Genomic DNA, 55,868 nt, shown 5'->3' with positions numbered 1-55,868 from the left:
TTGGGGAAGCGGCTGGGAAGGCGCTCATCGCTGAGGCGCCCCTCGGTTGCCCGAGGCCGAAGCGGATAACCCGGCCGGACCGCGCTTGCAAGGCTCTGTCGCGACCTTGGCATCGACCTCGGGGAATAGTTTCGTCCGCACCGATCGTCCGCTGGTCGGCACGTGGCCGCTGCGGGCTGATGGCCGGCGGCCACATCACCGAGAGGTGACCAGATCTTTGTGCGAGATCAATTTGTGAAATTCCCGCTGTGCAAGGGGAGGGTCTCTGCCCGGGACCATTCCATGAAGCAGCTGACGGCAATCGAGCTCGAACGATATGCGCTGTGGTGCGCGCGCATCGCCGACGAATGCACGGCCCCAACCGTAGCCGCGGAACTCAGAAAAATGAGCCGTGAGTTGATCGATCACGCACGCCGCGAGGCGCTGCTGAGCGCTGAAGAGGATTGTCGGCCGAACGAAAAGAAAATCTCCTGATGACCGTTACGCCTTGCCCAGCGCGCCTGCCGTTTGCGCGCAGCCCGGCATCGCAGAAGGCGGATCAGGCCGGCAACTCGAGGATCGTGTTCGAACTTGCCTGGATGTCGTAAATCGCGACCTGAACCTGCTTGAACTGCTTCTTGATGATCATGCCCTGGGCCTCGGCGGCCTCGAACGTGGCGTAGGTTGCCTTGGTCTGACGGTCCACTTGCAGGCGATAGCGACCGGCTTCCTGTCGCCGCTTTTGCGAATGCGGCTCGAACACGACCTCCGCATCGCCAGGCTCTGACGTGGCGGCGGGATCCTTGGGTTTCAACGAAAGCGGAGTTTTGGCCATTTTGGCTCCTGTGATGTGAGGCGGATATGGTGATGGAGCCGCACGTTGCCAATGGCACAGTCAGACGCGCACGCCGCGCAAGCCTTCGCAGGTCATGAGGTCTTTCGCAATGGGCCGCGCAGGGCGAGCATGAAATAGGATAGCGCGCTTGCGACATAGACCGCGGTAAAGGCCTTGATGAAGCCGGTCAGATCGGCCCCGGCCACGATCGCGATTGCCGTGGCAAAGGTCGCCGCCAGACTGACCAGCACGCTCAGGCGCGCGATCACCTTGAAATAGCCGGTGTGGATCAGCAGGAAGTTCGACACGGTCTGGATCAGGTTGGCGATCAGCAGCACGATCATCAGGTGCACGATCGCCTGCGGCATGACGGCGGAATCGCCGAGCAGGATGCGGAACATCGGTTCGGAGAAAAACGCCAGCGCAATGCAGATGGCAATTCCCGGCAGGCTGGCGAGGCCGGCGGCCATCAACGTTGCGAGCACGACGGATCGCCGGTCGCCTTCGCTATGGGCGCGGGTCTGGCGCGGCAAGGCCACGTCGCTTGCCGCCGAATAGAGCACGGTCGCGCCGCGCACCACCTTGAACAGGGTGTCGAGGATGATGGTCGGCGCGCCGAGTCCGTAGGCGGCCGGCACGATCGCGTAGGCGAAATTGTAGAGATAGAATTCGTTCACCGCATAAGTGCCGCCGGAGACCACTTCCTTCCTGTTGTCCCGGAAGAACGACCGCAGGTTCCCGGCAAAGCCAGCGATCGTTGCCTGCAGCGCGCCCTTGCGCGACAGCCGCGCGATCATGACCGCAAACAGCGCGGCCCAGATCAGGTTCGCAATCACCAGGAAGGCCATCAGCGACAGGCCGATCAGCGTCGCCAGCATGAAGCCGACATGCAAAGTGCGCCGCGTGACCTCCATGCCTTCGAAGAAAATGAAATCGTCGACCGCGAGGCTGATATTACGCAACGCGAACCATACCAGCGTGATTGCGGTGAAGAGAAAGAATAACGCGAGTTCGAGCCCGCCATAGGCGCCCGCGCCCAGCAGGAGCGCACCGAAAAAGCAGGCGATCGTGCAAACGATGCCGAGCAGAAAATACAGGATCACGATCGCGGTCGCATGCGCGACGACGCTGGCGCCGGCTTCTGCGCCGCCCAGCAGCCACGCGCGCATGCGAACGAAGATGATCTTGACGAGGCCGATGTCGCTCAGCCACAGCGCGATGCCGAGCGTGCCGACCAGGATGAAGACCGAAAATCGCTCCGGGTCCAGGATGCGTGCGAACACGAAGGTCTGGACCAGGCCGCCGACCAGCCCGCCGCCGGCGGTGGTGGCGCGCAGCAGCAGATAGGGGATCGACAAGAAGCGGCCCGAAGCGCCATCCGGGGCGTCGACCGGACGGGAACCCGCCGATATTTCGGGACGGCCGTCGATCATGGAATCGGATGTGGCGGCGGACATTGTCGGTTGATCGATCCGGAGCGCCGGTCAGGAATTGGATGGCGCGCGTAAGACATCATAAAGGCCGGGGGTTTAAGGAACTCTCAAGCGCGGCCGTGTGACGGCATGCAAGGCTTGTGCGACCAGCGTTTGAGGCAGGAAGAGGCGCGCCATGCTCGACAAAACTCCGGGCGACTTTCTGATCGGACTGGACGGCGGTGGAACCCTGGCCCGCGCGTTCGCCGAACTCGGCGTTCGCAACGACCGCGACTGGGCATGGGACAATTACGAGCATGTGGTGCGGGGTCTTGCCCGCATCCTGCATGCGCATCGTCTGCTCGAAGTCGGCGGCGGCCGCGATCCGCTGTTCAAGGCCGACGAATTGTCGGCCCTCGGTCTCGACATGACGGTCAACGATATTTCGCAGACCGAACTGGATGTCCTCCCGGAGAGCTACCACAAGGCCTGTTTCGATGTGGCCGGCGACATTTCCGCCGTTGCGGATCTGCGCGACAGCATCGATCTCGCGTTCTCGCGGATGGTGTTCGAGCATGTCGCGGACGGGCAGCGCGCCTGGTCGAACTTGTACCAGTTGCTCGCGCCGGGCGGCGTGGCGCTTGCCTTCGTGCCGACGCTCTATGCGTTTCCGTTCGTGGTCAACCGGCTGCTGCCCGACGACGTCGCCGCGAAAATCGTCAAGCTGATCTATCCGCACCGGACCGACGACGAAGACCCGGTTTTTCCGGCCCGCTACAGCTGGACCTATGCCAGCGAAAGAAAGATGAAGCCGATGCTGGAGCGCATCGGCTATCGCGAGGTGGTGATCCTTCCGTTTTATGGCCACGGCTATTTCGATCGCTTTCCGATCCTGCGTGACGTGCATGCCCGCTTCACCGCGCTCGCCCGCAAGCACGACTGGCGCACCGTCGCGAGCTACGCCTATATCGCCGCGCGCAAATAGGCGCCTTCCGCAAGACGTCAGGCCGTGGGCTGCGCGATCGCGCGCCGTCTGAAATTCATGGTCGCGACCGAGAATCCCCAGACCAGCCCGAGCAGCAGATAATAATGCCGCCAGTGGTCGGTATCGATGATCAGGCCTTCGAGCGCCACGCCGGTGAACGTCGCCATCACCGGAATGAAATAGCGCTGCCAGGGCGTGGTTACGAACACCGTTCGAAGCCCAATCGCGAGCGTGATCAGAACGAGCGCCAGATAGGAGAATCCGCCGAGCCAGCCATATGAGGCGAAGGCATTCAGATACACCTGGTGCGGATCGTTGGTGTAGTGATTGCGGAATTGCAGCGGGCCAAATCCATTGGGCCGTTCGAGCAATTCGCCGACGCTTTTCTTCTGGTTGCCGAAGCGTCCGCTCTCGCCGGTGTCGTAATATTGGTTGAGCGACGCGCGCTCCTTGAAGACGGTGCCGACATTGCCGACGGCGAGCAGGCCGATCAGGAGGCCGGCCACCGCAAGACTGACCATCACCGAGAACGCAACAAGCCGGGCGCGGAACCAGCCGCTCGGCGTGGTCACAAACAACAGCGCCATCATCATCGCCGCCGAAAAAACCATGTGCGCCCAGGCGGCGCGCGAGAAGCTCAGGAACAGGCCGGCGGCCATGATCAGGAACGCAGCGAGCGATAGCACGCGCAATCCGCGTGCGAGGAAGGATTGCAGCAGGAACAGCATCGGCAGGATCATGAACGGTCCGTAGACGTTCGGATCCTTGAACGTGCCGCGTGCGCGACCATAGAGCGTGAGAATGTCGATGCCCTTGAAGTAGCCGACGATGCCGGCGAGCGCCGCGCAAACTCCGGCCAGAATATAGGCCTTGCGCAGGATTTCCCCGCGGCGCACGCAGTCGGTCGAAAAAATCATCGCGAAGATGATGGCGGTGAACGCCATGTAGAACGAAATCAGGATGAAGCGCCGTGACGGCTCGTCGCCGATCACCGGGATCAATGCGAACGCGCCGCCGAGGTTATAGAGCAGCAGCAGGATGACGAGCGGCAGCAGCTTGCGGTCGAGTGTGACGCCGGCGAGGAAGCAGGTGAACACCAGCAGCGCCGACAGCACTTCGTAAGGCGAGGGCTCGATGAAGACCAGAAAGCTGCCGAGGATCGTCAGGAACAGCGCGCCATGAAGCAGGCTGATCGCAATGGCGGGAACGCGGCGCGACGCCACTGGCGCGGCGGGCACCACCGGTTGCGCCGCACGGCGCGGCGCTGCGATCGCCGCGGCCTGGTCGAGCGTGATCAATATGCGTTCTCGCTTTTCAGCAGCGCGAACGGCGTCATCAGCACGATGTAGAGATCGAACAGGACGGACCAGTTCTCGATATAATAGAGGTCGTATTCGACGCGCTTCTGGATCTTCTCCTGGGTGTCGGTCTCACCGCGCCAGCCGTTGATCTGGGCCCAGCCGGTGACGCCCGGCTTGACCCGGTGACGCGCAAAATAGCCGTCGACGGCTTCGTCATACAGGCGCGCCTCGGCCTTGGCATTGACGGCATGCGGTCGCGGTCCGACCAGCGAGAGATTGCCCTTGAACACCACGTTGAACAGCTGCGGTAATTCGTCGAGGCTCGCCTTGCGGATGAAGCGGCCGACCCGGGTGACGCGGGGATCACCTTTGGTGACGAGCTTGTTCGCGGCCGCGTCGCATTGGTCGACATACATCGAGCGGAATTTATAGACTTCGATCAGGTCGTTGTTGAAGCCGTAGCGCTTCTGCTTGAACAGAACCGGCCCGCGGCTGTCGAGCTTGATCGCGATCGCGACTGCCGCCATGACCGGCAGCGCCGCGAGCAGGATAAGGCCGCCGACGATCTTGTCGAACAGCCATTTCATCACGACGTCCCAATCCGCGATCGGGCGGTCGGACACGTCGAGCACCGGAACGGTGCCGATATAGGAATAGGAGCGCGGCCGGAACCGCAGCTTGTTGGAATGCGCCGACAGGCGGATATCGACCGGAAGCACCCAGAGCTTCTTGAGCATCGCCAGGATGCGGTTCTCGGCGGTGATCGGCAGCGAGAAGATCACGAGGTCGATGCGGGTGCGCCGCGCGAATTCGACGAAATCGTCGACAGTGCCGAGTTTCGGCAAGCCGCCACAATGTGTCGGCGCGCGCTCGTCGTTGCGATCGTCGAACACGCCGACCACGCGCACATCGTCGTCGACCTGCGTCTTCAGCGCATCGATCAGCGCTTCGCCCGGCGCTCCGCCGCCGACGATGACGGTGCGTCGGGTGAGCCGTCCCTCGCGCATCCATTGCTTGACCAGGATGTATAGTCCGGTGCGCAAGGCCATCAGCGTCACGATGCCGACGGCCCAGAAGCTCAGCAGCCAGACACGCGACAACGGCAGATCGAGCTTGAAGAAGAACGACACCGTGATCGTCAGCAGGAACACCACCGACCAGGCGGGGATCATGCGCGCCATCTGATTGAGCGGCCGGCGGAAGGCATGGACCTGATAGACATCCACCGCCTGGAATGCGACGACCGATACCAGCGAGATGCCGGCAATCGCGAGAATGTAGGGCCAGCGGTAGCCCTCGATCGGGAACACATAGGCGTAGTAGACGAGGGTGCCGACGAACGCGATCAGCGCGGCGTCCAGCGCACGCACGAATCCGGCGAGTACGATCGGCGAGATCGCCGTGTGTGTTGCAACCGATGCTGCCGCCAGCGCTGCCGGAGACAATTGCCGCTTGTTGCGCGCGGGTGCATCCGAGCTGCCGGTTGCGGCAGTCGCAGCAGCGGGCGCGCCCAGCATCTTGTGAGCGTCCAGTTCGAACATTTGCGCCGTCCCTCGATCCGTCACGCCGAGAAAGAGACCTCGCGCGCAGACCTTGTTTTGAGGGGACAGGTCTATCGGAAAAGATTCAACAAAAGCTTATGCGTATTTTAGCTTTTGCGCGCCGCGATGGCCGCGCAATACGCATCGATTCCGCCGTCGACCATGTCGTCCAGTGAGAAGTTGGCGCGCACCCGCGCCTGCAACAAGCGGGTGGCGTCGGACATGCTTTCCGGATGGTTAACGGCAAAGGTCACGGCGCCTTCGAGCGCGATGCGGTCGTCGGGCGTGACCAGGCTTTCCGCTAGCGGACCGAACATGTCGGGGATGCCGCCGACACGGGTTGCGACCAGCGGCTTTCCGGCGGCGGCCGCCTCGAGCACGATATAGGGAAAGGATTCCGCGCGCGAGGGAACCACCATGATGCGGCCGAGCGCGAAGGCTTTCCGCGCTGGCATCGGCGCCATGAAGCGGACTGCCTCCGCGAGCCCGGACTGTTGCGCCTGCCGTTCCAGATCGTCGCGCGACGATCCGGCACCGACGATCGTTGCGGTCAGCGGCAGGCCGCGCGCGCGCAGGCTCGCCAGCGCACCGATCAGCAGGTCGACACCCTTCAGGTCTCGCAATTCGCCGATATAGAGAAGATCGGTCGCATCGTCGGCCAGCGGAACGCTCGCGAATTCGTCTTCGCCGACGCCGTTCGGCACAATCCGCGACATCGCGGCCGGCTCTCCGATCTTGTCGCGAAAGATCCGTTCGATGAAGGCGCTCTCGAACACGAACAGGTCGGTGCGGCGATTCAGCAATTGCTCCAGCCCGAGATAGAAACGTCCGCTGACGCTTGTGCGCTGGAACAGCAGGCTGCCGCCATGCGGGGTGCAGACGCGCAGCGGCCCGCCGGAGGACACGGCTAGTCTCGCATAGGCGGCGCCCTTGGCGCCGTGTCCATGGACCACATCGGGCGCGGTTTGCTGGACGCGCAGGCCGACATGGCCGATCGCCGACAGATCGCCGAAGCCGATGTCGCGGCCCATCGCAAAGCGGGTCAGGCCGAGACTCAAATGCGGTGACAACTGGCGAAGAACCTCGGTCGCGTTGTCGCCGCCGGTGGAACTGTCGCAGATCAGCCCGACCGCATGACCGCGCGCCGACTGGCCGCGAACCAGATCGGCGACGTGCCGGAACAGTCCACCGACGGGGGAACGCAGCACATGCAGGATGCGCAACCGGCGTGCAGGTTCGGTCATTGCCTGTAGGTCAGCCCGAATACGTTAAGAGACGTTAAGGCCTGCTATGAGCGCGATTCACCGCGCGCGCCAAGGACCTTGCGCTTATTCGCCACATCTTTTCCGGCCTTAACGCGGCAATAACCATAATGGGGGGAAATAGCGTCGTCGGTTGTGGCGGAGTCGGTGATGCAGTCGGTAGGGCAGGGTAGCGTTGGGGTTTCCTCGGCGGAAACCGATACCGAACTCGATCTGCGCGCGCTTGGTGCGGCCCTCTGGCGCAAGAAGTGGCTGATCCTGATTCCGACGATCCTTGTCGCTGTGGCGACGCTGATGATCGTTGACAGGATCACGCCTAAATTCCGCTCCGAAGCCAAGATCGCGATCGAGGGACGCGAGAACGTCTTCCTGCGGCCGGAGGCGGAAAAATCGATCGACCGCGCCGCAGCCGATCAGGAAGCGATCGCCACCCAGGTCCAGATCATCCAGTCGCGTGACATCGCCCGGCAGGTCATTCGCGAACTGAAACTGGGCGAGCGCCCGGAATTCGATCCGGCGCTGAACGGCACGTCCGCGATCGGAGCATTCGTGTCGGCCTTCGGGTTCGGCCACGATCGCCTGAAGATGACCCAGGAAGAGCGGGTCATGGAAATCTATTTCGAGCGGCTCACGGTGTCCGCGGTCGAGCGCTCGCGCGTCATCACCATCGAGTTTCTCAGCGAGGATCCCGAGCTCGCGGCGAAGGTCGTCAACGCCATCGTTGACGCCTATATGAAAATGCAGCAGCAGGCCAAGCTCGATCAGACCCGCAGTGCCAGTGCCTATCTCGCCAACGAGATCAAGCAGCTGCGTCAGACCGTGCAGGAGGCCGACGCCAAGGTCGACCAGTTTCGCGCCGGCGCCAACCTCTATATCGGCAACAACCAGACCAGCCTGAACACCCAGCAACTCGGCGAATTGACCTCCCAGCTTGCAACCGTGCGAGCGCAGAAGGCCGATCTCGACGCGCGGTCGCGTGCCATCCGCGACATGCTCAAGAGCGGCAAGCAGGTCGAGTCGTCCGATATCGTCAATTCCGATCTGCTGAAGCGGCTGGTCGAACAGCGCGTGTTGCTGCGGGCGCAGCTCGCCGAACAGTCTTCGACCCTGCTCGAGCGGCATCCACGAATCCAGGAACTGAATGCGCAGATCAATGCGCTGGACGCGCAGATGCGCGGTGAGCTGGAGCGGCTCGTCAACTCGATCGAGAACGATGCCCGCATTGCCGCGGTTCGCGTCGACCAGACCAACGAAGCCGTCGAGCGGATCAAGCGGCAGATCAGCGGCGCGTCGCCGCAGGATGTGCAGTTGCGGGCGCTCGAACGTGAAGCCAAGGCCCAGCGCGACTTGCTCGAGTCCTATCTGGCGCGCTACCGCGAAGCGACGGCGCGTGAGAATATCGATGCCGCTCCCGCCGAGGCCCGGGTGATCTCGCGCGCCACGGTGTCGAACGTTCCGGCTTTCCCCAAGAAGCTGCCCATCATTCTCGTGGCCACGCTGGCGGCGCTGTTCCTGTCCGCCGCGTTCGTGATCTCGTCCGAGATCATGCGACAGGGTGTACCGACACGGGCCCGCATTCGGCCGGTGCGGGATGAGGCGATGGTTCCGGCGGAACCTGTTGTCGCCGAGTCGACGGTGCCAGCGCCGTCTGCGACCCGCCGCTCCTTGCTCGCGCTGTTCAAGCGCAAGCCGCGCGCTGCTGCGGTCGCAGAGCCCAGACAGGATATCCCGGTTCCTGAAATTCCGGCTGCGGCCACCATTGCTGCGCCGAAGGCGGACCGGATCGAGACGCTTGCCAACGCCCTGACGGCCTTGACCGCCAGGGGCGAGCCGGCCGGCAGCGTGGTGGTGTTCGGGGTCGGACGCAACGTTGGCACGACCTATACCGCTCTCGCGCTGGCCCGCGCGCTGGCTGCGAAACGGGGCAAGGTGGTGCTGGCCGATCTCGCGCTCAACGCACCCAATCTATCCATCATGTCGGTCGATCCGCAGGCGCCCGGCTTTGCCGAGCTTGCACGCGGGACCGCGTCCTTCGGCGATATCATCACTCGCGACAGGTTCTCGCGGCTGCATCTGGTTTCGACTGGCCAGGTGATGGGCGATGCATCCGTCATCTTCGCGTCTCCGCGTTTGACCATAACGCTCGAGGCGCTGGCGCGCGCCTATGACCACATGGTGATGGATGGCGGCGCGATATCCGAGGCTCCGGTCGCGTTCTTTGCGGCGCTCGCGCCGCGTGCCGTTCTGGTGGCGAAGGATACGAAGGCGCAAGAGGCGCAGGACGCTCGCGCGCAGCTCACCAAAGCGGGGTTCGCGGATGTGGTCTGCATTCAGGGCGGGGCGGGGCAGTCCGCCACAGAACCGGTCGCAGCCTGAGCGGGCAGTCGTTTAACGGTCAGCGCCTGGCGAACAGCCTGGCGCGGCCCTTGCTGACCAGATCCCATAATCTGGGATTGTTCTTGATCGTACTTTTCAGCGCACGCATCGCCTTCGTTGTCATCGCGAATGCCTGTCCGCGTGCCGTCAGTCCGATGAAAGAGTCGAAGGGCTGCTCGACGGTGTCGCATAGCGCCGTCTTGTATTCAGCCGCGCCGACACCGAGATTGAGCATCCGAAACCCGCGCCGCGTGCAATCGTCGACCAGCTTCAGAAGCAGCGTCAGGCCTGGGCTCATGCGAGCGTGCCGGCTGAGCGTATAGGAGTTGAACATGGTCGAGAAACAGGTCCGGTCGTGAATCCCGGCGAACACGGCGAGGATTTCCTCGTCGCAGGTCAGTGCGTGGATCTCGACAAGCGGGCTGCCTTCGGCAAGTCCCTGGCGGCAGGAAGCCCGCAGGAAGGCATCCATGCCCGGCTCGTCGAACGCATTGGCAATGCCGCGGGCGCCCAGACGTACCGCCTTCTGCTTGAGGAATTCGGAGACACAGCGATCGGCGAGCTCCGGTGACGTGACGCGCTGATAGCGATAGCCCGGAAGCTCGGCGAGATGGCGTTCCTTGCGGCGAAGCTTGCGCCGGGTATCGGCGTTGTAGCGCCGCGCCATGATCTCGTCTGTCGTCCCGTCCAGCGACAGGCTGTAACACTTGTCGGGCGCCGATCGATGCGCAAGCAGCAGCAACGGGTTCGCGATGCCTTGCAACTGTGGCGGCTGGTTGTGCAGTGCCAGCGCATCGATGCCGCCGGCGGCAATCCGCTGCAGGATGCTCTGCAGATCCGGCTGGGTAATGGCGCGCGCAATGTCCGTGCGCCACAGCATGGTGCCGAAATTGGCATGGCGGCCGCAGAAGAAGCTCGCGACCTCGCAGCCGCCGACCGTCTTTCGGACCAGCGGCCAGACGAAAACCGGGCTTCCGGCCGGATCGCGGCCGATCACCACGAACGGCTTGTAGCCGCCCGGCGCTCCGACATGCCGGAACCACAACGCGCAAAGGTCGAAATCCTGATACGCGGTGGCAAAGCAGTCCTGCCGCAGCAGCGCACGCCACGGGCGTTCGGCGCCGTCCAGACTGTCGGCAATGTCGATGGTCCAGCCGGCGTCGGACCGGGCGTGCAGGTCCCTGATGAGAGGCGCATGCTCGATGGTCGCGTCCTCGGTTTTCACCAGCGCGAAATTCATGCCGGGCTCCTTGAAAAACCCACCGTGGCAAAGGATTCTCAACAAAGCGTTGGCAGGATTGCGCCTGTTTCACTGAAAGGCGGCATTTCGCGGTGAGTGGGCTGAAGAAAACCATCATCCGGGCAGGGCTCGAGGGGCTGTATTTCAGCGGCGCCCATGTCGCCCTGCGCCCGTTTCTGCAGGGTGTGGGGGCGATCCTGACGTTGCATCACGTCCGGCCTTCGCGCTCCGGAAGCTACCAGCCGAACCGGCTGCTGGAGGTATCGCCCGGCTTTTTCGCCGCGGTCATCCGCAAATTGCGGCGATCCGGCCTCGATATCGTCTCGCTGGACGAAATGTATCGCAGGCTGACCCAGCGGGATTTCAAGCGGCGCTTTGTCTGCCTGACCTTCGACGACGGTTATCGCGACAACCTGCAATGGGCCTATCCGATCCTGAAGAAACACGAGGTTCCGTTCGCGCTCTATGTGCCGACCAGCTTTCCCGACCGCATCGGCGAAATCTGGTGGGTGGCGCTGGAGCGGGTCGTGGCCAATAACGACCGCATCGGTCTTTATATCGACGGCCGCGAACGCCGCTTCGACTGCGAGCGCGCTGACGACAAGAGGAACATCTACGAGCAGCTTTACTGGTGGCTGCGCAGCCTCGAGACCGAAGACGAGTTGCGCGCGGTGGTGCGCGACCTGGCCGCGCGCTACGGCATCGACATGGCGGCGCTGTGCGACGAATTGTGCATGAGCTGGGAGGATATCGCCGAATTGTCCCGCGACCCGCTGGTCACCATCGGCGCGCATACCGTCAATCATTACATGCTGAAAAAGACGCCCGACCGGGTGGCCCGCTCGGAGATGGAGATGAGCCGGGCGGTCATCGAATCCGCCATCGGGATCCGTCCCGAACATTTCGCCTATCCGGTCGGCGATCCGAGTTCCGCCGGGGCGCGTGAATTCGCGATTGCGGCGGAACTGGGCTTCAAGACCGCGGTGACCACACAGCCCGGCGTCCTGTTCCGCGAACACCGAGATCACCTGACCGCGCTGCCGCGCATCTCGCTAAACGGCGAATTCCAGCAATTGCGGTATCTGCGGGTGCTGTTGTCGGGCAGCGCCACCGCGATGTGGAACGGGTTCCGCCGCACGCCGAAGGCGGCGTAGGCCCTCTACGCCTTGCGTCCGCCTTCCATCCAGCGGATCAGGGGCATCGCCGGCAGGACCCAGCCGAGGCCGGCCACCACGTAGAAGATCCAGGCGGCGACGGCGTTGGGGCTGGCAAAGGCAAATTGCGCAAAAGCCATGGCCAGCAGCGCCCAGACCGTGACCAGGACCACCAACAGGATGGCGCCAATCAGCTTTCGCTTACGGATGGGCATTGGCATGGCATGAGTTGTTCCGGACCGGAGTGCTGACTATATGGTCCACGGCAGAGCGGCAAGACACAGATGGCGACGGCGAGCGAGCAGAACAGGGGCCTTCACGCGGTCAGGACATGGCTGCTCGTCGTGGCCGCGCTGGTGGTCGCGACCCTGATCGTGGGCGGCGCAACGCGGCTCACCGAATCGGGTCTCTCGATCGTCGAATGGAAGCCGGTGACCGGCGTGTTGCCGCCGTTGACCGAGACCCACTGGGCCGCCGAATTCGAGAAATACAAGCAGATCCCGCAATATCGCGAGATCAACCGCGGCATGTCGCTGTCGGAGTTCAAGATCATCTTCTGGTGGGAGTGGGCGCACCGCATCCTCGGCCGCGTGATCGGCGCGGTCTTCCTACTGCCGTTGCTGTATTTCCTCTGGCGCGGCTGGATCGGCCGCGACTTGCGCTGGCCGCTGACCGGGCTGTTCGCGCTGGGCGGCATCCAGGGCGCGGTCGGCTGGTGGATGGTGTCGTCGGGGCTGACCGAGCGGGTCAGCGTATCGCAATACCGGCTGGCCTTTCACATGACGCTCGCCTGCGTCATCTATGCCGCGATCGTCTGGATCGTGGCGCGCCTGAAGCCGCTGCCGCCGGTTGCCATGCCGTCACGGCTTCGGCTGAGCGCCATGATGTTCGTGGTGCTGATCCTGTTGCAGATCTATCTTGGCGCGCTGGTCGCGGGACTCGATGCCGGGCTTGTCTATAACACTTGGCCGCATATCGACGGCGCGCTGATCCCCTCGAGCGAGCGGCTGCTGTTCGAGACGCCGCTATGGCGCAATTTCTTCGAGAATGCGCTGACGGTGCAGTTCAATCACCGCATGCTGGCCTACCTCATTCTGTTGTTGGCTCTCTGGCATTCCTGGGACATGAGCCGCAGCACCCAGGATCGCACCATGCGCGCCTATGCGACACTGTTCGTGCTGCTGCTGGTCATGCAGGCGATGATCGGGATTGCGACCTTGCTGTACGCGGTCCCGATCGCACTCGCGCTGCTGCATCAGGCCATGGCGATCCTGCTGCTGACGGTGGCAGTGCTGCAGGCGGCGCGGCCGGTCCACGCAACGGCGGATATTTCCGTTCTGTCGCGGGCCTGATCCGGCCGATCAGATTTTGACGCTGCGGGCGAGTGGCGCGAAAGCGTTGACCAGCGCGACATCGAGCCTGTCACCCATGTCGCGCAGCATCTGGAACGCGTCCGCTCCCGATATGGGTGACCGGTAGGCGCGCCGTTCGATCAAGGAACCGTAGATGTCGGCAATCGTCATCATCCGGGTGAGATCGGTGATTTCGCCGCCGCTGAGGCCGTGCGGATACCCCGAACCATCAAGCAACTCGTGATGGTGCAGCACCATATCCAGGATTTCGTACGGGACGCTGGCGGCATGCCGCAGGATTTCGTGACCCAGCACCGGGTGCATCTGCATCGTCGATACTTCCTGCTCGTCGAGGGCGGCGGGTTTTTCCAGGATATCGAGCGGAATTTTCGCCTTGCCGATATCGTGCAGCAGGCCGGCCAAAGCGAGCTTCTCGATGTCGTCGCGCTTGAAGCCAAGATGGCTGCCGAACGAGACCGCGACCGCCGTCACCACAAGGCAATGCTGATAGGTCTGCATATGATGCTGTCGGATGACGTCGAGATAGTCCGCCAATCCGATGTCCCTGATCCTGTCGATGATCTGCGCACCTGCAAGTTTCACGGCCTTCACATTCGGAGCCCGTCCCTTTCCGGCCGATGCGAACATCGATTGCAGCGCCCCGAGTTCGGTCGCGGGATCGCAAGTCGCATCGTGCGAAGTATGGGCGACCGGAGCGGTGACGGCGCGATGTAGCCGCGCACCGTCGAATGGCCGCGGGATCACACTGGTTGCGCCGATGGCGCAAGCCTGGGTCACCTCAAGATACGACGCCTTGTCGTCGATGCCGACGAGCACCTGCGCATTGGCGGGACGCGCCGCGAGCCAGATCTTGATCGCATGCACCTGCATCGTCTGGCGCAAGTCGATGTCCAGGATCGTGACTTGCCCTGGCCTGATGGACGGCAACGCGTCGAGCTCGACATAGTCGGCCTCGAAATGCCGAGACAGCAGCAATCTCAGCGCGGCGAGCCGGCTTTGCGATGAGGAGATGACAGCGATGCTTTGCATGGCAAGCAGACCTTGAACACGCCGGCAAAGTATCGTGGAAGTTGCACCAAATTGTAGATTAAACCCCGACTGAAACGTTAATCTTCGTTTAGCATTTGCTTCAAGTTTGCACCGTGCGCCGCTGACACGAAGGCGCGTGGTCCGCAGTCATGGATCGCGCCTCGAGCGCCCGCGCTGTTCATTTTCGATGCTGCTTTGAACGCGCTAGGCCGCGAGTTTGATCGCAGCCGGAGCGAATGCGCGGACCAGCGCAACGTCAAGCTTAGGTCCCATGTCATGCAGCACATCGAGCGCCTGCATGCCTGACATTGGCGGCTTGTACGACCGCGGCTCCACCAAGGCGCCGAACACATCGGCAATCGTCATGATGCGGTTCAGGTCCGATATCTGCGAGCCGCGCAGACCGTGCGGATAGCCGGTGCCGTCGAGATATTCGTGGTGGTGCAGAACCATGTCGTGGATGTCGTGCGAAAGTCCGGCCGTGCCACGCAGCATCTCATATCCGAGCACCGGATGGTTTCGCATGACCAGACTTTCCTGCTCGTCCAGCGCCGCAGGCTTTTCAAGGATGTCGAGCGGGATCTGTGACTTGCCGATGTCGTGCAGCAGGCCCGCCACAGCGAGCCGCTCGGTGTCGGCGCGGCTTAAGCCGAGTTGAAGTCCGAACCCGACCGCAACGGCAGTCACCGTCAGGCAGTGCGTATAGGTACGGCTATGATGATTCTGGATCGCCGCCAGATAGGCGGACAAGCCGATTTCATGAAGCCGGTCCACGATCTGGGCGCCGCAGCGGGTGGTGGCATCGAGACTGGGAGCCTGACCATTCCGGCCGAGGGCGAACATGTCGCCGATGGTGTCGAGCGCGTGGGCGGCATCGTCGAGCCTGCGTCTCGAAGTTGGCAACGGACGATCGCTGACGTCGTTCAGGAGCCGGTAAATGCGCGACGGGTCGAGAGGATGCGACAGCACGGCGCTGGCACCAAGCGCATAGGCCTGCGTCAACTGGAGATGCGAAAGCCCTCCGGCAACGCAGACGATCACCGTGCCCGCCCGCGAGCGTCCGGACAGCCAGGCCTTGACTGCCTGCACCTCCGCAGCCCGCCCAAGGTCGATATCGACGACAACGGAATGGACCGGCTTGCTGTGAGGTAGGTCTTCCAGTCGCAAGAACTCAGCCGTAAAGCCTTCTGGCAACGCCTCGCTTAACGCCGCGAGGCGCTCACGTGAAGCTGCTACGAGGTTGACGACAGTCATCGGGCGTAACCAGGCCGGACCGGAAAGGGACGGACGTGTCGCTGATAACCGAAAAATTGTTCCAAACTGTAATGAACTTGTGGCGAAGGCGGTTAACGGCCGTTAACCGCCGGCCATGTTGACCTGAAGGCTAATTGCGTGTCGTCACGCCGCCAGCGCTTGCTCCAGATCGGCGATGATGTCTTCCTTGTCCTCGAGCCCGATTGACAGACGCACGACATCGATGCCGGCGCCGGCCTGCGCCTTCTGCGCATCGGTGAGCTGGCGGTGCGTCGTTGAGGCCGGGTGGATGATCAGCGAGCGGGTGTCGCCGATATTCGCAAGATGCGAGAACAGCTTCACGTTTGAGACGAGCTTGATGCCGGCGTCGTAGCCGCCTTTCAGTCCGAAGGTGAAGACCGCGCCTGCGCCCTTTGGGCAATAGCGTTGCGCCAGTGCGTGATAACGGTCGCCCGGCAGTCCCGGGTAGCTGACCCAGGCGACCTTCGGATGTTTCGACAGCCACTCCGCAACGGCCTTGGCATTGTCGGAATGGCGCTGCATCCGCAGCGGCAGCGTTTCGACGCCGGTCAGGATCAGGAAGGCGTTGAATGGCGAGAGAGCAGGGCCGAGGTCGCGCAGGCCCAGCGCCCGGCAGGCGATCGCGAAAGCGAAGTTGCCGAACGTTTCATGCAGCACGATCCCCTGATATTCGGGCCGCGGCTCCGACAGCATCGGGTACCGGCCGTCGCGCGACCAGTTGAAGGTGCCGGCATCGACGATCATGCCGCCGATCGAATTGCCATGGCCGCCGAGAAATTTGGTCAGCGAATGCACGACGATATCGGCGCCGTAATCGATCGGCTTGCACAGGTAGGGCGTCGCCAGCGTGTTGTCGACGATCAGCGGCACCCCGGCCTTGCGTGCAATATTGGCGATGGCCTCGATGTCGGTGATGATGCCGCCGGGATTGGCGATCGACTCGATGAAGATCGCCTTGGTCTTCGGGGTGATCGCGCGCTCGAATGTGGAGATGTCGTCCGGATCGGCCCAGTTCACATTCCACCCGAAGCTCTTGAAGGCGTGGTTGAACTGATTGATCGAGCCGCCATACAGCTTTTTGGAAGCGACGAACTCCTCTCCGGGCATCATCATCGCCTGCATCACGAGGACCTGCGCGGCATGTCCCGACGCGGTCGCGAGGCCTGCTGTGCCGCCTTCAAGCGCCGCGATGCGCTCCTCGAGCACGGCGCAGGTCGGATTGCCGATGCGGGTATAAATGTTGCCGAAGGCCTGCAGTCCGAACAGCGAGGCGGCGTGGTCCACATCGTCGAACACATAGGACGTGGTCTGATAGATCGGTGTCGCGCGCGCGCCGGTGGTCGGATCGGGCTTGGCGCCGGCATGGATCGACAGCGTGGCAAAACCGGGCGTGCGTTCGGTCATCAGTCAACTCCGCTGCGTGAGGATTGCGTCCGTTTATCCGCGTGCAGCATAGCGTCAAGCCGATGCGGCTGTCCGTGGTTTTTCGGTCAAGCAATTCCGGATTTCGGCAAAGCCGGAACCTGTCCTGCTACCGCGACGCACAAGATCAGGAGTCGGTATTCCGCTCCGCACGCAGCGTCGCGTCGGTGGTGCCGCCGGCCAAGGTCTCGCGCTGCAGCGACATGCGCTGGATGCCGGTGCCGAGCGCCGCGCGCTTCGACGACAGCGTGCGCGAATTCACGCCCATCCAGGAAATCTCCGACGACAGCCGGCCGTATTCGATCTTCGGACAGCGGTTCATCACCACCGTCAGCCCGGCAGCTTCTGCGAGCTTTGCGGCGTCGTCGTTTCGCACGCCAAGCTGCATCCAGATCACCGCAGGCTTCGGATTGAGCGCCAGCGCCTCCTGCACCACGCCGAGAGCGGCATCCGCATTGCGAAAGATGTCGACCATGTCGATCGGCTCGGGGACATCCGCCAGGGTTGCGTAGATGCGCTGGCCGAGCAATTCACCGCCGGCCTGACCCGGGTTGACCGGGATCATGCGATAGCCGCGCTCGAGCAGATACTTGAACACGAAGTAACTTGGCCGCACGACCTTCGGCGATACGCCGACCACCGCAATGGTCTTTACGGTGTTGAGGACGCCCCGGATGAATCCGTCGCTGTAGCTGTCGTGATTCATGCTGCGCGGATCTTGGCCGTGCGTCGCAGCAGCACGAGGGGACCGATGGCCAGTATGCCGGCAGTGATCGACAGCGCGGTGGTCTCGACCATCTGGCCGAGGCAAATGGTGCCGCATTGATGGAACGACAGCGCGAGCAGGGCGGTCGCCACGATCAAACCCCAGGCGGTGCCCGCCGTCACCCCGCGCAATATCGTCCCGCGACCACGCTTTGGCCACGGCAGCGCGCGTGCGGTCATCAGCGATCCTCCCATGCGGGCGGGCGCTTTTCGACGAAGGCGCAGATGCCTTCACTGGCGTCGCGCGTCATCATGTTTTCGGTCATTACCTCCGACGCATAGGAATACGCATCGGCGAGACTCATCTCGGCCTGGCGGTAGAAGGCTTGCTTGCCGATCTTCACCGTTGCGGTGGATTTCGCGGCGACCTTGCGTGCCAGCGCGAAGGCGGCGTCCAGTTCGGTGCCCTTCGGCACCACGCGATTGACGAGGCCGAGCCGCGCCGCTTCATCGGCATTCACGGGTTCGCCGGTCAGCAGCATATGCATCGCAGCCTTGCGCGGGATGTTGCGGCTCAGCGCCACCATCGGCGTCGAGCAGAACAGCCCGATATCGACGCCGGGCGTCGCGAAGCGCGCGTCTTCCGACGCCACGGCGAGATCGCAGGTGGCGACCAGCTGACATCCGGCTGCGGTCGCGATGCCGGAGACGCATGCGATCACCGGTTGGGGCAGGGCGACGATGCGCTGCATCATGGTGCTGCAGGCCGTCATGATCTGGCGGAAATAGGCCTTGCCGCCGTCGGGATCGGAGCGGCGTGCGGTCAGTTGCTTCAGGTCGTGGCCGGCACTGAAGGCCGGGCCGTTGGCGGCGATGATGACAGCACGCACGGACGGATCGCCCCCGATGGCGTCCAAAGCCGTGCTGAGCGCCGCGATCAGTTCCTCCGACAGCGCGTTGCGGGCCGCCGGATTGTTCAGCGTCAGCAGCGCGAGGCCGTCGCGATCCTCGCGCAGCAGGATCGTTGCATTGTCCGGTCTCGCATGAACATTCATCGCCGAAGCCTTTGCGTTGCGCGCGGGCCATTGTATCCGTCCGCTTATGCCATGCGAAGAGCGTGGCGATGCCAGGGGTGCTCGGAATGACAAAACCGGTGATGAGCATTGCCGATCTGGAAGAGTTCCTGACCCGGGAATTTCCGCAGGCCTTCCATGCTGAAAGCGGGCTGACGATCGACAAGGTCGAGCATGGCCGCGCCGTGGTGCGGCTCGCCTATAGCGAACAATTCATCCGCCCCGGCGGCACCATTTCCGGTCCGACCATGATGATGCTGGCCGATTTCGCTCTCTATCTCGCCGTCCTGTCGGCGATCGGCCCGGTCGCGCTCGCCGTTACGATCAATTTCAACATCAATTTCCTGCGCCGGCCGGAGCAGCGCGACCTGATCGCGGATGCCCGCATGCTCAAACTCGGCAAGCGGCTGGCGGTGATGGAGGTTTCGCTGCATTCGGACGGGACGGACGAGCCGGTGGCGCACGTCACCTCGACCTATTCGATCCCACCGAAAACCGGAGCTTGGCTTAAGGTAATATAAAACCTATTTTACAAGATGCTGATATAACTAGTCTTTTTCATGCGAAATCGCATTGACGCTGGGCGGCCGATTTCCTAGAAACCGCGCAACTCAAACCCCCGGACCATCGTCATGAAAACCTATTCGGCGACGCCCGCCGACATCGAGAAGAAATGGATCGTGATCGACGCCTCCGGCCTCGTTGTGGGCCGGCTCGCCTCGATCATTGCAATGCGCCTGCGCGGCAAGCACAAGCCGAGCTTCACCCCGCATATGGACGATGGCGACAATGTCATTGTCATCAATGCGGAAAAGGTCGTCTTCACCGGCCGCAAGCGCGAGCAGAAGAACTATTACCATCACACCGGCTATATCGGCGGCATCAAGGAGCGGTCGGCGAAGTCGATCTTCGAGGGCCGCTTCCCGGAGCGGATCCTGGAGAAGGCCGTGGAGCGCATGCTCCCGCGCGGCCCGCTCGGCCGCAAGCAACTCGGCAACCTGCGCGTCTATGCCGGCGCCGAGCATCCGCATGAAGCCCAGAAGGCCGAGCCGCTCGACGTCGGCGTCCTGAACCGCAAGAACAAGGCAGCCTGATCATGGCCGAATCCGTTCAATCCCTCGAAGGCCTCTCGGCTCTTAAGTCGCAAGGCGCTCAAGCCGCCGAGCAGCCCAAGCACGTCCAGAAGCTCGATGGCCAGGGCCGTGCCTATGCCACCGGCAAGCGTAAGAACGCCGTCGCCCGCGTCTGGATCAAGCCCGGCTCCGGCAAGATCGTCGTCAATACCAAGCCGGTCGAGCAGTTCTTCGCGCGTCCGGTGCTGCGCATGATGATCCAGCAGCCGATCGTGGCGGCGAACCGCTCCGGTCAGTATGACGTCATCTGCACCGTGTCGGGTGGCGGTCTGTCCGGCCAGGCCGGCGCCGTGCGTCACGGCATCTCCAAGGCCCTGACCTATTTCGAGCCGGACCTGCGTCCGCCGCTGAAGCGCGGCGGTTTCCTGACCCGCGACTCCCGCGTGGTCGAGCGCAAGAAGTACGGCCGCGCCAAGGCCCGCCGTTCGTTCCAGTTCTCGAAGCGCTAGGCGCGCGATCTGCAAAAGTGGGAACCGGTTTTGCGGCGCAATCAAGTTTACGCAGATTGCGCAGGCTGATCTGCGGATCGCGCGCAAGACCAAGTGTCGCGAAAACGAACCGAACTTGCATCGAAAAAGGGGCCAATTGGCCCCTTTTTTATTGGCGTTTTTACCGAAAATGCGTGGGCCCCGCGAAAGCGTGCGACAACATCCGGTCGGCTATTGAGGCGACGGAAAGTTGAGATGTCGAATCCGCCGTGGATCGGCGCGTAGTGTCGCAGAATGCGGGAAGCTTCCATGCCGCTCGATATGCCGACCCTGTTCCTGGTGTCGACCTGTATCACTGCCCTTCTGGGATTGTTCCTTCTGATGTTGTGGCTGCAGGACCGGTCGGTTCGCGCGCTCGGCTATTGGGCCGCAGCCTATCTGATGGGCGGTTTCGCGGTGGCGCTCTGGAGCGTCAGCCCCGAGGTCCTGCCGGCGGCCGGCACCGATCTGGCGAGCGCCTTGCTGTTCACCTGCTGCGGTCTGATCTGGAGCGGCGCGCGCAAGTTTCACGGGCGCGAGGCGTCGGTGGGTGGCGCCATTGCCGGCGCGGTCGTCTGGCTCGTCGTCACCCGCATCCCGGAAATCATGCAATGGGACAATGCGCGCGTCGTGCTGTCGTCACTGATCATCACGGCCTACGCCGTGCTTACGGCAATCGAGTTGCGCCGTGAACGACGCAAGATCAGGAGCGGCAGCAAGGCGGCGAGGGCGCGAGCATTGTCGATTCCGCTGCTGCATGGCGCGATCTTTCTGTCGCCGATCCTGACGACGACGTTGTTTACAAATGCGGCGCCTGTCACCGGCAACGGATTCTTCCCGCTCTTTGCGTTGCTGACCCTTCTCTATGTCGTCGGCACGGCCTTTATCGTTGTGGTGATGGCGAAGGAGCATTCGGCGCTCGTCCACAAGACAGCAGCGATGAGCGATCATTTGACCGGTCTGTTCAACCGGCGCGGCTTTTTCGAAGCCGCCGAGAAGCTGCTCGAGACCCAGCGCAAGCAGGGGCAGTCGGTGACGGTCATGATGTTCGACCTCGATCATTTCAAATCGATCAACGACCGGTTTGGCCATGAGGCCGGCGACGACGCCTTGCAGGCTTTCGCGGCGACGGTGAGCACCAATATGCGATTGCACGACATCGTCGGGCGGCTCGGTGGCGAGGAATTTGCCGCGATCCTGCCCGGCGGCAGCGAGACGGCCCTGATGGTGGGTGAGCGTGTGCGAGCCGCATTCGAGGTCAGCGGCGTTGAGATTGCCGGACACGCGATGAATGCGACGGTGAGCATCGGCATCACCGAATCGCTGGCCGATGTGGCGCAAATCCAGACCATGCTGGCGCGCGCCGACCGCGCGCTTTACGCCGCAAAGGCAAAGGGGCGTAACCGCATCTGCACGGACAGCGAGGTACGCGATTTCGCACCGGCAGTGCCGAGCCTGCCGGATATGGCCTGCGCGACCGACGCCGATGTACGGCAGCCCGAAATCTCCGCGGTTCCGGCCTGAGCGATTGTGCCGGCAAGGAATTGTTTACCATGCCGGTTCTAGTCTCTGCGCATGGCAAACGCATCTCTTCATCCGGCGTTGCAGGCCCTGGCACATGACGCCGAACGTGCCGGCTCGGCGATGGGATGCCGCTATTTCTCCTCCGACGAATACGAACACGCACTGATCGCAGAGCGTCGCCAGGCCGGGGCCTATGCGCCTTCGCTGTGGCGCCAGACGCGACCCTGGATTGCCTGTCTGCTGGCAGGCGCGGCAGCTCTGATCGCGTTGCCTCTCGTCTGGTAGTTCTCACATTGCGCGTCTGCGCGGCTTGCCCTGATCGTCAGCGCCCGGACGGCCGGAGCGATGGCAGGCAGCGGTTGCCGGAAACAGGCATCGAAAACCTGATGCGTTTCGTCGCCGTCGCCGGCTCGCTGGCGTTCGCGACCGCCGGACCCTTGCAGCCGGTGCCTTCGAATGGTTGAGTCGATGAGACTCAACGCAACGATGGACTTCCGAACATGACCGCAAGAATGACCGCGCTGCTCGTCGCGGCAGGCATGACGCTTGGCAGCATTGGCGACGGCCATGCCCAGCCCAAGGACTGGCCGCAGCGTCCGGTGACCATGGTGGTCTCGGCCGCGGCCGGCGGACCGATCGACGTGTTCGGCCGGGTCATGGCCGAACGCATGGGCAAGGAACTCGGCCAGCAGGTGGTGATCGAGAATGTCCCCGGCGCCGGCGGCATGATGGGCGGCAACCGCGTCGCGCGTGCCGCGCCCGACGGTTACACCGCCATCCTCGGCACCATCGCGACCCATGCGCATTCGCAGACGCTGTACAAGACGCCGCTCTACAACGCGGTCACCGATTTCACGCCGGTGAACCTGATTGCCGAAATCCCGCTGGTGCTGATCGCGCGCAAGGATCTGCCGGTCAATTCGCTGGAGGAATTCGTGGCTTACGCGAAAGCCAATCAGGGCAAGATGAACTATGGCTCGGCTGGCGCCGGCTCCGCGACCCATCTGGGCTGCATCCTGCTCAACCAGGCGCTCGGCACCAATATCCAGCACGTTCCCTACAAGGGGACCGGCCCGGCGATGCAGGATCTGCAGGCCGGCCGCATCGACTTCCTGTGCGAGATCATCGTCACCGCTGTGCCGCAGATCGAGGCCGGCACGGTGAAGGCGATCGCGACGCTGTCGCGCGATCGCTCGCCGGTTCTGCCCGATCTGCCGACCGCCTATGAGAAAGGCTTCAAGGATATCCAGGCCTATACCTGGACCGCTCTGCTGTTTCCCAAGGACACACCGGCGCCGATCGTCGCGAAGATGCATGACGCGGCGCTCAAGACCATGTCAGACCCAGACATTCGCAGACAATTGCAGAAGCTCGGCGCGAGCATCGTCTCGTCGGACCGTACGTCGCCCGAGTATCTCGGCACGTTCGTGCAATCCGAGATCGATAAATGGGCCGGCCCGATCAAGGCCAGCGGCGCTGTCGTCGATAAATAAAAAATCAAAGGGAGGAGACAATAGGATGAAGTTACGGATGATTTTGCCGGCCGCAGCCGGCGCGTTGATCCTTGCCGTTTCAGTCACCATGGCGGGGGCTCAATCGTTCCCAAGCCAACCGATCCGGATCGTTGTGCCGCTCGCGCCCGGCGGACCGATTGATCTGCTGACGCGCGCCATGGCCGAGAATATGTCGGCATCGCTGAAGCAGCCGATCGTGGTTGAGAACAAGCCGGGAGCTGCCGGCAATATCGGTGCCGAATTCGTGGCGAAGGCCGAGCCCGACGGGCACACATTGCTTGCCGCTCTCGGCACGACGCTGTCGGTCAATCCACATGTCTATCCGAAGATGTCGATCGACATGCTGAAGGATCTCAAACCGGTCGTGAACATGGCTTCGACAAGTCAGATGCTGGTCGTGCATCCGTCGGTGCCGGCGAATTCACTCGCCGACTTCATTGCGCTCGCGAAGAAAGAACCGATGAGCTACGCGCATGCTGGCCACGGCAGCCCCGGTCATCTGGCGATGGAATATTTCCGTCTAAAGACCGGACTTCCGGTCATGACGCCGGTGCCCTATCGCGGCAATGCACCGTTGGTCACCGATCTGCTCGGCGGACAGGTGAAGGTCGGATTCGTGGCGACCGCCGGCGTCATCCAGCATGTGCGCAGCGGGCGGCTGAGAGGCTTTGCGGTGTCGTCACAGGAGCGCTCGTCGCTCGCGCCGGATCTGCCGACGATCGCGGAATCCGGCTATCCGGATTTCAACTTCGTGACCTTTTTCGTTCTGCTGGCGCCATCGGGCGTGCCGGATGCGACGCTCGCAACGCTCGAACGTGACGCGCGTCAGGCGCTGATGAATGACGACCTGCGCAAGAAGTTTGCGCCCCAGGACGTGAAGATTCTGGCGTCAGGCAGCGAGGAGACCGCCGCGTTGATCAAGGCCGAATTCGATCTGTGGTCCGGCGTGGCGAAGGCCGCGAACATGAAAGCGGAATAGCGAGCGAGCCGGACCTCATCTGCGAACCGAGAAAAAAGGGCGCCCGAAAGGGCGCCCTTTGAGTTACATCGCTTGCGCGATGTTGGGAGGAACACGCACGCTTACGCAGAATAGTACATCTCGAATTCGACCGGATGCGGGGTGTGCTCGAAACGGATCACCTCGGTCATCTTCAGCTCGATATAGGCGTCGATGAAATCGTCATCGAACACGCCGCCCGCCTTCAGGAAGGCGCGGTCCTTGTCGAGGCTTTCCAGCGCCTCGCGCAACGAGCCGCACACCGTCGGAATTTCCTTCAACTCGGCCGGCGGCAGATCGTAGAGATCCTTGTCCATCGGCTGGCCGGGATTGATCTTGTTCTTGACGCCGTCAAGGCCTGCCATCAACAGCGCCGCGAAGCCGAGATACGGATTGGCCAGCGGATCGGGGAAGCGCACTTCGACGCGCTTGGCCTTCGGGCTTTCGGTATAGGGAATGCGGCAGGACGCAGAGCGATTGCGAGCCGAATAGGCCAGCAGCACCGGCGCTTCGTAACCCGGCACGAGGCGCTTGTAGGAATTCGTGGTCGGGTTGGTGAAGGCATTGATCGCCTTGGCGTGCTTGATGACGCCGCCGATGTAATGCAGGCACATCTCCGAGAGGCCGGCATACTTGTCGCCGGCGAACATCGGCTTGCCGTCCTTCCAGATCGACTGATGGCAATGCATGCCCGAACCGTTGTCGCCGTAGATCGGCTTCGGCATGAAGGTTGCGGTCTTGCCGTAGATGTTGGCGACCTGATGGATGCAGTATTTGTAGATCTGCAGTTGGTCGGCCATGTAGGTCATCGGCGAGAATTTCAGGCCGAGTTCGTGCTGGGCCGATGCCACCTCGTGATGGTGCTTCTCGACCTTGGCGCCCATCTTCGCCATTGCGGCCAGCATTTCGCCGCGCATGTCCTGGGCCGAATCTTGCGGCGGTACCGGGAAGTAGCCCTTCTTGGTGCCGATGCGGTGACCGAGATTGCCCGACTCGTAATCGGTATCGGAATTGGTCGGCAACTCGATCGAGTCGAGGCGGAAGCCGGTATTGTAGGGCGTGGCGGAAAACTTGACGTCGTCGAACACGAAGAATTCGGCTTCGGGTCCGAAGAAGATGGTGTCGCCGATGCCCATCGACTTGACCAGCGCTTCGGCCTTCTTGGCCATGCCGCGCGGATCGCGATTGTAAGGCTCGCCGGTCGTCGGCTCGAGCACGTCGCAGACCAGGACGAGGGTGGTTTCGGCAAAGAACGGATCGATGCAGGCGGTCGCGGGATCCGGCATCAGGTTCATGTCGGATTCATTGATCGCCTTCCAGCCGGCGATCGACGAGCCGTCGAACATCTGTCCTTCGGCGAAGGTGTCTTCTTCGATCATCGATACGTCGAACGTCACGTGCTGCCACTTGCCGCGCGGATCGGTGAACCGGAAATCGACGTACTTCACGTCGTTATCCTTGATCATCTTCATTACGTCTTTGGCGGTCGTCATTTTAACGCGTTCCTTAGTTGCAAATTATACGGGTCGTGAACCAGAGCGATGTCAGATCGCGTCCAATCCGGATTCCCCCGTTCTGATCCGGATTGCTTCCTCGATATTGGAGACGAAGATCTTGCCGTCGCCGATGCGTCCGGTCTGCGCGGCCCGGCGGATCGCATCGACGGCTTTCTCGACCATGTCGTCGCCGAGCACGATCTCGATCTTCACCTTGGGGAGAAAATCCACCACGTATTCGGCACCACGATAGAGTTCCGTGTGACCCTTCTGCCGGCCAAATCCCTTAGCCTCGGTGACCGTGATGCCCTGCAGTCCTACTTCCTGTAGCGCCTCCTTCACCTCGTCGAGCTTAAAGGGCTTGATGATGGCCTCGATCTTCTTCATGCGAATCCTCTCCCGGTCCGACGGCCAGAGGCTGGCCGGCAGAGCACCCGATTGTTAGCAGGTCTTATGCCAATCGATAAAAGGGCAAAATCGGGCGCAGCGCCAATATGTTGGGCGAGCTACCACCATTGCGTGATGGCTCGGGCACCAATGCCAGCCCAAAAAATGATCAAAATGATTACTTTATGTGCTTTCGCTGTTGTCAGCCGAGGCACCCGTATGAAAGCAAGGCGTCTGCGCGATGTTTGAGCTGCTGACAAACGATCAGATGCGCCAGGCCGACTCGATCGCGGTGAGGGCTGGGGTTCCATCCCTGGAACTCATGGAGAGAGCAGGCCGGGCCGTCGCGGACAGCGTGACGGCTGCCTATCGAGGCGCGAGACCGGTGACCGTGCTGGCGGGCCCCGGGAACAATGGCGGCGATGGCTTCGTGGCCGCGAGGCTTCTGCAAGAGCGCGCGGTTACGGTTCGGGTGGTGCTGCTGGCGGAGCAGGAACGTCTGTCCGGCGATGCGGCCACCATGGCCGCACGCTATGGCGGCCCGGTGAGCCGCTGGAGCGTACAGGAATTTGATCCCAACGAGGTGGTGATCGATGCCCTGTTCGGGGCTGGCCTTTCGCGCGAGGTGGAGGGCGAGGCGGCAGACGCAATCGCCGCCGTCAATCGATCGGGCGCCCATGTGATCGCGGTCGATTTGCCCAGCGGCATTCAGGGTGATTCCGGGACCGTGATGGGGACGGCGATCCGTGCCGACGGGACCGTAACCTTTTTCCGTCGCAAGCCCGGGCACCTGCTGCTGCCGGGGCGCATGCATTGCGGACGAATAACGGTGGCCGACATCGGAATCCCGCCGACGGTTTTGCAGACGATCAAGCCGCACTTATCGGTCAACGACCCCGCCTGCTGGGGACCGAGCTTTCCGGTCCCGAACGCAGCGGATCACAAATATTCCCGGGGACATGCGGTTGTCCTGTCCGGCGAACTTCCGGGCACCGGCGCGGCGCGGCTGGCGGCGCGCGCCGCATTGCGGGCCGGGGCAGGGCTCGTCACCATTGCAAGCCCGACGAGTGCTCTGGCAGTGAACGCGGCGGCGACTCTTGCGGTGATGGTGCGCGAGGCGCAGGGTGCCGACGGCCTGTCCGCGCTCCTGGCGGATCCGCGGATCAATGCGGTTGTACTGGGACCGGGAGGCGGCGTCGGATCCGAAATGCGGGCCAAGGTAAGGGCGGCTGCGACCGGAAACCGGGCCCTAATTCTCGACGCCGACGCATTGACGAGCTTTGGGGAAAACCCGAAAGAGCTCTTTACAATCCTGGCGAATCAAAAGCTATCCACAGCAATCCTCACGCCGCACGAGGGCGAATTCTCTCGACTGTTTAATGATATACGAGGAAATTCTTCAGTTAATCAAAAACTTGAGAAGACGATTGCTGCTTCACATGAAACAGGCGCGGTCGTGGTATTGAAGGGTGCTGACACCGTTGTGGCCGCGCCCGACGGGCGAGCGTCCATCTCGAACAATGCGCCTCCGTATCTTGCAACCGCAGGTTCGGGCGATGTTCTGGCCGGCCTTATCGGCGGACTACGTGCGCAGCATATGCCGGCGTTTGACGCTGCCTGTGCGGCGGTGTGGCTGCACGGGGAGGCCGGCAACGCGGTCGGTCCTGGCCTGATCGCGGAGGACCTGAGCGAAGCGGTGCCAGCCGTCTACCGCCGTCTGTTCGCGACCTTTTCCGCGCAATGAGAGCCGCCCACCGAACGGCGAGGGCCGGCTGGTTACGTTTTGGACGCCCGTTGCACACAGGCGCGGTTGCCACCATTTTTCTCGTGCGCTTCGCAGGCACCGTGATATAAGCCGCGCCGCTCGGCCGAATATTGCCGCGCGGTGCCCAAACGCGCGGGCGTGGCGGAATTGGTAGACGCGCTGGATTTAGGTTCCAGTGACGCAAGTCGTGGGGGTTCAAATCCCTCCGCCCGCACCACGTGAGGCCGGCCGAAATTCATTCGAACGTGATCCCGAAAAGTGGGACCCGTTTCTCGGAAACGATTACGTTCAACATGTCAGCGACAGCCGTTGGCGCGGCGACGAGGAGCCTAGTCTATCCATGCAAGTGACCGAAACCCTGACCGATGGATTGCGGCGCGAATTCCGTGTCGTCATTCCCGCAACCGAACTCGACACCAAGGTCAGCGAACGCCTCGACGAGATGAAAGGGCGGGTGCGCGTCAATGGCTTCCGGCCCGGCAAGGTCCCTGCAGCGCATCTGCGCAAAATGTATGGGCGTTCGGCCATGGCGGAAGCGATCGAGACCGCTATGCGCGACGTCAATGCCAAGATCGTGGCCGACAACAATTTCCGGCTCGCCATGCAGCCGAAGGTTACGCTGCCGGAGGACGAGAAGGCGGTCGAGGCGGTGATCGAGGGCAAATCGGACCTCGCCTACACCGTGGCTATGGAAATTCTGGCGCCGATCGAGATTGTCGATTTCGGCACCGTCGAACTGACCCGGCTGACCACCGAAGCCACCGATGAAGAGGTGGATGAGGGCCTCAAGCGGATCGCCGAACAGAACCGTCCCTTCGCCGCCAAGGCCGAAGGCGCCAAGGCCGAGAAGGACGATCGCGTCACCATTTCGTTTGTCGGCACCATCGACGGCGTCCCCTTCGAGGGCGGCTCCGCCGAGGACGTTGCCGTGATGATCGGCAGCGGCACCTTTATCCCGGGTTTCGAGGACCAGCTCATCGGGATCGGCGTCGGCGAGAACCGGAAGATCACGGTGACCTTCCCGGCGAATTACCCGGCGCCGACACTCGCTGGAAAGGAAGCGGTGTTCGACGCCACGGCGAAATCGATCGAGACGCCGGGCACGGTTGCGATCGACGACGAATTTGCAAAGTCGCTCGGCCTGGATTCGCTCGACAAACTGAAGGCGGCCGTCCGCGAACGCATTCAGCGCGAGCACGATTCGGTGTCGAAGCAGCGCGTCAAGCGTTCGCTCTTCGACGCACTGGACGAGCGGCATAAATTCCCATTGCCGCCGGCGCTGGTCGAGCAGGAATTCGAAAACCTGTGGAAGACCGTCAACTCCGAAATGCAGGAAAGCGGCCGGACCTTCGAGGACGAGAACACGACCGAAGCCAAGGAGCGCGAGGAATATCGCAGGATTGCCGATCGCCGTGTCCGCCTCGGGCTCCTGCTCGACGAGATTGCGCGCAAGAATGAAATCACGGTCACCGAAGACGAAGTCCGGCGTGCGATCATGGAGCATGTTCGCCAGTATCCGGGCCGCGAGAAAGAGCTGATCGAGATGTTCCGCACGAACCCGGAAGCGATCGCCAGCATCCGCGCGCCGCTGATCGAGAACAAGGTGACCGACTACATTCTCGCGCTGGCCAAGACGACGGACAAGAAAGTGCCGCGCGAGGAATTGTACAAGAACGACGACGACAAGGCGGCCTAGCGAAATCGCTGAAGCGGTTTACCTAAGCGAAACCCGGCGGCTTCAGACTGCCGGGCCGTGCTAAGCATGCGCTGCGATTCGCGGGCGCTGGAGAATGCGATGAGAGATCCGGTCGATACCTATATGAATTATCTCGTGCCGGTGGTGGTCGAGCAAACCAACCGCGGCGAGCGATCCTACGACATCTATTCGCGGCTGTTGAAGGAACGGATCATCTTCATCACCGGTCCGGTCGAGGACGGTATGGCGACGGTCGTCGTCGCGCAGTTGCTGTTTCTGGAAGCGGAGAATCCGAAGAAGGAAATCTCGATGTACATCAACTCGCCGGGCGGCGTGGTGACATCGGGCATGGCGATCTACGACACCATGCAGTTCATCCGTCCGGCGGTGTCGACTCTGTGCATCGGACAGGCTGCGTCGATGGGGTCGCTGCTGCTGGCAGCCGGCGAGAAGGACCTGCGGTTCGCGCTCCCGAATGCGCGCATCATGGTGCATCAGCCGTCGGGTGGATTTCAGGGGCAGGCAACCGACATCATGTTGCACGCGCAGGAGATCATCAATCTGAAGAAGCGGCTGAACGAAATCTACATGAAGCATACCGGCCAGCCGCTGAAGAAGATCGAGGACGCACTTGAGCGCGATTACTTCATGACCGCGGAGGGTGCGAGGGATTTTGGCCTGGTCGACAAGGTGATCGACAAGCGGAATGAAGATCCGCTGGCGCCGAAATCTTGATCAGAGTTCAGCCGGTCGGGCAGGGTGGGCCGGCCGTTACGTGGTCCGTTTGGGCTCAGGATTGAGACCATGGTCCTAAAGAGGCCGCTGCTTTGCGATCGGAACCTTGTTTCAACAAGGCATTCAGCGGCCATCTGTCTCTCAGGCTTCACGAATCGACGCGGATCGGCACATGATTCAGGGAACAGGTGCCGGTTATCGTTAATGGATTCTTGATTGTCGTGCCGCTAGCATGCTTCGCTAGGATGTCGGAAGGGGTCTGAGGGGGAGGAGTTTCGGGCCTCGTGTGCCCAGGGTGCCACGCTTTGGCCGCCCGTCAGGTGTTAGGGTTTGTGAGTGCTGGTCGCTCACGCGGATTGATACGGAGACTGGAATGACGAAAGTCGGCGGCAGCGATTCCAAGAACACCCTTTACTGCTCGTTCTGTGGAAAGAGCCAGCACGAAGTCCGCAAGCTGATTGCGGGTCCGACGGTCTTCATCTGCGACGAATGCGTCGAACTCTGCATGGACATCATTCGCGAGGAGAACAAATCCTCGCTGGTGAAGTCGCGCGACGGAATCCCGACGCCGAAGGAAATCTGCAAGGTTCTGGACGACTACGTGATCGGCCAGCAGCACGCCAAGCGCGTGCTCTCGGTCGCGGTCCACAATCACTACAAGCGGCTCAACCACCAGACCAAGCACAACGACGTCGAACTCGCGAAGTCCAACATCCTGCTGATCGGCCCGACCGGGTCCGGCAAGACGTTGCTGGCGCAGACGCTGGCGCGCATTCTCGACGTGCCGTTCACGATGGCTGATGCCACGACCCTGACCGAAGCCGGCTATGTCGGTGAGGACGTCGAGAACATCATTCTCAAGCTGCTTCAGGCCGCCGACTACAATGTCGAGCGTGCGCAGCGCGGCATCGTCTATATCGACGAAATCGACAAGATCTCGCGCAAGTCCGACAATCCCTCGATCACCCGCGACGTGTCGGGCGAGGGCGTGCAGCAGGCGCTGCTCAAGATCATGGAAGGCACGGTTGCGTCGGTGCCGCCGCAGGGCGGCCGCAAGCATCCGCAACAGGAATTCCTGCAAGTCGACACCACCAACATCCTGTTCGTGTGCGGCGGCGCCTTTGCCGGGCTGGACAAGATCATCTCCTCGCGCGGCCGCTCGACTTCGATCGGCTTCGGCGCCACGGTGCGTGCGCCCGAGGACCGCAAGGCCGGTGAAATCTTCCGCGAGGTCGAGCCCGAGGATCTGCTGAAATACGGTCTGATCCCGGAATTCGTCGGCCGCCTGCCGGTGGTCGCGACGCTCGAGGATCTCGACGAGGCCTCGCTCAAGAAGATCCTGGTCGAACCGAAGAACGCGCTGGTGAAGCAGTATCAGCGCCTGTTCGAGATGGAGAATATCGACCTGACGCTCGCCGAGGAGGCGCTTGGCGCGATCTCCCGCAAGGCGATCGAGCGCAAGACCGGCGCGCGCGGACTCCGCTCGATCATGGAAGGCATCCTGCTGGATACCATGTTCGATCTGCCGAGCCTGGAAGGCGTCGAGGAAGTGGTGATCTCGCGCGAGGTGGTGGAGGGGACGGCGCGCCCGCTCTACATCTACGCCGATCGCTCCGACCGGACGGCCGAAAGCTCGGCTTCGGCCTGACCGGCGCGGGGCAGCCAATTCGATCCTCTGCGTCATCCGAGTTTCTGGCGCCGGGACCCTTGGCACCGGCATGCTGGCGCCTTGCGACAGCGCTGTCAGAATCGCCTAGGCTCATGCGTCCGCCGGCATGCGGTGGTGCTGTTCTTGCAGGGCTTGGGGAGAGGACTGGCGGTCCAGTTCCCTTGACAGTCCTCGGAGCGAACGCCACCTAATGCAGGCGAACGGATCGCGTACGAAGACAACAGTTCCATTCCGGGCAGGGTTCGTAGCGCCCTCGTGCATGGCCCAAGTGCTGAACCTCGCCATGCTCCCTCCCGGCCTCCCTCGGCACTCCGGACGGTTGCGCATGATGCGGGCCCACCGGAGGGGCACAAGAATAAGGAATGACGGCCAATGACAACCGCCAACAAGCCACGTCCCCCCCTGGTCGCGGGTGAAACCAAGGCTTACCCGGTTCTGCCGCTGCGCGACATCGTGGTGTTTCCGCACATGATCGTTCCGCTATTCGTCGGCCGTGAAAAGTCGATCAAGGCGCTGGAAGAGGTGATGCGTTCGGACACCTTCATCCTGCTGGCCACCCAGAAGAACGCCTCCGACGACGATCCGGCGACCGCCGACATCTTCGAGATCGGGACGCTCGCGAGCGTGCTGCAATTGCTGAAGCTGCCCGACGGCACCGTGAAGGTGCTGGTCGAGGGCGCACAGCGTGCCAAGGTTCTGAAATATACCGACCGCTCCGAATATTTCGAGGCGGATGCGGTCGTGCTCGAAGATTACCTCGGCGAGCATGTCGAAGCCGAGGCGATGGCGCGTTCGGTGGTCAACGAATTCGAAAACTACGTCAAGCTGAACAAGAAGGTCTCGCCGGAAGTGGTGGGCGTGGTTCAGCAGATCGACGATCATGCCAAGCTCGCCGACACCATCGGTTCGCATCTGCAGGTGAAGATTGCCGACAAGCAGGCGCTGCTGGAAACGGCAAGCGTGCCGCAGCGGCTGGAAAAGGTGCTCGGCCTGATGGAGAGCGAAATCTCCGTCCTGCAGGTCGAGAAGCGGATCCGTACCCGCGTGAAGCGTCAGATGGAGAAGACGCAGCGCGAGTATTATCTCAACGAGCAGATGAAGGCGATCCAGAAGGAGCTGGGCGACGAGGACGGCAAGGACGAGCTGGCCGAACTCGAAGACAAGATCAAGAAGACCAAGCTCTCCAAGGAAGCCCGCGAGAAGGCGCAGCACGAACTCAAGAAGCTCCGGCAGATGTCACCGATGTCCGCCGAGGCAACCGTCGTGCGTAACTATCTCGACTGGATGCTGTCGATCCCGTGGCAGAAGAAGACCAAGGTCAAGAAGGACCTCAAGGCTGCGCAGGATATCCTCGATGCGGATCACTATGGCCTGGAGAAGGTCAAGGATCGCATCGTCGAATATCTCGCCGTGCAGCAGCGAGCCAACAAGCTGACCGGTCCGATCCTGTGCCTGGTCGGCCCTCCGGGCGTCGGCAAGACCTCGCTTGGCAAGTCGATTGCGAAGGCAACGGGTCGCGAATTCGTTCGCGTTTCGCTCGGCGGCGTGCGTGACGAAGCCGAGATCCGCGGTCACCGGCGGACCTATATCGGTTCGATGCCCGGAAAGATCATCCAGTCGATGCGCAAGGCGAAGTCGTCGAATCCGCTATTCCTGCTGGACGAGATCGACAAGATGGGCGCGGATTTCCGCGGCGATCCGTCGTCGGCTTTGCTCGAGGTGCTGGATCCGGAGCAGAACGCCACGTTCAACGACCATTACCTGGAGGTCGATTACGACCTGTCCGGTGTGATGTTCGTGACCACGGCGAATACGCTCAACATTCCGCCGCCGCTGATGGACCGCATGGAGATCATCCGGATCGCCGGTTACACCGAGGACGAAAAGCTGCAGATTTCGCGTCGGCATCTGATCCCGCACGCGATCTCCAAGCACGGCCTCACCGACGCCGAATGGTCGATCGACGACGAGGCTCTGCTCACCGTCATCCGCCGCTACACGCGGGAGGCGGGCGTGCGTAACCTCGAGCGCGAGCTGTCGACGCTGATCCGGAAGGCCGTCAAGGAGCTGACGCTTTCGAAGAAGAAGTCGGTTGCCGTCACCGCCAAGGAGCTCGGCGACTATCTCGGCGTGCCGAAATACCGGTATGGCGAGGTGGAGGACCAGGACCAGATCGGTGTCGTTACCGGTCTTGCCTGGACCGATGTCGGCGGCGAACTCTTGACCATTGAGGGCACGCAAATGCCCGGCAAGGGCAAGATGACCGTCACCGGCAATCTGCGTGACGTCATGAAGGAGTCGATTTCGGCGGCGGCATCCTATGTCCGCTCCCGTTCGATCGCCTTCGGCATCGAGCCGCCGCTGTTCGACCGGCGCGACATCCACGTGCACGTGCCGGAAGGTGCGACGCCGAAGGATGGTCCGTCCGCAGGCGTCGCCATGGTCACGGCGATCGTCTCTGTGATGACCGGCATTCCGGTTCGCCGCGACGTTGCGATGACCGGTGAGATCACGCTGCGCGGCCGCGTGCTGCCGATCGGTGGACTGAAAGAGAAGCTGCTTGCCGCCTTGCGCGGCGGCATCAAGACGGTGCTGATCCCCGAGGAGAATGCCAAGGACCTCGCGGACATCCAGGAGAATGTGAAGAGTGGGCTTGAGATCATCCCGGTCTCCCGCATGGATGAGGTTCTGACGCACGCTCTCGTGCGCAAGCCCGAGCCGATCCAGTGGGAAGAGCCGGCGGTGAAGCCCGCTGCCGACAAGGCCGCCGACGAGGATGGTTCGGCGCTGACCGCGCACTGACGCGCCAAAAACAACGACAAGCGGCGGCCCCTGCTTTTTGCCGGGGCCGCCGTTTGATTTTCGGCAGGGTCGGGCGTATGTGAGCCCGCATCCGGAATCGCGGGCGCGCAATCTTGCGCCGGCGCTTTTTCCTGTCGGGCGGTTAGCTCAGCTGGTAGAGCATCTCGTTTACACCGAGAGGGTCGGCGGTTCGATCCCGTCACCGCCCACCAATCTCCCTAAAGACAACACCCCATCAGTCCTTTCGGTCGGGCCAGATTGCACCCTTTGGTCGCATGAAAGTTGTATTGCAACCTATGAGGTTAGTTGGTAGCGTATGACCGATCCTGGTTGTGGGGGTGGTCATGACGGTTACGGTGCAGACGGATATTCTGGCGTCGCTCCAGACGCTTCACGGCGACGTTCAGCGGCGCTTCGCGGAGCTGGATCGCTATCGCGCGTTGCAGGCCATCGAGCGAACGATCGCTGATTTTCCCGATCTCAATGACGTCACCCATTCGCTGGGTGACATTCGCGATCGCGTTCAGGTGCAACTCGACGGCACGCCGGAGTTCCGGGCGTTGCGAAGCATCGAGCGCATGCTTCCGGAATTGTCCGACGTCCTGGTGTTGCTGAATGGGACGTCGAACAGCGACGGGATTTTGGATCCTGGTGAAGCGACCTTGGCATCTGAAAGTCCCGTTCCGGAAAGCGTCTTGATTGCCGAAGCGGTCGTTGTGGCGCAGGACGCGTTGCCTGCCGGCGATCTCGACGCTGCAACGCAATCTCCGTCCGAAACGGTCGCAGTCGACATCGAAACCGTAGCGACGGCAGCGGAGCTGGAGCAGCCCCAGGAATTGGCACATACGGACGGCGATCCCGCTCACGGCACGACCGTGGACCGAACTGCGTTCGCCACGACGGACGATCGCCATCCGCCGGGACCCGAGATCGATGCGCGCGGATCCGAGCCCGTGCACGTTCCTTCTCTCGCCGACAGTGTCGCGCAACTGATGGCTCAGGCCGCCATGCCGCCTCACGATCCGCACGCGCGATCGGATTGGGGCGCAGGGACAGACGCGCCGGAACGGCCGCAATCTCCCGCGGAGAGGGCGGCCTGACCGGACGAGGTAGACGCGACAACGCCATGGCTGGGAGCAGGCAATGAACACGTATCAGTCGCCATATATCGACGGACAGGTCGTCGATGCGGGGAGTGCAACCGGCCGCAGCGACGAACCGCTGCCGGTGCCGCAAGCCGACACCAAGATCGAGGGGTGTACGAAGTCGGCGTCCGACTGCCTGCACAAGACCACCAAGCTGGCGCGTGAATTCAATCACGGCACGGTATCGGCGGCTCACCTGATCCTGGCGATGACGCTGATTCCCAATGCGAGCCGTCAGTTCGAATTGCGCAAGATGGACATCGACCGCGCCTTCCGGGCGGCGATGCAGGCGCTGATGGAGATCGAGCGGGGCAGTCCGTCCAAGAGCGGACTTCCCGGTCTCTCCGAGGAATTCAACGTCATCGTAACGCTGGCTCAGGAGCTTGCGCAGAACCGTGACAACCAGGAAGTCTCGGTCGACGACCTGCTGACGGCGCTGGACCGCCTGCCGGAGGATTCCTCTGCGGCGCAACTGATCCGCGGCGAACGGAAGAACGGCGTCGGCGCCGTGGATGTGCAGCAGGCGCTCGATCGCATGTCGCTCGCGATCAATCAGCAATTTCATGACATCCGCCACCAGATCGACGCTTTGAGATTCAGCCCGCCGGACGAGGACATCGCGCGGCTGAAGAATTACCTGCAGCAACGCGACGGCGTGCTGGAGCAGGCGATCGACAGGGGCTTTTCCGATATCGCCGCGCGGCTCGCGGTGACTGCGCCGGCATCCGCCGAACCTTCCGCGCAACCGAGCGCTGTGCGGCCTGACGGTCCGGGGGACGAAACGCTGTGGGACAGGATATTCGGTCGGAAAACGCCAGACGTTTCGGCCGCTCCGGTCGATGGATCGCCTGCGCAGCAACGGTGGGGAATGTAGCGCATCCGTGCGGGAATCTTCGCGCAAACCGCTCCGTCAACGGAAGCGGATGGCCTGAACGAAGCTTTCCTCGGGTTGCGTGATAATCGCCGGAAAGGGCGGCATGGGTTGCGCGCGCGAGATCATGGACAGCGCCTCGTCGTCCACCGCCGAGGAGCCGGACGACCGCACGATGCGGCTCGCCACGACCTTCCCGCTGCGATTGACCGTAAAACTGACGACCGCAGTCCCGCGTCCCTTGGCTGGCCGCTTGAAGCGCTGCAGATGTGCGCTGAGGGTGCTGGCATAGCTTGCCATGGCGTTGCGGGCGGCGGTGGTGCCGGCGCGCGGCGCCACCGGTTTGTCTGCGCGCTTGTCCGCCTTCGGGTTCGACGTCGGCTGCTTCACCGACTGGACCTGCTGCTGCACCGGCGCTTCGACCGGTTCCGGCGGCTTGGGCTGCGGCACCTCCTGCTTCTCGACCACCTCTTCCTTCTTGGGCGGAAGCACGAGATCGGGTTCAGGCGAGGGCACCGGCGGCAATTCGATCACCGGTTCGTCGGCCGCCTGCTCTTTGACCTCAGGCTGCATCGCCGCCTGTGAATCGAAGGTCTCCGGCCCCGGTGCAAGATCGGACTCTGTTTCCGGTGCGGCGGCTTCCGGCGCGAAATCGATCATCAGCGCCGGGACGTCTGCACCTGTTATGCCCTCGTCCGGTTTGACATACATGAATGCTGCGGCGATCGCCGCATGCGCGACCACGACGAACGCAACCGCAGCGACCCAGCGGCCCAGATGCAGCTCGTCATCCCGATCGACACCTGCGATCCAGGCGATCGCATTCATCTCGGCGTGCTTCCCGAATCCGCCGCTTGCAGGCCGACGAGGCCGATCTTCAGATAGCCCGACGAGCGCAGCGTATTCATCACCTCCATCACGTCGCCGTAGCTGACGGCCCGGTCGGCCCGCACGAAGATGCGCTCGTCGCGATTGCCTTTGGTTGCGACATCGAGCGCCGCAGGAAGACTGGCGCGCGCAACCATGTCCTCGCCGATCGCCAGCGACAGGTCGGACTTGATCGACAGGAACACCGGCTTGTCGGGCCGGCGCGTCTGCTCGGCGGTGGAGCTCGGCAATTCGACCGGAATGTCGACGGTCGCGAGCGGCGCCGCCACCATGAAAATGATCAGCAGCACCAGAATGACGTCGATGAAAGGCGTGACGTTGATCTCGTGGTTTTCGACGTCCTCGTCGTCCTTGCTGAAATGTACCGCCATGACGCTACTCCGCCGCCTGCCGCAACGTGACGCCGCCGCGATCGAGATCGCGCGAGGCGAGGCGCAACACATTGGCCGAGGCATTGCCGAGGATCAGGCGGTAGCCGCCGATCGACCGCGTGAACATGTTGTAGATCACGACCGCCGGGATCGCGGCGACCAGGCCCATGGCGGTTGCGAGCAGGGCCTCGGCGATGCCGGGGGCGACCACCGCAAGGCTGGTCGAATGCGCTTTCGAGATGCCGATGAAGCTGTTCATGATTCCCCAGACCGTTCCGAACAGGCCGACGAACGGGGAGGTCGCGCCGATGGTCGCGAGCACGCCCATGCCGTTGCTGATGCGGCGGCTCGCGGTGGCTTCCACGCGTTCGAGTTGCCAGACGATGCGTTCCTTGACGCCGTCCTTCGGCAGCATGTGGGACAATTCGACCTCATGCGCCGCTGCGCGCACCAGTCGCGCCACCGGATCCTTTTCTTTCGCGAACTTGCGCTCCGCGTCGTCCAGCGACTTCGCGTGTTCGAGCCAGCGGTTCTTGCTGCGCGCGCGGCGTTTCTCGAAACGCAATTCCAGGCTTTTTGCGAACCACACCGTCCAGGTCACGATCGATGCGATGACGAGCCCGATCATCACCGATTTCACCACGATGTCGGCGTCGAGAAACATCTGCCAGGGCGTCAGATCGTGCGGCAGCATATGCGCGGGGATCGTGCCGGGAGACGGCGACGCGGTTGCGGGTCCGGCCGGAGTCACGTCCGGGGCGGCGTTTGCGGGTGCAGCCGGCGCCGGCACTTGGGACGCGGGGGCTTGCGCCGCCGGTCCGGGCGCCGCAGGCGTGGTCGGCGGAGCGGATGGGGAGGCCGGCGCTGTTGTCGTTGCAGGCAATTTCGTTTGCGGCGCGGGTTGCGCCAGCGCCACACCCTGCGGAGCAAACAGGACCAACGACAGCGCCGCCGCCGCCAGCGATCGGAAATGCAAATTCATATCGTATCCTTCGCGCGGCATTGCCGGACGCTGATGGTGGAGCGGCGCAGTCGCATCGCCGCAAGCGATCATGTGTTCAATCGCAAATCAGAAACAGAAATCAACAACGATAGTTTTTATCCGTTCCAACCACGGTTCCGGATGGCGCGCAGACGCCGCTAAAGCACTGTCATTCGAGGTGGTGTGACCCGTGCAGCCTGAACGTCTTGCCGGTAAAAAAATTCGGCAATCGGGCCCCATAACAATGGTGGTGTGTGCGGTCACTCCCACCGGTCATTCGGACAATGGCCCAAAGCTTTGATGTGTTCTAACCAGGCGCCGCAAGCCCGCTTTGGTTCGGCAGCGCTCGCGAATAAAAAAAATGCGCATTGGCGAAGGCCAATGCGCATTTCGAAAGAGCAGCCCGTCCGTGGACGGGGAATGACCTCAGACGGCTTCCTTGAGCTCCTTGGCGGCGCGGAACGCGACCTTCTTCGACGCCTTGATCTGGATCGCCTCGCCGGTCGCCGGATTGCGGCCCATGCGCGCGGCGCGCTTGCGAACCTGCAGGATGCCGAGGCCGCCGATGCGGATGCGATCGCCCTTCTTCAGGTGCTTGGTGATGGCGGTAACCAGGTCGCCCAGCATCGCCTCGCTCTGCTTCTTGGACAACTGATGATCCTCGGCCAACTGAGCCGCGAGGTGCTTCAGGGTAACGGTCGGAGCGGTCGCCGGCTTCTTGTCAGCCATGGGTGGCCTCCTCTTGATCGGGCGCGGAAACGAAAAACTGCTGATTGTGGCGTTTAGACGATTCGGGACTCACCGGAAACGCCTTGTTTATAAGGCTCCAGAGCATTTTTAGGCGGGCGATGCAACGAGAAAAGCCCGTCCCGCAAGGGTTTCCTGCATTTTGGAACCGGCGCGGGGCTTCCGAAAGGGCTGCGGCCCCACGGCGCCAATCCTAACTATCTGATATTTCTGGATAAACCGACAAGACGCGGACACGTCAGGGACGTCCCGCTCCTCGCATGAGGCCGGACGCGCCGTGGCATCACAACGCTGTGTTGCGCCAGTCGCTGGGCGACTGGCCCACGGTTTTCTTGAACGCCCGGCTGAAGGCGGCTTCGGATTCGTAGCCGACGTCCTGGGCGATGGCGGCGATCTTGGCATTGCGCTCCGCGAGCCGCCGGGCCGCGATCTGCATCCGCCATCGGGTCAGATACTGAATCGGTGGACAGCCGATGAGGTGGGAGAACCGCTCCGACAGTGCGGAGCGTGACGCGCCGGCTTCGCTCGCCAGTTCGTCAAGAGTCCATCCATGGGCCGGCCGCGCATGCAGCAACGCCAAGGTGCGGCCGACGAGCGGATCGCGCAAACCCGCCAGCCAGCCGGCATTGTCGTTCGCCAGTTGGTCCATGTGCATGCGAACGACTTCGACGAACATCAGCTCGGAAAGTTTGTTCAGCACGCTCTGGCTGCCGGGGCGCCGGTTGTCGCTCTCGAGAGTGGCATAGCGGATGAACTGGTCGAGAAGACCGCCGCTGTCCGAAGACATCGCTCGCGTCAGCCGCATGAAACGCGGCAGCGCATTGATAAGCGGGTTGAACGGGCGAATATCGCAGCTGAAGAAACCGCAGATCAGATGTGTATCGACGTCGCCTTCGCTCCCGGTTCGCAACATGAACGGCAATGCGGAGCTGTCATCGGGGCGACGATAGATATCCATCGTCGGCCGAGCGCGCATTCCGGCAGTGCTTGACAAAGCGTGCGGGTCGCCATGCGGCATCACCGCGATGTCGCCTTCCTGCAATTGCACCGGTTCGAACGAGCCGCCGTCGACAAGGGATATCCAGCAGGAGCCGCGCGTGACCACGTGATACTCGATGGCGTGTTGCGCGCCGGGCATCACCTCATTGGCGATCGTTGCAGCCGGCGGTGCTTCGGCAACCCAGGGCGGTCTGGCGCTGACGTCGAAGAAGACCGAACCGGTCAGGCGCACCGCCGAGAGCACATCCGACAATACGTCCGTACCCATGACATCCTCGTTCGCGCAACGGCTCGTGCCGGGTGAGGAGGGAAGACGTACCTGTATCTTCCTCGAGCGATAGCAAGTCTGGACGATCGATCAACAAGCGTGGCAGCGCGATCATTTGGTCCGCGCCGGCAGCGATCTATTTGTCTCCCGCATAAGCGAAGCGATCAGCGACTGTCGTTATCGCGGGACAAGCAATTGTAACAAATTCTGAGGAAACCGACCATGACCACCATCATCGAATGCCCGCCTACGGGCGTCACCAGGCCCGGCCCAGACCTCGGTGCCGTCAAGAAGAAGCAGCAGACGGCCTGGTCCTCCGGCGACTATGCGGTCGTGGGGACCACGCTGCAGATCGTCGGCGAGCAACTGGCCGAGGCGATGGACTTGCGATCCGGCCAGACAGTACTCGACGTTGCTGCCGGCAACGGCAATGTCACTCTGGCGGCTGCGCGCCGCTGGTGTGACGTGACGTCGACCGATTATGTCGATACGCTGCTGGATCGCGGTCGCGAGCGGGCAAAGGCCGAGAGACTTTCGGTCAGGTTCAGACAGGCGGATGCCGAGTCCTTGCCGTTTCCCGATGGAGAATTCGACGCGGTCGTCTCAACCTTCGGCGTGATGTTCACGGCGGACCAGGATCGCGCTGCTGCCGAATTGCTGCGTGTGTGCAGACCGGGCGGAAAGATCGGTCTCGCCAATTGGACTCCGGCCGGATTCGTCGGACAGATGTTCAAGGTGATCGGCAAGCATTTGCCGCCGCCGGCCGGCGTCAAGTCGGCGGCGCTGTGGGGCACATCGGAGCGGCTTGAAGAAATGTTCGGCAAGGCTGCGCGCTCGATCGTCATCGAGACGCGCAACTTCAATTTTCGCTATCGCTCGCCGGAGCATTTCGTCGAGATTTTCCGCGAGTATTACGGGCCGATGCTCAAGGCGTTCGAGGCGATCGATGATGCGGGACGCGCGGCGCTTGCGCAGGACATCGTCGACCTCATCGGGCGCATGAACACGTCCGGCGATGGCACTATGGTGGTGCCGAGTGAATATCTGGAAGTCGTCATCACCCGCCGCTGAGGTTGCGGCGATCAGGGAATGTTGCGAGCGCCCGTCCGGGCGATCAGATCCCGGGCGGGCCTTCGGGCGAGTTAGCGAGCATGGTCAATGCGCGGAACTGTTCGAAGCGCGGAGTTCGTCGGGAAGGGAACCCGGGTTCTTGGATTCGCCCAGAGCGGGCGGGCTCGAGGCGTCGGAGCGCCTGCAAACCGGACATGGCCTGAAAAAGGGCCAGGTCCGAAAATCAGAAAAGTCAAGGAACTGAGCCACATACGTGGCGGGAGCGACGGGGCTCGAACCCGCGACCTCCGGCGTGACAGGCCGGCACTCTAACCAACTGAGCTACGCCCCCGGGTTGGCAGTGCGGCGGACTTAAATCTCGGTCTCGCCCAAGTCAAGCGTGGCCGAGCGGGTTTTGCCGCTGCCCCCCGAAAAAGCAGGCCGCGGGGGCCGTTGGCCAAGGTGTTCCCGCGACCGGCTCTGTTAGATCCCGCTCAGCCGGTAGGCGCTGCCATAGCGGCCGAAATCGTGGCTGGTCACGCCATGGCGGACGCAGCCCTGAAACTGCGCCGGAGGCGCCACCACGGTGACCTTCACCACCGCGCTTTCGCCGGGCTTGACCAGACCGGCATGGACGGCGGCCGGTGCCAGGGCGGAATCGCCAGTATAGACATCGGTGCCCCAGAGCGGGCCCTCGGTCTCGCCCTTGACCCGGAAATAATAGGTGGCGCCGACGCTGCTGCCGAGTTCGAGCAAGTGTGGCGGCGCATCGGCGGCGAGATAGCCCTTGTCGAGCAACTGCCGCACCTGCCGCTTCGACAATTGCCCGCGCCGGTCGAAATAGGCGACCAGTTCCTGCACCACCTTCATGGCCTGCTCCCGTCCATTGCGATGACCCGCCCGTAGGGCGGACTGAATGCGGCCGCGCGCGGCAGCACCCACAAAACGTCGTAGGGCACGGGCTCGGCCGGAAAGGCGATTTCGCCATCGGTGACGACGACGGCGGCGCGGACCAGAGGATCGTCTGCCAGCATCATCATGGCGGGGGACAGATCGCTGCCGCCGAAGCCGTGCACCGCATAGGTCGACAGGTCGTCCGGCGACACGGTCTCGTCGCTGGTGACGGCTGCGTCGCATTGCACGATGCGCACCTGATCGACACCGGCGCCGTCGCAGAAGTCCGCGATCGCGCCAAGCGCGAGCGGTATCTCATCCGTCATTGAGCCCGAGGTATCGAGCACGACATTGAGCATCCATGAGGTGCGCTTTCGGCCCGGCAGGACGATGTCGGATCGCTCGCCGCCGCGGCGTGAAGGGCGAGAGAAAGTCCGCTCGCCCGCCGACGACGACTCGATCCAGCGCTGCAGCGCCTGTTGCCAGGCCGGCCGCAAGCGGCCGCGCAGCGCCGACACCTGCGCGCTCATTCCCGAACCTGCGGATCCGCGTCCCTGCCGCGACATCGCGGCGGCAATCGCCAGCCCGCGCGCAATCGCCTCGTCAACCCTGGCCTTGGATTGCGCCTGGTCCTGCGCTTCGGCGGGAAACATCTCGCGCTCGGTCTGGTCGGCGAGCACGTCGCCGGCAGTCTCGCCGTTCGCGGCGCCGCCCTGACCCTGTCCCATGATCTGGCGAACAGAGGCGTCCTTGCCTTCCCAGACCTGGCTGCGCGAGCGCATCAGGTCGGCGTTGCGGCGCATCTCGATCACGATGTCCTCGGCCGAGCGCTGGCGCGCACCCGGCATGTCGAGGCCGCCGGCCGGGATGGTCGCGGAGCCGAGTTCCGTCCGCAGGATGTCGTTGATGATGTAGTCATGGGCGTAGTTGAACTCGAGCCGGCCGGAGCCGCGGGCACGGTCATGGGTGCGAAGCGCGAGATGAAGCAGTTCGTGGGCCAGCACAAAGACGAGCTCGTTGTCCTTGAGTCTGGCTGTGAATCCGGGATTGGCCACCAGCCGGCCGGAAGCGAAGATGCCCATGGTCGGCACCCGCCAGTCGAGATTGACGCGCACCGCCGCAGCCAATCCTGCCAGATGTGGCAGCGGCACCGTGACCATGCGCAGGCCGTTCTCGATCCGCTTCAATGTGGCGCGATCGGCGTTTCTGTCGGATGTTGCGGCGGCAGCGGTCATTGCTTTGTCACCGTGCGCAGCACCGCGAGCATCGCCTTGTCGGCGCCAAGCGCGCCCCATTGCTCGACCAGGTCGGTCAGCAGCATCAACTGGCTCTCGGTCGGCAGGCTGCGCAGGAAGCGCGCGACTGCGCGCGGCTTCACCGCGCCGAGCCGCCCGGCGGCGACATTCTGGCGGATCGAATTCAGGATGAACCAGCGCGCGGTCTCGCCCTTCGGCAGGTTTTCCGGCCGCTCGATATAGGCCTCGACCGGCGCCATGGTGCCGACGGCTTCTTCCGCCAGGGCGCAGAACACCGCGGCATCCTCGGAGGACAGGCGGCCGAAGGCGAGCGCACGTCGGGTGTCGCGGTTGAGGATGCCGGATTGCTCTGCCATGTCCAGCGCCTGCGATAGAAGTGCCCAGGCGCGCGGCGTCGAGAATGGCTGCGGGTCCTGCGGTACCTCGCGCATCAGCGCATCCGGCATGAACGAGATGTAGCTGCGGATATCGGCGCGGATGCCGCTCCGGCGCGCCCAGTCCTGCCATTCGTCGGCATCGACCCGCAGATTGAGGATGGTGACGCGGTTGACCAGCGCAGAACTCATCGCCCGCACCAGCGCGCGGTCGGTCTGCCGGTTGCCGGCGGCCACCACCCAGGTGCCGGCGGGCAGGGCGTGCTCGCCCAGACGCCGCTCCAGCAGCAGGGAGTAGAACGCCTTCTGCACGTCGGGCGCACAAGCCGGCAATTCGTCCAGAAACAGGCAGAAGGTCTGCGCGATCTCCGGCAGAAGAAGCCGCGGCGGGCAGAAGACCGAGCGCTCGCCGACGATTTTCGGCACGCCGCTGACGTCTTCCGGCGCAATCTGGGTGCCGAGCAATGATCGGCAGGGCAGGCCGGCTTCGGCCGCCGCCTGGTAGACCATCTCGGACTTGCCGACACCGGGAGGCGACAGCAGCAGGAAGCTCTGTTCGTGCGCCATGCACTGAACCAGCTTCTTGGCCTGCTTGAGGGTGATGGATTGGTTAAGGGCGCTTGCGCCTGCGTCCATTGGACGGCTCCTGGGTGAAGAACGAACGGCGTTCCCTCACCAGGAACAGCTTCAATCTAGGCGCATCGGCGGAGTCGCGCCAGCGGCGTTGCGGACTTTTTTTCGTACGCCTGCGGCAGTGACGACGCTTGTCATGACAGTTTCGTTACAGAATTATGACAAATTGAGGCGTTCGCTAGGTTTGAGCGCGGGTTGCAGCAGTCATGTCGATGTCCGGTATGTCCTTCCTTTCGCGGAGCTTTTCGGCGCTGCAGCGTACGTTATGCGGGCCGTGGCCGTCGATCTTAGCGACCGGTGCGCTGCACCTGTTCGCACTGATCCGGATTGGCCAGACCGAAATCGGGTCGTTCGGGCAAGGCTTGGCGCTTCTGACCTGGATATTGCTGAACTGCGTCTTGCTGTTGCTGCTGCGGCGGGCTGTTCTCGCGGCCGCGATCTCTCTCGGTCTGATCGAATTGCTGATCCTGGTCTCGCAGTTCAAGTTCAAGATCACCTGGATGACGGCGACCTTCCTCGACGTTCTGGTGATCGACCCCGACAGCCTGACGTTTCTGCTGTCGGTGATGCCCGGACTGCGCCTTGTTTCGATCGTAGCGGCTTTGCTCGGTGTTGTTCTGCTGGTCGTGCTGTGGAAGCTCGACCGGACCAGGATTCCGCGACTGCTCTCGGCGTTTGCGGCCGCCGCATCGCTCGCCGCCATCATTGGTCTGTCGAACGCGGTCCCCGAACAGCCGCATGAACCGTTCCAGGGCGTCAATCATGTCTCGAATTTTGCGCGCTCGACGGTGGTTTCGCTCTCGGAATTGAGCAACAGCGGCTGGCTTGATGTCGATCGCGCCGTGGCAAGCCGGGTCAAAGCTCTGCCAGCGGATGACGAATGCACGCCCGGGGGAAAGCGTCCGCACATCATTATGGTGCTCGACGAATCGAGCTTCGATATCAGGAGCGCGCCGGGCGTGAAGGTGCCCGCAGACTACGGCCGGCATTTCGCATCGGCCGACGGCAAGTCGCGTACGCTGATCACGGAGGCCGCCGGCGGACCGACCTGGTACACGGAATACAACGTGCTCACGGGGCTCTCGACCCGCTCATTCGGCCGCATGAGCTTTTACGTCACGCGGCTGGCCGCCGGCCGCATCAAGCGTGGGCTGCCGCAAGCGCTTCGCCGCTGCGGCTACAAGACCTTCACGCTCTACCCTGCCTACGGTGCCTTCCTGAGCGCACGCCGCTTCCAGAAGAGCGCCGGCATCGATCGCCTGATCGACGCGCGGGAGATGGGGGCGGGCGACGTCGAACCTGACTCGTTCTATTTCGACAAGGCCGTGCGGCTGATTGGGAAGGAGCGCGGCAACGATCCGCTGTTCCTGTTCGTCTACACCGCCGCCAATCATTTCCCCTGGGATACGCGTTACCGTCCCGAACTCACGCCGGGCTGGAAGCCGCTCAATGCCGATGCCGAGACCGACGAATATGTCCGGCGCCAGAGCATCAGCGCACGCGACTATGCCGCTTTCGTTGCCAAACTGAAGCGCGATTACCCGGACGAGGCCTTCCTGATCGTTCGGTTCGGCGATCATCCGCCAGCCATCGCACCGCGCTTGCTCGAACCCGCAATGTCGGATGAGCAGATTGCCAACGGCATCATGGCGCGCGACCAGCGCTTTTTCAGTGCCTATTACGCGATCGATGCCATCAACTTCACGCCGGTCGACCTGTCGTCGGCGCGCGACGCGCTCGATGCGCCGTATCTGCCGCTGGTGGTCCAGGAGGCGGCCGGGCTGCCACTGGACTCAACCTTTGCCGAGCAGAAGCGGATTCTGGAGCGCTGCGAGGGGATGTTTTATCCCTGTAAGGATGGCGCCGAGGCGCGGCGCTTCAACCGGCTGCTGGTGGATTCAGGCGTGATCACGGGATTCTGACCTCTACTTCTTCTCCGCCGCTTCCGCGCTTTTTACCACGCCGCCGGCGACTTCGGTCAGGGTCGGGCGCGGCAAAGCCGAGAACGGCAGTGGCCGCGTCACCTCGATCGCAGCAATGCCGAGCCGCGCGGTCAGAAGCCCGTTCAGCACGCCTTCGCCCAGGCGGGCCGACAGCTTGGCCGCAAGGCCATGTCCGATCACCTGCTGGATCAGGCTGTCGCCGGCCGCCATGCCGCCGGTGATGGTGAGATGGGTGATGACATGACGCAGCAGCCTGAACATCCCGAGCGTGCCGGGTCGCCCGCCATAGAGCAGCGCCAGCTTGCGCGCGAGCCCAAGCGTCGTGATCAGCACGAAGAAGATGTCGATCGCCGCGCGCGGTGATACGGCGGTCACGATCGAGACACGCTTGGCTGCGTTGCTGACGAGCTGACGCGCCTCGCGGTCAAGCGGCGCCATCAATTCGCGCTCGGCAAGGCGGATCAGGTCGGCGCCGTCGATGATCTCGGAGAAATGCGCCTGCAGCTTCGCCCGGCTGCGCGCCAGATGCGGCAGCTGGCTTTCGATAGCGAGCAGGTCGCGGAGGATGGCCTGACCGTCCGCACGGTTGTCGGTGGCAAGCGTTTCCGCCGCCCGCTCGCGGATGTGATCGATTTTTGCCAGCCGCGACAGCCCGGCAAACTCGCGCCAGGCGATGGCAAGCAGCGCCAGCAGCGCCAGACCTGCGAGGGCAAGGGCAAACCATCCAAGCGCCTCGAAGCGCGCGAACAGATCCTCGATCAGCTTCGTCACCGCAAGTCCGATTCCGAGCGAAATCAGACCGGTGAGCGCACCTAACAGGATCTTGCGCCAGGGAAAGCGGCGTCGCGGCGCCGTCGCCGATGCGACCGCCGGCAGGTGCGCGTCGGCGGCATCGGCCTCACGCAGGATCTCGACCAGCGGATCGTCCTTGGCCGCCGTGACCACCACGTTCGGATCGTCGGGCGAAAAGATTGCGGGCCGTCGCGGACGGGCGGTCATTTCAGACGGTCTCCGATCAGAAATTCGAGCGCCCGATCGAGACGGATATGGGGCAGGGCGGGCACGCCTGCATCGGTTCGCTCCAGGAGAGGCGGGCGAAAACGCAGGAAGCGATAATCGGCGTCGTCCGACGACACGTTGGACAATCCGCGAAACCGGGTTTCGGCTTCGAAGATCGCATCGGGATCGTTCGGCAGATCGCCCGGATAGATCACAATCTCCGAATTGCCGTCGAAGACGCGGCCACCGGCGCGCTCGCCGGCAAGCGGCGTCCCCATGATCGCATGCAGCGAGCCATGCGGTCCGCCGACATGTGCTTCACCGGTCGCGCGCACCGAGGCCATCGCAATCGCGTCGATGCGGGCGCCGGAATAATCCGCGCGTTTCGTCGCCTCGGTCACCAGCCGTTCGAGAATGCGCTCCAGCCGGTCATGCGAGGTGTGGTGCAGGAGATCAGCCTTGGTGGCGGCGAACAATATGCGGTCGATCCGTGGCGCGAACAACGCGGAGAGGATCGAGTTGCGCCCGACATTGAAGCTGTCGAGGATCGCAGCCAGCGCGCGTTCCAGATCGTTGATGGCGTCGGGGCCGGCATTCAGCGCGGTGAGAGTGTCGACCAGCACGATCTGACGGTCCAGCCGCGCGATATGCTCGCGATAGAACGGACGCACGATCGCGTCCTTGTAGGATTCGTAGCGCCGCCGCATCATCGCCCACAGCGAGCCGGACGGCGGCGATCCCTCCAGCCGGTCCAGCGGTGCGAAGGTCAGCGCCGGCGAGTCTGCGAGTTCACCCGGCATCAGGAAGCGGCCCGGCGGCAGCAAGCTGAGGGCGAAGCGCTCGTCGCGGCAATCGCGCAGATATTTGGTGAAATGTTTCGCCGCGGACTGCGCGACGGGCTCCTCGGCATGTGCCTTCGGATCGAGCGAGGCGAGATCGGCGTGCCAAGCGGCGGCAAGATGGGCGCGATCGCCCTGCCGCGACAGCCGGATGGTTTCGGCCGACCATTCCTCGTAGCTTTGCGTGAGCAGCGCCAGGTCCAGCAGCCATTCTCCGGGATAGTCGACGATGTCGAGGGTGAGCGCGCGCATCGCGCCGTTGCGCGACTGATAGTCGATGATGAGGCGCAGTTCGCTGATCTGCTTGGTCGATTCCGGCCAGTGTCGCTCTTTCAGCAATTGCTCGAGATGCGCCTCATACGCAAAGCGGGGGACGGTATCGTCAGGTTGCGGCGACAGCCGCGCACGGGCGATCCGTCCCGAGGCCATCGACTCGAAGACCGGGAAGCGGCCGCCGCGCAAGAGGCCATGCACCAGCGCGGTAATGAAAACCGTCTTGCCGGCGCGCGACAGCCCGGTCACGCCGAGACGCACGGTCGGCTCGAACAGGCTGTGGCCGTATTCGAAGAGCGCCTGGGAGGTCAGGCGCGCCTGCTCGATAATGTCCGAAAAAACGTTCGCCATCCTGCGCGCCGCCGCCATCGTCCCGCACAGTGGCGCGGGATCACGGCCGGCTAGAGATAGGGCGGCCGGGGCGCGATGCTAGCTGCCCCGTCGTTCGGCCTGCCAAACGCCCGAGCATTCGCCCTTGGAGGAGGTCCAGCGTCCCGTGCCCCCATCGCGGCTCAGCCGCCCGGTCCCGCTGGCGCTCTGGTCTCCGCGCACGACGCTCACGCGCGCGGCGCCGTTACCCGCTACGCTACCGGAAATCCTGAAGCTTGAACCGGCAGGGTCCGCATGGCCGACGCGCCCGCCCTTGATGCGAACAGCGTAGCGATAGCCGCGGTCGCAGGTGCCTTTCTCGGTAATGATGAGAACGCTCCACAAGCCGTCAAAGCCGCCACTGGCCTTCTTCGCCTTGGCTGCGGCCGAGGCCTCCGGGATGGCCGCGAGAGCCAGCAGTCCCGCGAGCGCCAATCGTGCAAGCATCATGTGTTACCCCTTGGGCAGCCGCGTTATCGGGCCACCTTCTCCGGCTGAATGGAATAGTCATTGGGTTGACGCAGGAATGGGTCGGGACCAGCGCCCCTGGCATATCCGACGTCGTACAGGGCCTTCATGTAATCCGGATCGAACGGCCCGCGTGCGGGCGCGTTGAAATCCTGGTTTACATAAGCAACATAAAAACCGATGCCACTGCGCAATGCGGTCGCATAGGCGCGGTCGATCGCATTGCGGGTCACGAACTTGATGGCGGCGCTCACGGTCCGTCCGAGAATGCTGAGCGTCGTGCGCTCGGTCAGCTGGAAGTCCGGATCAAGCTTCATGTTGGCGATAATGTAGAAGTCTGTCGCCGGCAGCTTTGCGGTCGACGTGCTGACAAGCATGGAATCGGGCGCGATATAGAATTGTCCGGCGAGCCCGCCATCGACATGCATCTCCGCGAACGGGCGGCCGTTGGCTTCCACATCGATGAAGGTGGGCGGGAATGCGCCGGGAATACTGATCGCGGCGATCATCACCTTGCGCACCAGATCGAGCGCCTGCTTGTCACCGCGCGTCGCGATCGCACCGATATCCCATGCCACCGGCCGGCCGGCGTCAAGATTGGTGGTGAGGATGAACAGACGCCGCCCGCGCGCATGCTCGGCGGCGATGTCCTTGAGCAGCTCGGGCGTGACCCGCTTTTCGATCAGCTTGTGCAACGGCCAAGTATCGAGGAAGCTCTCACCCTTGCCGCCGACCTCGAAAATATCGATCGCGCTGATCGTGGTATAGGCGTCGCGCAGCTGATCGTCGTAACGCGATCCCAGAAATGCAAAGGGCGCGATCAGCGCGCCCGTGCTCACGCCAGTCACCAGCGAGAATTCCGGACGGGTTCCGGCTTTTGACCATCCGCTCAGGAGGCCGGCGCCGAAGGCACCGTCCTCGCCTCCGGTGGACAGGATGAGCCACGGACCCGGCTTCGGCGGCAGCGCGCGCAGGTATTCGCGTTCCGAATCGGCCCAGAAGCGCGCCTCGGGCATATTGGCGACGGTCGCCGCTTTCTGGTCGGCCGCGGAGAAGGCGGTACGCGGTATCGGCCCATCCGAACCGGCGGCCGGCTTTGCGGGCTGGCTGGCTTTGCCCTTTTTAGTAGTTGCCTTCTTTTTGGACTGTGCCGAAAGCGCATAGCCATCCGCTACGCCGACGGACGGCAAAGCGATGGCAGACGGGATCGCGAACCACACCATACCCGCCGCCGCAGCGGCCGCGATCACGAAGCGAATCAGGTTTCCTGACGTCACGCGCATCCTTTAATCTTGTCGCAAGCGCCCAGGCGAAGCAATTCGGGCTGTGTCACACCGGCGGGCCTTTCATACACAACCCACGTGATTCGAATTTGACGAGAAGCTTTTCGTTCCCACGATTGTGACACCCGCGAAGATCCGACGCGCGATCGAGCGCCAGTGTGCATCGCGCGATGTCCGCCAGGTGGAACTGAAGGTCCCGACTCGGGGCCCCCGTAACTCTCCATGCTTCGGGGATGATTCGATTTTCAGACTGGTTGGACAAAGCTTTGTCTCTCCGGCGGCAATTTTGGGTCCGGAACCTGACGTTTCGGTCCTCAGTGCTAAGCGCGCGAGCAACCTTTTCCGCGCTCCGGCATCGCCCGCAATCGGCGATGCGGAGCTCCACCAAGGCTGCATTCCGGTGCGGGGAGGCTGAAAGCTAACCCGCGACGGGGCCTGCGAAATGCCGGGTGCCGCCTGCCGCGGGAGCGATTGCTAATCTCAGACTTTTCGGGCGCTTGCGGGGGCAAATGCGCTGCGCTAAGGCTGCCGCAACTTCCTTCTTGGAACGAATCTGGGCTGGGGTTTTGGAGGGCAATCCGTCGGTTCGCCGACAGATGCCCGGGGACGGCGTTTTGGCCGGGCGGATCGGCCTCGCAGCCCTGTGAGGAGACAGATGAGCGACCTGCTGCAGGCCTATCTCCCGCTCGTGGTATTCATTGCGGTTGCGCTGGGCATCGGGCTCGCCCTGCTGGTCGCGCCGTTCCTCGTCGCCTACCGCAACCCGGATCCGGAAAAGCTCTCGGCCTACGAATGCGGATTCAATGCCTTCGACGACGCGCGCATGAAATTCGACGTGCGGTTTTATCTGGTTGCCATTCTTTTCATTATTTTCGACCTCGAAGTCGCCTTCCTGTTCCCCTGGGCGGTGACGTTCGGCGAACTCGGAGTATTCGGCTTCTGGTCGATGATGGTTTTCCTTGGCGTTCTGACCATCGGCTTTATTTACGAATGGAAGAAGGGGGCGCTCGAATGGGACTAGCGAGCTGCACATGAGCGCTGTCGTATCACCCGCGCCCAAAGGGATTCTCGATCCGCGCACCGGCAAGCCGATCGGCGCGGACGACCAGTTCTTTACCGGCCTCAATGCGGAACTGGCCGACAAGGGCTTCCTTGTCACCACCGCCGACGATCTGGTCACCTGGGCGCGCACCGGCTCGCTGATGTGGATGACCTTCGGCCTTGCCTGCTGCGCGGTCGAAATGATGCAGATGTCGATGCCGCGCTATGACGCCGAGCGCTTCGGCTTCGCGCCACGGGCCTCGCCGCGCCAGTCCGATGTGATGATCGTCGCCGGAACCCTGACCAACAAGATGGCGCCCGCGCTCCGCAAGGTCTACGACCAGATGCCGGAACCGCGCTACGTCATTTCGATGGGAAGCTGCGCCAATGGCGGCGGCTATTACCATTATTCGTATTCCGTGGTGCGCGGCTGCGACCGCATCGTGCCGGTGGACATCTATGTTCCGGGCTGCCCGCCCACGGCCGAGGCGCTGCTCTATGGCGTGATGCTGCTGCAAAAGAAGATCCGCCGGGTCGGAACCATCGAGCGCTGAAATGAGCGAGAAGCTGCAGGCCATCGGCGAGGCGATCAGCACCGGGCTTCCGGGTGCCGTCATCGGCTACGAGATCGCGGTCGGCGAACTGAATGTCCGCGCGAACGCCGCCGACATCCTGTCGGTGGTGCGCTTCCTGCGCGACGATCCGAACCTGCAATTCTGGAATTTCATCGACGCAACCGCGGTCGACTTCCCGCAGCGGGAGCAGCGCTTCGACGTGGTCTACCACTTCCTGTCGCCCAAGCAGAATGCGCGCGTGCGGGTGAAAGTCGCGACCGACGAAGTGACCCCGGTGCCGTCGATCATTTCCGAGTTTCCGGGCGCCGACTGGTTCGAGCGCGAGGCTTACGATCTCTATGGCGTGCTGTTCACCGGCCATCCCGACATGCGCCGCATCCTCACCGATTATGGCTTCGAGGGCCATCCGCTGCGCAAGGACTTCCCGCTGACCGGCTTTGTCGAAGTGCGCTACGACGATGCCCAGAAGCGCGTCGTCAACGAACCGGTGCGGCTCAATCAGGAATTCCGCAATTTCGATTTTCTGTCGCCATGGGAAGGCACGGATTATCGTCTGCCCGGTGACGAGAAGGCCGGCGCCCAGGGCAACAAGCTGACCGGCGAGCCGGACAAGAAGGTGTCCTCATGAAGGATACGCTCAAGCCCGGACTCAAACACACTCTGACTTTCACCATCACCGACCGGCAGACGGTGCCGGAATTCTATCCGGATTCGCCGATGTTCCGCGCCATGCCGCGGGTGTTCGCGACCGGCTACATGGTCGGGTTGTTCGAATGGTGCTGCACCGAGATGCTCAACATGCATCTCGATGCGGGCGAGGGTTCGCTCGGCGTGCACGTCGATTTCAGCCATCTGGCCGCGACTCCGCCCGGCATGACCGTGACGGTCGAATGCGAGTGCACCGGCGTGGACGGCAAGACGGTCAGTTTCTTCGTGCGCGGCCATGACGGCGTGGATGTGATCGGCGAAGGCCGGCACCAGCGCGCCCTGGTCAACTATGACAAGTTCAATGCGCGTGTCGCCGACAAGGCGCTGAAGGCGAGGGCGGCGTAATGGCATCGGCGCAGCAACTGTCCGGCGGGTGTCTCTGCAAGGCGGTGCGCTTTACCGCGACCCCGGCCGATAACGAGGTCGGGACGTGTCACTGCAGCATGTGCCGGCGCTGGACGGCAGGTCCGTTCATGGTGCGCGACTGCGGCACCTCGCTGAAGGTCGAGGACAAGGCAAATCTGGGCGCCTATCGCTCATCGGAATGGGCGGAGCGCGGCTTCTGCAAGTCGTGCGGAACGCCGCTCTATTACCGTCTGATCGACAGGGATTCGTATTTCGTGTCGGCCGAAGCGTTCGACGACGTGACGGATATCTCGTTCACGACGCAGATCTTCATCGACGAGAAGCCGGCCTATTACGACTTCGCCAACAAGACGCACAACATGACCGGTGCGGAAGTGTTCGCGCAGTTTGCGCCGGGCGGCGACGAGGCCAAGGGATAACAAGATGGCCGAGACTTCCGGCGAACGTAATTTCACCATCAACTTCGGACCGCAGCATCCGGCCGCGCACGGTGTGCTGCGCCTCGTGCTGGAGCTCGACGGCGAGATCGTCGAGCGTGTCGATCCGCATATTGGTCTACTGCATCGCGGCACCGAGAAGCTGATCGAGCAGAAGACCTATCTACAGGCGATTCCGTATTTCGACCGGCTCGACTATGTCGCGCCGATGAACCAGGAGCATGCGTTCTGCCTCGCCGCGGAAAAGTTGCTCGGTCTTGAGGTCCCGCGTCGTGGCCAGCTTATCCGCGTGCTGTATTGCGAGATCGGCCGGATCCTGTCGCACCTTCTAAATGTCACCACCCAAGCCATGGACGTCGGTGCGCTCACTCCGCCGCTCTGGGGGTTCGAGCCGCGCGAACAATTGATGGTGTTCTACGAGCGCGCCTCCGGCTCGCGCATGCACGCGGCCTATTTCCGGGTCGGCGGCGTGCATCAGGACCTGCCGCAGAAGCTGATCGACGACATCGAGGCCTGGTGCGATCCGTTCCTGAAGACGGTCGACGACATCGACTCGCTGCTCACCGGCAACCGCATCTTCAAGCAGCGCAACGTCGATATCGGCGTGGTGTCGCTCGACGACGCGTGGAAATGGGGCTTCTCAGGCGTGATGGTGCGTGGCTCGGGCGCGGTCTGGGACCTGCGGAAGAACCAGCCCTATGAGTGCTATGCCGAGATGGATTTCGATATTCCGATCGGCAAGAACGGCGATTGCTATGACCGCTATCTGATCCGCATGGAAGAGATGCGCCAGTCCGTGCGCATCATGAAGCAATGTATCGCGCTCCTGAATGCGCCCGAAGGCAAGGGGCGGGTCTCGGCCGACGATCAGAAGGTGGTGCCGCCCAAGCGCGGCGAGATGAAGCGCTCGATGGAAGCGCTGATCCATCACTTCAAGCTCTA

The 55,868-nt window shown here is 63.0% G+C and carries 55 protein-coding genes and 3 tRNA genes; 30 read left to right on the top strand and 28 right to left on the bottom strand.

All coding sequences use genetic code 11. From position 1 onward, the window contains the following. The first annotated feature begins 282 nt into the window (after positions 1-282). A complete protein-coding gene (locus AC5I5I_RS16330) occupies positions 283-474 on the top strand; it encodes a hypothetical protein (protein WP_495974905.1) in 192 nt (63 codons plus the stop codon). Positions 475-538: 64 nt separating this feature from the next. Here AC5I5I_RS16330 and AC5I5I_RS16325 read toward each other — a convergent pair whose 3' ends face one another. Further along, a complete protein-coding gene (locus tag AC5I5I_RS16325; protein WP_495974903.1) occupies positions 539-814 on the bottom strand; it encodes a hypothetical protein in 276 nt (91 codons plus the stop codon). 92 nt (positions 815-906) lie between these two features. Then, entirely contained in the window at positions 907-2,271 is a 1,365-nt protein-coding gene (locus tag AC5I5I_RS16320) for a hypothetical protein (protein ID WP_495974901.1), read from the bottom strand. Positions 2,272-2,422: 151 nt separating this feature from the next. On the opposite strand from AC5I5I_RS16320, the gene AC5I5I_RS16315 reads away from it, so the two are divergent. Next, positions 2,423-3,211, top strand: a complete 789-nt coding sequence (locus tag AC5I5I_RS16315) for a class I SAM-dependent methyltransferase (protein WP_495974899.1) — start codon at positions 2,423-2,425, stop codon at positions 3,209-3,211. A 17-nt stretch (positions 3,212-3,228) separates the two neighbouring features. On the opposite strand, the gene AC5I5I_RS16310 is transcribed toward AC5I5I_RS16315, so the two are convergent. The 3 genes from AC5I5I_RS16310 to AC5I5I_RS16300 all read right to left on the bottom strand — a co-directional run bounded on the left by AC5I5I_RS16310 (position 3,229) and on the right by AC5I5I_RS16300 (position 7,297). Beyond that, positions 3,229-4,509, bottom strand: a complete 1,281-nt coding sequence (locus tag AC5I5I_RS16310) for an O-antigen ligase family protein (protein ID WP_495974897.1) — start codon at positions 4,507-4,509, stop codon at positions 3,229-3,231. After that, positions 4,506-6,053: an undecaprenyl-phosphate glucose phosphotransferase gene (locus tag AC5I5I_RS16305; protein ID WP_495974895.1), complete on the bottom strand. Its 1,548-nt coding sequence runs from the start codon at positions 6,051-6,053 to the stop codon at positions 4,506-4,508. The genes AC5I5I_RS16310 and AC5I5I_RS16305 overlap by 4 nt, the downstream gene beginning before the upstream one ends. A gap of 107 nt (positions 6,054-6,160) precedes the next feature. Further along, positions 6,161-7,297 carry a glycosyltransferase family 4 protein gene (locus tag AC5I5I_RS16300; RefSeq protein WP_495974893.1) on the bottom strand — a complete coding sequence of 379 codons (1,137 nt, stop codon included), beginning with the start codon at positions 7,295-7,297 and terminating at the stop codon, positions 6,161-6,163. A gap of 168 nt (positions 7,298-7,465) precedes the next feature. Between AC5I5I_RS16300 and AC5I5I_RS16295 the strand changes: the two genes are divergently transcribed. Next, positions 7,466-9,691, top strand: a complete 2,226-nt coding sequence (locus tag AC5I5I_RS16295) for a GumC family protein (protein WP_495974891.1) — start codon at positions 7,466-7,468, stop codon at positions 9,689-9,691. A 19-nt stretch (positions 9,692-9,710) separates the two neighbouring features. Here AC5I5I_RS16295 and AC5I5I_RS16290 read toward each other — a convergent pair whose 3' ends face one another. Continuing rightward, complete coding sequence (locus AC5I5I_RS16290) at positions 9,711-10,931, bottom strand: GNAT family N-acetyltransferase (RefSeq protein ID WP_495974889.1); 1,221 nt, start codon at positions 10,929-10,931, stop codon at positions 9,711-9,713. 92 nt (positions 10,932-11,023) lie between these two features. Here AC5I5I_RS16290 and AC5I5I_RS16285 point away from each other — a divergent pair, with 92 nt between their 5' ends. Continuing rightward, positions 11,024-12,085: a polysaccharide deacetylase family protein gene (locus AC5I5I_RS16285; protein ID WP_495974887.1), complete on the top strand. Its 1,062-nt coding sequence runs from the start codon at positions 11,024-11,026 to the stop codon at positions 12,083-12,085. Positions 12,086-12,090: 5 nt separating this feature from the next. On the opposite strand, the gene AC5I5I_RS16280 is transcribed toward AC5I5I_RS16285, so the two are convergent. Then, complete coding sequence (locus AC5I5I_RS16280; RefSeq protein WP_495975324.1) at positions 12,091-12,300, bottom strand: DUF2842 domain-containing protein; 210 nt, start codon at positions 12,298-12,300, stop codon at positions 12,091-12,093. Between the two features lie 69 nt (positions 12,301-12,369). Between AC5I5I_RS16280 and AC5I5I_RS16275 the strand changes: the two genes are divergently transcribed. Beyond that, complete coding sequence (locus AC5I5I_RS16275) at positions 12,370-13,437, top strand: COX15/CtaA family protein (protein WP_495974885.1); 1,068 nt, start codon at positions 12,370-12,372, stop codon at positions 13,435-13,437. Positions 13,438-13,446: 9 nt separating this feature from the next. Here the strand turns inward: AC5I5I_RS16275 and AC5I5I_RS16270 are convergent, their stop codons facing one another. The 6 genes from AC5I5I_RS16270 to AC5I5I_RS16245 form a co-directional block, all read right to left on the bottom strand. Beyond that, complete coding sequence (locus tag AC5I5I_RS16270) at positions 13,447-14,487, bottom strand: HD-GYP domain-containing protein (protein WP_495974883.1); 1,041 nt, start codon at positions 14,485-14,487, stop codon at positions 13,447-13,449. A 204-nt stretch (positions 14,488-14,691) separates the two neighbouring features. Then, positions 14,692-15,741 carry an HD-GYP domain-containing protein gene (locus AC5I5I_RS16265; protein WP_495974881.1) on the bottom strand — a complete coding sequence of 350 codons (1,050 nt, stop codon included), beginning with the start codon at positions 15,739-15,741 and terminating at the stop codon, positions 14,692-14,694. Positions 15,742-15,885: 144 nt separating this feature from the next. Beyond that, on the bottom strand, positions 15,886-17,166 hold the full coding sequence (locus tag AC5I5I_RS16260; protein WP_495974879.1) for an O-acetylhomoserine aminocarboxypropyltransferase: 1,281 nt from the start codon (positions 17,164-17,166) through the stop codon (positions 15,886-15,888). Between the two features lie 145 nt (positions 17,167-17,311). Beyond that, positions 17,312-17,890, bottom strand: a complete 579-nt coding sequence (locus AC5I5I_RS16255; RefSeq protein ID WP_495974877.1) for a CoA-binding protein — start codon at positions 17,888-17,890, stop codon at positions 17,312-17,314. Further along, positions 17,887-18,129 carry a hypothetical protein gene (locus tag AC5I5I_RS16250; RefSeq protein WP_495974875.1) on the bottom strand — a complete coding sequence of 81 codons (243 nt, stop codon included), beginning with the start codon at positions 18,127-18,129 and terminating at the stop codon, positions 17,887-17,889. The genes AC5I5I_RS16255 and AC5I5I_RS16250 overlap by 4 nt, the downstream gene beginning before the upstream one ends. After that, positions 18,129-18,944 (bottom strand): enoyl-CoA hydratase, encoded by an 816-nt coding sequence (locus tag AC5I5I_RS16245; RefSeq protein ID WP_495974873.1) that lies wholly within the window; start codon positions 18,942-18,944, stop codon positions 18,129-18,131. The genes AC5I5I_RS16250 and AC5I5I_RS16245 overlap by 1 nt, the downstream gene beginning before the upstream one ends. Positions 18,945-19,030: 86 nt before the next feature. On the opposite strand from AC5I5I_RS16245, the gene AC5I5I_RS16240 reads away from it, so the two are divergent. The 7 genes from AC5I5I_RS16240 to AC5I5I_RS16210 all read left to right on the top strand — a co-directional run bounded on the left by AC5I5I_RS16240 (position 19,031) and on the right by AC5I5I_RS16210 (position 24,579). Then, positions 19,031-19,483, top strand: a complete 453-nt coding sequence (locus AC5I5I_RS16240) for a PaaI family thioesterase (protein WP_495974871.1) — start codon at positions 19,031-19,033, stop codon at positions 19,481-19,483. 111 nt (positions 19,484-19,594) lie between these two features. Further along, positions 19,595-20,056, top strand: coding sequence for a 50S ribosomal protein L13 (gene rplM / locus AC5I5I_RS16235; RefSeq protein ID WP_495974869.1), 462 nt, complete (start codon positions 19,595-19,597; stop codon positions 20,054-20,056). 2 nt (positions 20,057-20,058) lie between these two features. Then, positions 20,059-20,544 carry a 30S ribosomal protein S9 gene (gene rpsI / locus AC5I5I_RS16230; RefSeq protein WP_495974867.1) on the top strand — a complete coding sequence of 162 codons (486 nt, stop codon included), beginning with the start codon at positions 20,059-20,061 and terminating at the stop codon, positions 20,542-20,544. A gap of 288 nt (positions 20,545-20,832) precedes the next feature. Continuing rightward, positions 20,833-22,086: a GGDEF domain-containing protein gene (locus tag AC5I5I_RS16225; RefSeq protein ID WP_495974865.1), complete on the top strand. Its 1,254-nt coding sequence runs from the start codon at positions 20,833-20,835 to the stop codon at positions 22,084-22,086. Between the two features lie 51 nt (positions 22,087-22,137). Further along, complete coding sequence (locus tag AC5I5I_RS16220; RefSeq protein ID WP_495974863.1) at positions 22,138-22,371, top strand: hypothetical protein; 234 nt, start codon at positions 22,138-22,140, stop codon at positions 22,369-22,371. 215 nt (positions 22,372-22,586) lie between these two features. Further along, positions 22,587-23,579, top strand: a complete 993-nt coding sequence (locus tag AC5I5I_RS16215) for a Bug family tripartite tricarboxylate transporter substrate binding protein (protein ID WP_495974861.1) — start codon at positions 22,587-22,589, stop codon at positions 23,577-23,579. 25 nt (positions 23,580-23,604) lie between these two features. After that, on the top strand, positions 23,605-24,579 hold the full coding sequence (locus AC5I5I_RS16210) for a Bug family tripartite tricarboxylate transporter substrate binding protein (RefSeq protein ID WP_495974859.1): 975 nt from the start codon (positions 23,605-23,607) through the stop codon (positions 24,577-24,579). A gap of 101 nt (positions 24,580-24,680) precedes the next feature. Here AC5I5I_RS16210 and glnA read toward each other — a convergent pair whose 3' ends face one another. Both glnA and AC5I5I_RS16200 read right to left on the bottom strand, forming a co-directional pair. After that, positions 24,681-26,090, bottom strand: a complete 1,410-nt coding sequence (gene glnA, locus AC5I5I_RS16205) for a type I glutamate--ammonia ligase (RefSeq protein WP_495974857.1) — start codon at positions 26,088-26,090, stop codon at positions 24,681-24,683. 51 nt (positions 26,091-26,141) lie between these two features. After that, the gene (locus tag AC5I5I_RS16200) at positions 26,142-26,480 is read right to left on the bottom strand and encodes a P-II family nitrogen regulator (RefSeq protein WP_325709020.1); all 339 of its coding nucleotides are present in this window, start codon (positions 26,478-26,480) and stop codon (positions 26,142-26,144) included. Between the two features lie 241 nt (positions 26,481-26,721). On the opposite strand from AC5I5I_RS16200, the gene AC5I5I_RS16195 reads away from it, so the two are divergent. The 9 genes from AC5I5I_RS16195 (at position 26,722) to AC5I5I_RS16155 (ending at position 37,166) form a co-directional block, all read left to right on the top strand. Further along, positions 26,722-28,224, top strand: a complete 1,503-nt coding sequence (locus AC5I5I_RS16195; RefSeq protein ID WP_495974855.1) for an NAD(P)H-hydrate dehydratase — start codon at positions 26,722-26,724, stop codon at positions 28,222-28,224. 153 nt (positions 28,225-28,377) lie between these two features. After that, positions 28,378-28,462, top strand: a tRNA-Leu gene (locus AC5I5I_RS16190). A 123-nt stretch (positions 28,463-28,585) separates the two neighbouring features. Beyond that, positions 28,586-29,941 (top strand): trigger factor, encoded by a 1,356-nt coding sequence (gene tig / locus AC5I5I_RS16185; protein ID WP_495974853.1) that lies wholly within the window; start codon positions 28,586-28,588, stop codon positions 29,939-29,941. A gap of 99 nt (positions 29,942-30,040) precedes the next feature. Beyond that, positions 30,041-30,676, top strand: a complete 636-nt coding sequence (gene clpP, locus AC5I5I_RS16180) for an ATP-dependent Clp endopeptidase proteolytic subunit ClpP (RefSeq protein ID WP_495974851.1) — start codon at positions 30,041-30,043, stop codon at positions 30,674-30,676. 373 nt (positions 30,677-31,049) lie between these two features. Further along, entirely contained in the window at positions 31,050-32,324 is a 1,275-nt protein-coding gene (gene clpX, locus AC5I5I_RS16175) for an ATP-dependent Clp protease ATP-binding subunit ClpX (protein WP_495974849.1), read from the top strand. Between the two features lie 393 nt (positions 32,325-32,717). Beyond that, positions 32,718-35,147, top strand: coding sequence for an endopeptidase La (gene lon, locus AC5I5I_RS16170; protein ID WP_495974847.1), 2,430 nt, complete (start codon positions 32,718-32,720; stop codon positions 35,145-35,147). Between the two features lie 136 nt (positions 35,148-35,283). Continuing rightward, positions 35,284-35,359, top strand: a tRNA-Val gene (locus tag AC5I5I_RS16165). 228 nt (positions 35,360-35,587) lie between these two features. Continuing rightward, entirely contained in the window at positions 35,588-36,247 is a 660-nt protein-coding gene (locus AC5I5I_RS16160) for a hypothetical protein (RefSeq protein WP_495974845.1), read from the top strand. Between the two features lie 43 nt (positions 36,248-36,290). Further along, positions 36,291-37,166: a Clp protease N-terminal domain-containing protein gene (locus AC5I5I_RS16155; RefSeq protein WP_495974843.1), complete on the top strand. Its 876-nt coding sequence runs from the start codon at positions 36,291-36,293 to the stop codon at positions 37,164-37,166. A 36-nt stretch (positions 37,167-37,202) separates the two neighbouring features. Here AC5I5I_RS16155 and AC5I5I_RS16150 read toward each other — a convergent pair whose 3' ends face one another. From AC5I5I_RS16150 to AC5I5I_RS16130, 5 genes are all read right to left on the bottom strand, one after another. After that, positions 37,203-37,991: a TonB family protein gene (locus tag AC5I5I_RS16150; RefSeq protein WP_495974841.1), complete on the bottom strand. Its 789-nt coding sequence runs from the start codon at positions 37,989-37,991 to the stop codon at positions 37,203-37,205. After that, on the bottom strand, positions 37,988-38,422 hold the full coding sequence (gene exbD / locus AC5I5I_RS16145) for a TonB system transport protein ExbD (RefSeq protein ID WP_495974839.1): 435 nt from the start codon (positions 38,420-38,422) through the stop codon (positions 37,988-37,990). Before exbD ends, AC5I5I_RS16150 begins: the two co-directional genes overlap by 4 nt. A gap of 4 nt (positions 38,423-38,426) precedes the next feature. Beyond that, positions 38,427-39,404, bottom strand: a complete 978-nt coding sequence (gene exbB, locus AC5I5I_RS16140; protein ID WP_495974837.1) for a tonB-system energizer ExbB — start codon at positions 39,402-39,404, stop codon at positions 38,427-38,429. Positions 39,405-39,830: 426 nt separating this feature from the next. Continuing rightward, positions 39,831-40,133, bottom strand: a complete 303-nt coding sequence (locus AC5I5I_RS16135) for an HU family DNA-binding protein (RefSeq protein WP_495974835.1) — start codon at positions 40,131-40,133, stop codon at positions 39,831-39,833. A gap of 301 nt (positions 40,134-40,434) precedes the next feature. Then, positions 40,435-41,382, bottom strand: a complete 948-nt coding sequence (locus AC5I5I_RS16130; RefSeq protein ID WP_495975323.1) for an AraC family transcriptional regulator — start codon at positions 41,380-41,382, stop codon at positions 40,435-40,437. Here AC5I5I_RS16130 and AC5I5I_RS16125 point away from each other — a divergent pair. Next, positions 41,297-41,491, top strand: a complete 195-nt coding sequence (locus AC5I5I_RS16125; RefSeq protein WP_495975334.1) for a hypothetical protein — start codon at positions 41,297-41,299, stop codon at positions 41,489-41,491. The two genes, AC5I5I_RS16130 and AC5I5I_RS16125, sit on opposite strands and share 86 nt — an antisense overlap. A gap of 149 nt (positions 41,492-41,640) precedes the next feature. Next, positions 41,641-42,489, top strand: coding sequence for a class I SAM-dependent methyltransferase (locus tag AC5I5I_RS16120; protein WP_495974833.1), 849 nt, complete (start codon positions 41,641-41,643; stop codon positions 42,487-42,489). A gap of 254 nt (positions 42,490-42,743) precedes the next feature. Here the strand turns inward: AC5I5I_RS16120 and AC5I5I_RS16115 are convergent. The 4 genes from AC5I5I_RS16115 to AC5I5I_RS16100 form a co-directional block, all read right to left on the bottom strand. Beyond that, a tRNA-Asp gene (locus tag AC5I5I_RS16115) sits at positions 42,744-42,820 on the bottom strand. Between the two features lie 131 nt (positions 42,821-42,951). Beyond that, on the bottom strand, positions 42,952-43,338 hold the full coding sequence (locus tag AC5I5I_RS16110; RefSeq protein WP_495974831.1) for an LCCL domain-containing protein: 387 nt from the start codon (positions 43,336-43,338) through the stop codon (positions 42,952-42,954). Beyond that, positions 43,335-44,597 carry a vWA domain-containing protein gene (locus tag AC5I5I_RS16105; RefSeq protein WP_495871788.1) on the bottom strand — a complete coding sequence of 421 codons (1,263 nt, stop codon included), beginning with the start codon at positions 44,595-44,597 and terminating at the stop codon, positions 43,335-43,337. Before AC5I5I_RS16105 ends, AC5I5I_RS16110 begins: the two co-directional genes overlap by 4 nt. After that, on the bottom strand, positions 44,594-45,628 hold the full coding sequence (locus AC5I5I_RS16100; protein ID WP_495871789.1) for an AAA family ATPase: 1,035 nt from the start codon (positions 45,626-45,628) through the stop codon (positions 44,594-44,596). The genes AC5I5I_RS16105 and AC5I5I_RS16100 overlap by 4 nt, the downstream gene beginning before the upstream one ends. A 218-nt stretch (positions 45,629-45,846) precedes the next feature. Between AC5I5I_RS16100 and AC5I5I_RS16095 the strand changes: the two genes are divergently transcribed. Beyond that, on the top strand, positions 45,847-47,547 hold the full coding sequence (locus AC5I5I_RS16095; RefSeq protein ID WP_495974828.1) for a sulfatase-like hydrolase/transferase: 1,701 nt from the start codon (positions 45,847-45,849) through the stop codon (positions 47,545-47,547). A gap of 3 nt (positions 47,548-47,550) precedes the next feature. Here the strand turns inward: AC5I5I_RS16095 and AC5I5I_RS16090 are convergent, their stop codons facing one another. The 4 genes from AC5I5I_RS16090 to AC5I5I_RS16075 all read right to left on the bottom strand — a co-directional run bounded on the left by AC5I5I_RS16090 (position 47,551) and on the right by AC5I5I_RS16075 (position 51,799). Beyond that, complete coding sequence (locus tag AC5I5I_RS16090; RefSeq protein WP_495974826.1) at positions 47,551-48,567, bottom strand: YcjF family protein; 1,017 nt, start codon at positions 48,565-48,567, stop codon at positions 47,551-47,553. Then, a complete protein-coding gene (locus AC5I5I_RS16085; RefSeq protein WP_495974824.1) occupies positions 48,564-50,030 on the bottom strand; it encodes a YcjX family GTP-binding protein in 1,467 nt (488 codons plus the stop codon). The genes AC5I5I_RS16090 and AC5I5I_RS16085 overlap by 4 nt, the downstream gene beginning before the upstream one ends. A gap of 78 nt (positions 50,031-50,108) precedes the next feature. Next, the gene (locus AC5I5I_RS16080; protein WP_495974822.1) at positions 50,109-50,495 is read right to left on the bottom strand and encodes a hypothetical protein; all 387 of its coding nucleotides are present in this window, start codon (positions 50,493-50,495) and stop codon (positions 50,109-50,111) included. Between the two features lie 26 nt (positions 50,496-50,521). Beyond that, positions 50,522-51,799 carry a patatin-like phospholipase family protein gene (locus AC5I5I_RS16075; RefSeq protein ID WP_495974820.1) on the bottom strand — a complete coding sequence of 426 codons (1,278 nt, stop codon included), beginning with the start codon at positions 51,797-51,799 and terminating at the stop codon, positions 50,522-50,524. 655 nt (positions 51,800-52,454) lie between these two features. On the opposite strand from AC5I5I_RS16075, the gene AC5I5I_RS16070 reads away from it, so the two are divergent. The 6 genes from AC5I5I_RS16070 to AC5I5I_RS16045 form a co-directional block, all read left to right on the top strand. Further along, positions 52,455-52,820: an NADH-quinone oxidoreductase subunit A gene (locus AC5I5I_RS16070; RefSeq protein ID WP_495974818.1), complete on the top strand. Its 366-nt coding sequence runs from the start codon at positions 52,455-52,457 to the stop codon at positions 52,818-52,820. 10 nt (positions 52,821-52,830) lie between these two features. Then, positions 52,831-53,394 carry a NuoB/complex I 20 kDa subunit family protein gene (locus AC5I5I_RS16065; RefSeq protein WP_495974816.1) on the top strand — a complete coding sequence of 188 codons (564 nt, stop codon included), beginning with the start codon at positions 52,831-52,833 and terminating at the stop codon, positions 53,392-53,394. A 1-nt stretch (position 53,395) separates the two neighbouring features. After that, on the top strand, positions 53,396-54,043 hold the full coding sequence (locus AC5I5I_RS16060; protein WP_495974814.1) for an NADH-quinone oxidoreductase subunit C: 648 nt from the start codon (positions 53,396-53,398) through the stop codon (positions 54,041-54,043). After that, the gene (locus AC5I5I_RS16055; protein WP_495974812.1) at positions 54,040-54,468 is read left to right on the top strand and encodes a thioesterase family protein; all 429 of its coding nucleotides are present in this window, start codon (positions 54,040-54,042) and stop codon (positions 54,466-54,468) included. Before AC5I5I_RS16060 ends, AC5I5I_RS16055 begins: the two co-directional genes overlap by 4 nt. After that, positions 54,468-54,908 (top strand): GFA family protein, encoded by a 441-nt coding sequence (locus AC5I5I_RS16050; protein ID WP_495974810.1) that lies wholly within the window; start codon positions 54,468-54,470, stop codon positions 54,906-54,908. Before AC5I5I_RS16055 ends, AC5I5I_RS16050 begins: the two co-directional genes overlap by 1 nt. A 4-nt stretch (positions 54,909-54,912) precedes the next feature. Continuing rightward, the coding region (locus AC5I5I_RS16045) for an NADH-quinone oxidoreductase subunit D (RefSeq protein ID WP_495974808.1) at positions 54,913-55,868 on the top strand (956 nt) is incomplete at its 3' end.

It is taken from the genome of Pseudorhodoplanes sp., assembly GCF_059499825.1.
Note: the sequence above shows the minus strand (reverse complement) of the source record. Positions and strands in the feature narration are given on the sequence as shown.

Coding starts and splice junctions, on each gene's coding strand:
- AC5I5I_RS16330 (WP_495974905.1), top strand. CDS start 283: ATGAAGCAGCTGACGGCAATCGAGCTCGAACGATATGCGCTGTGGTGC.
- AC5I5I_RS16325 (WP_495974903.1), bottom strand. CDS start 814: ATGGCCAAAACTCCGCTTTCGTTGAAACCCAAGGATCCCGCCGCCACG.
- AC5I5I_RS16320 (WP_495974901.1), bottom strand. CDS start 2,271: ATGTCCGCCGCCACATCCGATTCCATGATCGACGGCCGTCCCGAAATA.
- AC5I5I_RS16315 (WP_495974899.1), top strand. CDS start 2,423: ATGCTCGACAAAACTCCGGGCGACTTTCTGATCGGACTGGACGGCGGT.
- AC5I5I_RS16305 (WP_495974895.1), bottom strand. CDS start 6,053: ATGTTCGAACTGGACGCTCACAAGATGCTGGGCGCGCCCGCTGCTGCG.
- AC5I5I_RS16300 (WP_495974893.1), bottom strand. CDS start 7,297: ATGACCGAACCTGCACGCCGGTTGCGCATCCTGCATGTGCTGCGTTCC.
- AC5I5I_RS16295 (WP_495974891.1), top strand. CDS start 7,466: ATGCAGTCGGTAGGGCAGGGTAGCGTTGGGGTTTCCTCGGCGGAAACC.
- AC5I5I_RS16290 (WP_495974889.1), bottom strand. CDS start 10,931: ATGAATTTCGCGCTGGTGAAAACCGAGGACGCGACCATCGAGCATGCG.
- AC5I5I_RS16280 (WP_495975324.1), bottom strand. CDS start 12,300: ATGCCCATCCGTAAGCGAAAGCTGATTGGCGCCATCCTGTTGGTGGTC.
- AC5I5I_RS16275 (WP_495974885.1), top strand. CDS start 12,370: ATGGCGACGGCGAGCGAGCAGAACAGGGGCCTTCACGCGGTCAGGACA.
- AC5I5I_RS16270 (WP_495974883.1), bottom strand. CDS start 14,487: ATGCAAAGCATCGCTGTCATCTCCTCATCGCAAAGCCGGCTCGCCGCG.
- AC5I5I_RS16265 (WP_495974881.1), bottom strand. CDS start 15,741: ATGACTGTCGTCAACCTCGTAGCAGCTTCACGTGAGCGCCTCGCGGCG.
- AC5I5I_RS16260 (WP_495974879.1), bottom strand. CDS start 17,166: ATGACCGAACGCACGCCCGGTTTTGCCACGCTGTCGATCCATGCCGGC.
- AC5I5I_RS16255 (WP_495974877.1), bottom strand. CDS start 17,890: ATGAATCACGACAGCTACAGCGACGGATTCATCCGGGGCGTCCTCAAC.
- AC5I5I_RS16250 (WP_495974875.1), bottom strand. CDS start 18,129: ATGACCGCACGCGCGCTGCCGTGGCCAAAGCGTGGTCGCGGGACGATA.
- AC5I5I_RS16245 (WP_495974873.1), bottom strand. CDS start 18,944: ATGAATGTTCATGCGAGACCGGACAATGCAACGATCCTGCTGCGCGAG.
- AC5I5I_RS16240 (WP_495974871.1), top strand. CDS start 19,031: ATGACAAAACCGGTGATGAGCATTGCCGATCTGGAAGAGTTCCTGACC.
- rplM (WP_495974869.1), top strand. CDS start 19,595: ATGAAAACCTATTCGGCGACGCCCGCCGACATCGAGAAGAAATGGATC.
- rpsI (WP_495974867.1), top strand. CDS start 20,059: ATGGCCGAATCCGTTCAATCCCTCGAAGGCCTCTCGGCTCTTAAGTCG.
- AC5I5I_RS16225 (WP_495974865.1), top strand. CDS start 20,833: ATGCCGCTCGATATGCCGACCCTGTTCCTGGTGTCGACCTGTATCACT.
- AC5I5I_RS16220 (WP_495974863.1), top strand. CDS start 22,138: ATGGCAAACGCATCTCTTCATCCGGCGTTGCAGGCCCTGGCACATGAC.
- AC5I5I_RS16215 (WP_495974861.1), top strand. CDS start 22,587: ATGACCGCAAGAATGACCGCGCTGCTCGTCGCGGCAGGCATGACGCTT.
- AC5I5I_RS16210 (WP_495974859.1), top strand. CDS start 23,605: ATGAAGTTACGGATGATTTTGCCGGCCGCAGCCGGCGCGTTGATCCTT.
- glnA (WP_495974857.1), bottom strand. CDS start 26,090: ATGACGACCGCCAAAGACGTAATGAAGATGATCAAGGATAACGACGTG.
- AC5I5I_RS16200 (WP_325709020.1), bottom strand. CDS start 26,480: ATGAAGAAGATCGAGGCCATCATCAAGCCCTTTAAGCTCGACGAGGTG.
- AC5I5I_RS16195 (WP_495974855.1), top strand. CDS start 26,722: ATGTTTGAGCTGCTGACAAACGATCAGATGCGCCAGGCCGACTCGATC.
- tig (WP_495974853.1), top strand. CDS start 28,586: ATGCAAGTGACCGAAACCCTGACCGATGGATTGCGGCGCGAATTCCGT.
- clpP (WP_495974851.1), top strand. CDS start 30,041: ATGAGAGATCCGGTCGATACCTATATGAATTATCTCGTGCCGGTGGTG.
- clpX (WP_495974849.1), top strand. CDS start 31,050: ATGACGAAAGTCGGCGGCAGCGATTCCAAGAACACCCTTTACTGCTCG.
- lon (WP_495974847.1), top strand. CDS start 32,718: ATGACAACCGCCAACAAGCCACGTCCCCCCCTGGTCGCGGGTGAAACC.
- AC5I5I_RS16155 (WP_495974843.1), top strand. CDS start 36,291: ATGAACACGTATCAGTCGCCATATATCGACGGACAGGTCGTCGATGCG.
- AC5I5I_RS16150 (WP_495974841.1), bottom strand. CDS start 37,991: ATGAATGCGATCGCCTGGATCGCAGGTGTCGATCGGGATGACGAGCTG.
- exbD (WP_495974839.1), bottom strand. CDS start 38,422: ATGGCGGTACATTTCAGCAAGGACGACGAGGACGTCGAAAACCACGAG.
- exbB (WP_495974837.1), bottom strand. CDS start 39,404: ATGAATTTGCATTTCCGATCGCTGGCGGCGGCGGCGCTGTCGTTGGTC.
- AC5I5I_RS16135 (WP_495974835.1), bottom strand. CDS start 40,133: ATGGCTGACAAGAAGCCGGCGACCGCTCCGACCGTTACCCTGAAGCAC.
- AC5I5I_RS16120 (WP_495974833.1), top strand. CDS start 41,641: ATGACCACCATCATCGAATGCCCGCCTACGGGCGTCACCAGGCCCGGC.
- AC5I5I_RS16110 (WP_495974831.1), bottom strand. CDS start 43,338: ATGAAGGTGGTGCAGGAACTGGTCGCCTATTTCGACCGGCGCGGGCAA.
- AC5I5I_RS16105 (WP_495871788.1), bottom strand. CDS start 44,597: ATGACCGCTGCCGCCGCAACATCCGACAGAAACGCCGATCGCGCCACA.
- AC5I5I_RS16100 (WP_495871789.1), bottom strand. CDS start 45,628: ATGGACGCAGGCGCAAGCGCCCTTAACCAATCCATCACCCTCAAGCAG.
- AC5I5I_RS16095 (WP_495974828.1), top strand. CDS start 45,847: ATGTCCTTCCTTTCGCGGAGCTTTTCGGCGCTGCAGCGTACGTTATGC.
- AC5I5I_RS16090 (WP_495974826.1), bottom strand. CDS start 48,567: ATGACCGCCCGTCCGCGACGGCCCGCAATCTTTTCGCCCGACGATCCG.
- AC5I5I_RS16085 (WP_495974824.1), bottom strand. CDS start 50,030: ATGGCGAACGTTTTTTCGGACATTATCGAGCAGGCGCGCCTGACCTCC.
- AC5I5I_RS16080 (WP_495974822.1), bottom strand. CDS start 50,495: ATGCTTGCACGATTGGCGCTCGCGGGACTGCTGGCTCTCGCGGCCATC.
- AC5I5I_RS16075 (WP_495974820.1), bottom strand. CDS start 51,799: ATGCGCGTGACGTCAGGAAACCTGATTCGCTTCGTGATCGCGGCCGCT.
- AC5I5I_RS16070 (WP_495974818.1), top strand. CDS start 52,455: ATGAGCGACCTGCTGCAGGCCTATCTCCCGCTCGTGGTATTCATTGCG.
- AC5I5I_RS16065 (WP_495974816.1), top strand. CDS start 52,831: ATGAGCGCTGTCGTATCACCCGCGCCCAAAGGGATTCTCGATCCGCGC.
- AC5I5I_RS16060 (WP_495974814.1), top strand. CDS start 53,396: ATGAGCGAGAAGCTGCAGGCCATCGGCGAGGCGATCAGCACCGGGCTT.
- AC5I5I_RS16055 (WP_495974812.1), top strand. CDS start 54,040: ATGAAGGATACGCTCAAGCCCGGACTCAAACACACTCTGACTTTCACC.
- AC5I5I_RS16050 (WP_495974810.1), top strand. CDS start 54,468: ATGGCATCGGCGCAGCAACTGTCCGGCGGGTGTCTCTGCAAGGCGGTG.